This window comes from Pseudomonas sp. NPDC087346 (genome assembly GCF_044744235.1).
Classification (GTDB): Bacteria; Pseudomonadota; Gammaproteobacteria; order Pseudomonadales; family Pseudomonadaceae; genus Aquipseudomonas.
On record NZ_JBIUXX010000008.1, the window covers coordinates 134685 to 175626 of the forward strand.

General features: G+C 58.9%; 41 protein-coding genes. 15 read left to right on the forward strand and 26 right to left on the reverse strand.

Features of this window, described 5'->3' with window-relative positions; all coding sequences use genetic code 11:
• Nucleotides 1-12 precede the first annotated feature (12 nt).
• Nucleotides 13-1065: an Ldh family oxidoreductase gene (locus ACIOZM_RS07330; protein WP_401211305.1), complete on the forward strand. Its 1053-nt coding sequence runs from the start codon at nt 13-15 to the stop codon at nt 1063-1065.
• A gap of 86 nt (nt 1066-1151) precedes the next feature.
• Here ACIOZM_RS07330 and ACIOZM_RS07335 read toward each other — a convergent pair whose 3' ends face one another.
• Entirely contained in the window at nt 1152-1469 is a 318-nt protein-coding gene (locus ACIOZM_RS07335; RefSeq protein WP_401211308.1) for a YqjD family protein, read from the reverse strand.
• Between the two features lie 153 nt (nt 1470-1622).
• On the opposite strand from ACIOZM_RS07335, the gene ACIOZM_RS07340 reads away from it, so the two are divergent.
• A complete protein-coding gene (locus tag ACIOZM_RS07340) occupies nt 1623-1877 on the forward strand; it encodes a hypothetical protein (RefSeq protein ID WP_401211311.1) in 255 nt (84 codons plus the stop codon).
• A gap of 6 nt (nt 1878-1883) precedes the next feature.
• Here ACIOZM_RS07340 and ACIOZM_RS07345 read toward each other — a convergent pair whose 3' ends face one another.
• Nucleotides 1884-2798 carry a LysR substrate-binding domain-containing protein gene (locus ACIOZM_RS07345; RefSeq protein ID WP_401211314.1) on the reverse strand — a complete coding sequence of 305 codons (915 nt, stop codon included), beginning with the start codon at nt 2796-2798 and terminating at the stop codon, nt 1884-1886.
• 83 nt (nt 2799-2881) lie between these two features.
• Here ACIOZM_RS07345 and ACIOZM_RS07350 point away from each other — a divergent pair, with 83 nt between their 5' ends.
• Nucleotides 2882-3805, forward strand: a complete 924-nt coding sequence (locus ACIOZM_RS07350) for a carbon-nitrogen hydrolase family protein (RefSeq protein ID WP_401211316.1) — start codon at nt 2882-2884, stop codon at nt 3803-3805.
• Here ACIOZM_RS07350 and ACIOZM_RS07355 read toward each other — a convergent pair.
• The 4 genes from ACIOZM_RS07355 to ACIOZM_RS07370 all read right to left on the reverse strand — a co-directional run bounded on the left by ACIOZM_RS07355 (nt 3795) and on the right by ACIOZM_RS07370 (nt 7341).
• Nucleotides 3795-4064, reverse strand: coding sequence for a GNAT family N-acetyltransferase (locus ACIOZM_RS07355; RefSeq protein WP_401211319.1), 270 nt, complete (start codon nt 4062-4064; stop codon nt 3795-3797). The genes ACIOZM_RS07350 and ACIOZM_RS07355 overlap by 11 nt on opposite strands.
• Nucleotides 4065-4225: 161 nt before the next feature.
• Nucleotides 4226-4699, reverse strand: coding sequence for an LEA type 2 family protein (locus ACIOZM_RS07360; protein ID WP_401211321.1), 474 nt, complete (start codon nt 4697-4699; stop codon nt 4226-4228).
• Between the two features lie 80 nt (nt 4700-4779).
• The gene (locus tag ACIOZM_RS07365; RefSeq protein ID WP_401211324.1) at nt 4780-6246 is read right to left on the reverse strand and encodes a nucleobase:cation symporter-2 family protein; all 1467 of its coding nucleotides are present in this window, start codon (nt 6244-6246) and stop codon (nt 4780-4782) included.
• A gap of 201 nt (nt 6247-6447) precedes the next feature.
• A complete protein-coding gene (locus tag ACIOZM_RS07370; protein ID WP_401211326.1) occupies nt 6448-7341 on the reverse strand; it encodes a LysR family transcriptional regulator in 894 nt (297 codons plus the stop codon).
• Nucleotides 7342-7440: 99 nt separating this feature from the next.
• Between ACIOZM_RS07370 and ACIOZM_RS07375 the strand changes: the two genes are divergently transcribed.
• The 4 genes from ACIOZM_RS07375 to ACIOZM_RS07390 all read left to right on the forward strand — a co-directional run bounded on the left by ACIOZM_RS07375 (nt 7441) and on the right by ACIOZM_RS07390 (nt 11400).
• On the forward strand, nt 7441-8532 hold the full coding sequence (locus ACIOZM_RS07375; protein ID WP_401211329.1) for a polyamine ABC transporter substrate-binding protein: 1092 nt from the start codon (nt 7441-7443) through the stop codon (nt 8530-8532).
• A 16-nt stretch (nt 8533-8548) separates the two neighbouring features.
• The gene (gene speB / locus ACIOZM_RS07380; RefSeq protein ID WP_401211332.1) at nt 8549-9508 is read left to right on the forward strand and encodes an agmatinase; all 960 of its coding nucleotides are present in this window, start codon (nt 8549-8551) and stop codon (nt 9506-9508) included.
• Nucleotides 9509-9681: 173 nt separating this feature from the next.
• On the forward strand, nt 9682-10800 hold the full coding sequence (gene zapE, locus ACIOZM_RS07385) for a cell division protein ZapE (protein WP_401211334.1): 1119 nt from the start codon (nt 9682-9684) through the stop codon (nt 10798-10800).
• 18 nt (nt 10801-10818) lie between these two features.
• The gene (locus tag ACIOZM_RS07390; RefSeq protein WP_401211336.1) at nt 10819-11400 is read left to right on the forward strand and encodes a DinB family protein; all 582 of its coding nucleotides are present in this window, start codon (nt 10819-10821) and stop codon (nt 11398-11400) included.
• A 120-nt stretch (nt 11401-11520) separates the two neighbouring features.
• On the opposite strand, the gene ACIOZM_RS07395 is transcribed toward ACIOZM_RS07390, so the two are convergent.
• The 4 genes from ACIOZM_RS07395 to ACIOZM_RS07410 form a co-directional block, all read right to left on the reverse strand.
• Entirely contained in the window at nt 11521-11730 is a 210-nt protein-coding gene (locus ACIOZM_RS07395; RefSeq protein ID WP_401211338.1) for a hypothetical protein, read from the reverse strand.
• 248 nt (nt 11731-11978) lie between these two features.
• On the reverse strand, nt 11979-14225 hold the full coding sequence (locus ACIOZM_RS07400; protein ID WP_401211341.1) for a TonB-dependent siderophore receptor: 2247 nt from the start codon (nt 14223-14225) through the stop codon (nt 11979-11981).
• A 144-nt stretch (nt 14226-14369) separates the two neighbouring features.
• Nucleotides 14370-16127, reverse strand: a complete 1758-nt coding sequence (locus ACIOZM_RS07405) for a phosphoethanolamine transferase CptA (RefSeq protein ID WP_401211343.1) — start codon at nt 16125-16127, stop codon at nt 14370-14372.
• A 209-nt stretch (nt 16128-16336) separates the two neighbouring features.
• Nucleotides 16337-16519, reverse strand: a complete 183-nt coding sequence (locus tag ACIOZM_RS07410) for a DUF6026 family protein (RefSeq protein WP_401211346.1) — start codon at nt 16517-16519, stop codon at nt 16337-16339.
• A gap of 273 nt (nt 16520-16792) precedes the next feature.
• On the opposite strand from ACIOZM_RS07410, the gene gnd reads away from it, so the two are divergent.
• Genes gnd through ACIOZM_RS07425 form a run of 3 tightly spaced genes read left to right on the forward strand, consistent with a single transcriptional unit; the run spans nt 16793 to nt 20111 of the window.
• Nucleotides 16793-17773 (forward strand): phosphogluconate dehydrogenase (NAD(+)-dependent, decarboxylating), encoded by a 981-nt coding sequence (gnd, locus tag ACIOZM_RS07415; protein ID WP_401211349.1) that lies wholly within the window; start codon nt 16793-16795, stop codon nt 17771-17773.
• A complete protein-coding gene (gene zwf / locus ACIOZM_RS07420; RefSeq protein WP_401211351.1) occupies nt 17770-19293 on the forward strand; it encodes a glucose-6-phosphate dehydrogenase in 1524 nt (507 codons plus the stop codon). The genes gnd and zwf overlap by 4 nt, the downstream gene beginning before the upstream one ends.
• Nucleotides 19290-20111, forward strand: a complete 822-nt coding sequence (locus ACIOZM_RS07425; protein ID WP_401211354.1) for an HAD family hydrolase — start codon at nt 19290-19292, stop codon at nt 20109-20111. Before zwf ends, ACIOZM_RS07425 begins: the two co-directional genes overlap by 4 nt.
• 122 nt (nt 20112-20233) lie before the next feature.
• Here the strand turns inward: ACIOZM_RS07425 and nhaB are convergent, their stop codons facing one another.
• The 3 genes from nhaB to ACIOZM_RS07440 form a co-directional block, all read right to left on the reverse strand.
• Nucleotides 20234-21736 carry a sodium/proton antiporter NhaB gene (gene nhaB / locus ACIOZM_RS07430; protein WP_401211356.1) on the reverse strand — a complete coding sequence of 501 codons (1503 nt, stop codon included), beginning with the start codon at nt 21734-21736 and terminating at the stop codon, nt 20234-20236.
• A gap of 76 nt (nt 21737-21812) precedes the next feature.
• Nucleotides 21813-23102 (reverse strand): hypothetical protein, encoded by a 1290-nt coding sequence (locus ACIOZM_RS07435; protein WP_401211359.1) that lies wholly within the window; start codon nt 23100-23102, stop codon nt 21813-21815.
• Between the two features lie 281 nt (nt 23103-23383).
• Complete coding sequence (locus tag ACIOZM_RS07440) at nt 23384-23650, reverse strand: hypothetical protein (RefSeq protein WP_401211362.1); 267 nt, start codon at nt 23648-23650, stop codon at nt 23384-23386.
• A 344-nt stretch (nt 23651-23994) separates the two neighbouring features.
• Here ACIOZM_RS07440 and ACIOZM_RS07445 point away from each other — a divergent pair, with 344 nt between their 5' ends.
• Nucleotides 23995-25320 carry a sigma 54-interacting transcriptional regulator gene (locus tag ACIOZM_RS07445; RefSeq protein WP_401211366.1) on the forward strand — a complete coding sequence of 442 codons (1326 nt, stop codon included), beginning with the start codon at nt 23995-23997 and terminating at the stop codon, nt 25318-25320.
• A gap of 92 nt (nt 25321-25412) precedes the next feature.
• On the opposite strand, the gene ACIOZM_RS07450 is transcribed toward ACIOZM_RS07445, so the two are convergent.
• The 9 genes from ACIOZM_RS07450 to ACIOZM_RS07490 all read right to left on the reverse strand — a co-directional run bounded on the left by ACIOZM_RS07450 (nt 25413) and on the right by ACIOZM_RS07490 (nt 33614).
• Nucleotides 25413-26720 carry a hypothetical protein gene (locus ACIOZM_RS07450; RefSeq protein WP_401211369.1) on the reverse strand — a complete coding sequence of 436 codons (1308 nt, stop codon included), beginning with the start codon at nt 26718-26720 and terminating at the stop codon, nt 25413-25415.
• Between the two features lie 45 nt (nt 26721-26765).
• Entirely contained in the window at nt 26766-27512 is a 747-nt protein-coding gene (locus ACIOZM_RS07455; RefSeq protein WP_401211425.1) for a hypothetical protein, read from the reverse strand.
• A gap of 44 nt (nt 27513-27556) precedes the next feature.
• Complete coding sequence (locus ACIOZM_RS07460; protein WP_401211370.1) at nt 27557-28237, reverse strand: C39 family peptidase; 681 nt, start codon at nt 28235-28237, stop codon at nt 27557-27559.
• Nucleotides 28238-28301: 64 nt separating this feature from the next.
• Nucleotides 28302-29303: a heme utilization protein gene (locus tag ACIOZM_RS07465; RefSeq protein WP_401211372.1), complete on the reverse strand. Its 1002-nt coding sequence runs from the start codon at nt 29301-29303 to the stop codon at nt 28302-28304.
• A gap of 68 nt (nt 29304-29371) precedes the next feature.
• Nucleotides 29372-29944, reverse strand: a complete 573-nt coding sequence (locus tag ACIOZM_RS07470) for an adhesin (RefSeq protein WP_401211375.1) — start codon at nt 29942-29944, stop codon at nt 29372-29374.
• A 1-nt stretch (nt 29945) separates the two neighbouring features.
• Nucleotides 29946-30395, reverse strand: a complete 450-nt coding sequence (locus ACIOZM_RS07475; RefSeq protein ID WP_401211378.1) for a hypothetical protein — start codon at nt 30393-30395, stop codon at nt 29946-29948.
• Between the two features lie 347 nt (nt 30396-30742).
• Nucleotides 30743-31267, reverse strand: coding sequence for an AAA family ATPase (locus tag ACIOZM_RS07480; RefSeq protein WP_401211381.1), 525 nt, complete (start codon nt 31265-31267; stop codon nt 30743-30745).
• Nucleotides 31264-31827 (reverse strand): nicotinamide riboside transporter PnuC, encoded by a 564-nt coding sequence (gene pnuC / locus ACIOZM_RS07485; protein ID WP_401211384.1) that lies wholly within the window; start codon nt 31825-31827, stop codon nt 31264-31266. The genes ACIOZM_RS07480 and pnuC overlap by 4 nt, the downstream gene beginning before the upstream one ends.
• Nucleotides 31828-31979: 152 nt before the next feature.
• On the reverse strand, nt 31980-33614 hold the full coding sequence (locus tag ACIOZM_RS07490) for a methyl-accepting chemotaxis protein (protein ID WP_401211387.1): 1635 nt from the start codon (nt 33612-33614) through the stop codon (nt 31980-31982).
• 291 nt (nt 33615-33905) lie between these two features.
• Between ACIOZM_RS07490 and ACIOZM_RS07495 the strand changes: the two genes are divergently transcribed.
• A complete protein-coding gene (locus ACIOZM_RS07495) occupies nt 33906-34736 on the forward strand; it encodes an undecaprenyl-diphosphate phosphatase (protein ID WP_401211390.1) in 831 nt (276 codons plus the stop codon).
• Nucleotides 34733-35161: a DUF1294 domain-containing protein gene (locus ACIOZM_RS07500; protein WP_401211393.1), complete on the forward strand. Its 429-nt coding sequence runs from the start codon at nt 34733-34735 to the stop codon at nt 35159-35161. The genes ACIOZM_RS07495 and ACIOZM_RS07500 overlap by 4 nt, the downstream gene beginning before the upstream one ends.
• A 99-nt stretch (nt 35162-35260) precedes the next feature.
• Here the strand turns inward: ACIOZM_RS07500 and ACIOZM_RS07505 are convergent, their stop codons facing one another.
• Nucleotides 35261-35620 (reverse strand): MmcQ/YjbR family DNA-binding protein, encoded by a 360-nt coding sequence (locus ACIOZM_RS07505; RefSeq protein ID WP_283436563.1) that lies wholly within the window; start codon nt 35618-35620, stop codon nt 35261-35263.
• A complete protein-coding gene (locus tag ACIOZM_RS07510) occupies nt 35617-36525 on the reverse strand; it encodes a LysR substrate-binding domain-containing protein (protein ID WP_401211396.1) in 909 nt (302 codons plus the stop codon). Before ACIOZM_RS07510 ends, ACIOZM_RS07505 begins: the two co-directional genes overlap by 4 nt.
• A 126-nt stretch (nt 36526-36651) precedes the next feature.
• Here ACIOZM_RS07510 and ACIOZM_RS07515 point away from each other — a divergent pair, with 126 nt between their 5' ends.
• Together ACIOZM_RS07515 and ACIOZM_RS07520 are read left to right on the forward strand one after the other, a co-directional pair.
• The gene (locus ACIOZM_RS07515; RefSeq protein ID WP_401211399.1) at nt 36652-37263 is read left to right on the forward strand and encodes an FMN-dependent NADH-azoreductase; all 612 of its coding nucleotides are present in this window, start codon (nt 36652-36654) and stop codon (nt 37261-37263) included.
• Between the two features lie 237 nt (nt 37264-37500).
• Complete coding sequence (locus ACIOZM_RS07520; protein WP_401211402.1) at nt 37501-38538, forward strand: alpha/beta hydrolase family protein; 1038 nt, start codon at nt 37501-37503, stop codon at nt 38536-38538.
• A gap of 129 nt (nt 38539-38667) precedes the next feature.
• Here ACIOZM_RS07520 and ACIOZM_RS07525 read toward each other — a convergent pair whose 3' ends face one another.
• Together ACIOZM_RS07525 and ACIOZM_RS07530 are read right to left on the reverse strand one after the other, a co-directional pair.
• Nucleotides 38668-39855, reverse strand: coding sequence for an MFS transporter (locus tag ACIOZM_RS07525; protein ID WP_401211404.1), 1188 nt, complete (start codon nt 39853-39855; stop codon nt 38668-38670).
• A 241-nt stretch (nt 39856-40096) separates the two neighbouring features.
• A partial coding sequence (locus tag ACIOZM_RS07530) for an ATP-binding cassette domain-containing protein (RefSeq protein ID WP_401211406.1) occupies nt 40097-40942 on the reverse strand: 846 nt, incomplete at its 5' end.

Consider the following 40942-nt stretch of genomic DNA (forward strand, 5'->3'; position numbering starts at 1 on the left):
CTGGAGCTTCAGATGTCTGCGCAACACGATGCTGTGTCTTCCACTGGTTCAACCAATGCGCCATCTACGCTATCGCTCGACGCGCTGACGCGATTGCTCGAAAGCGTTTTTCTGCGTCATGGTACGTCGGCGTCTGTTGCCCGCACCCTGGCGGCCAATTGTGCCGGCGCTGAGCGCGATGGCGCTCACAGTCACGGTGTGTTCCGTATTCCGGGTTATGTTTCCACACTGAACAGCGGCTGGGTCAATGGCCAGGCTGTGCCGGTGGTCGAAGACGTGGCGTCCGGTTTTGTGCGGGTCGATGCCGGCAATGGCTTTGCCCAGCCGGCGCTTGAGGCGGCCCGGCCGCTGTTGGTGGAAAAGGCGCGCAATGCCGGAATCGCGGTGCTGGCAATCCGCAACTCCCATCACTTTGCGGCGCTATGGCCGGATGTCGAACCGTTCGCCGAAGAAGGTCTGGTCGCGCTCAGCGTGGTCAATAGCATGACCTGCGTGGTGCCGCACGGCGCCGACCGCCCATTGTTCGGCACCAACCCGATTGCGTTCGCTGCCCCGCGTGCTGATGGCGCGCCGATTGTGTTCGACCTCGCCACCAGCGCCATCGCCCATGGGGACGTGCAAATCGCCGCGCGTGCCGGAGAACCTCTGGAACCGGGAATGGGCGTGGACAGCCTTGGCCAGCCAACCTGCGACCCGAAAGCAATTCTCGAGGGCGGTGCGTTGCTGCCGTTCGGCGGGCACAAGGGCTCGGCGCTGTCGATGATGGTCGAACTGTTGGCCGCGGCGCTGACGGGCGGCAATTTTTCCTTCGAGTTCGACTGGTCGAACCACCCGGGTGCCAAAACGCCCTGGACCGGGCAGCTGTTGATCGTCATAGATCCGAGCAAAGCCGCAGGGCAGAGTTTTGCCGAGCGCAGTCAGGAACTGGTGCGGCAGATGCACGGGGTAGGGCTCAAGCGTTTGCCGGGAGATCGTCGGCATTTGCAGCGCGCACGGTCGATGGCGGAAGGGATTGTGCTGGATGCGCAGACTTTGGCGCAGTTGCGGGAGTTGGCTGGGGAATAGCCCACTGCTGAATAAAGGGTTGGCGAGCTGATTGTGGCGAGGGAGCAAGCTCCCTCGCCACAGATGGGGCGTGAATCTTTAGAAAATTAACGACGACCGAGCAACAAACCCACCACCAGACCAAAACCGGCCGAGATCGCCACGGTTTGCCACGGGTGTCCGCCAATGTAGTTCTCCGTCGCATCGACGGCAGGTTTGGTGCGGTCGCGCACGCTGGATACCGAATCCAGTGCCTGCTGCAATTTCAGGGCGATTTGCCCGCGCAGGGTCTCCGCTTCTTCGCCGACCAGTGAGGCGCTGCTCTTGAGCAGTTTGTCCGACTCTTCGATCAGAGCCTGAAGTTCGCTGAAGGCCTGATCCTTGATTTGGTCTTCGGCGGCTTGAACGGCGGTTTTACGGGCCATTGGGTGACTCCTTGCTGGTGAATGGACAGTGAACAATGGAGTGTAGGGCGGCGCAAAAAGTTGCACCGATTTTGTTCGAGGGAGAAATCCAGCGCAGGAGATTTCCGTCTAGCGTGTAAGATGTCGCCTATTTTACGCAGCAGGTAATTCCCCATGAGTTTCAATCTGGCCGACAAATCCCTCGCAGAGCGCGCCGCGCTGGAAGATGAGAAATCCCGTCTGTTCGAACTCTGGCAAAACAACCTCGGCAAGGCCAAGGGCGAAGCCGCCCGGTTGTTTGGCGAGCGTAGCAAGCGCAAAGGCAAGTGGTCTGAATGGGTGCGCTCCGAGCTCGACGGTATGTCGCCGCCGGAATTCGCCAACATGGTGCGCAGTGAGGTCAACCGGCTGATGGCCGCGAGCAAGTAACGCGCCTCAGCTGACCTCGAAACACGCGGCAATCGCTTCGCGCACCTTGACCACCACAGGATCGATCTGCGTGCTGGTGCGCCAGCCCAGTTCAATCGGATAACGCGGTAACGCCAGCGGGCAGGGCAGCAGCGCCAGACCACTGAGTGCGGCGATGCTCTGCGCGGCATGCGCCGGAATCGTCGCCACGGCCTGGCTGCCCTTGAGCAAAAACGGCAGCGCGGCAAAATGCGTGGTCGATGCGCAGACCCGGCGGCTCATGCCCAGCGCGGCCAGCCCTTCATCGGTGATGCCGATAAACCCGCCGGACGACACCAGAATATGCTCGCGCGTGACGAACTCTTGGAGGCTGATCTCGCGCAGATCGGGCGCCAGACTCGCCGGGTCCACCAAACACGCATATCCCCCTTCGCCGAGCACCTGCCGACTGAGCAGGCGCTCCGCGAATCCACCCGCCGTAATCGCCAGATCAATGCTGCGTTCCATCAATGCCCGAGCGACGATCTGACTGTGAGTCTGGCGGAAGATCAACCGCAGCTTCGGTGCGCGACGGGCGATCTCTTCGATCAGGCGCCGGCCATAAGCAATCTCGAAATCATCCGACAGCCCAAGGGTGACCGAACGACCTTCAAAGTGTTGGGCGGCTGGATCGACCATCGCCAGACTTTGCCGGCACTTGTTCAGCGCATCGCTGACCACCGGTTTCAATTGATTGGCCTTGAGTGTCGGCGCCAATCCGCGACCGGTGCGCACGAACAACTGATCGCCGTACACCTCGCGCAAACGCCGCAGCGCCGCACTGACCGCCGATTGCGTCACCCCCAGACGCAACGAGGCGCGGCTGGCGCTGGACTCTTCATGTATGGCTTCAAAGACTTTCAGCAGATTGAGATCGACGTTCACGATATTCATATGGCTCATATCATTCAGCAGTGAATCGGGCTTTATTCATGATCCCGTGACGCCGGAGAATCAGCAACACCTGATCTCACGGAGTCATCGCAATGCCAAAATCAATCGTTGCCGCGTTGCAAATCGGTGCCTTGCCCGGTGGCAAAGGCGAAACCCTGGAACAAATCCTCAGTTGGGAAGCCGCGATCATCGACGCCGGTGCGGCGCTGGTGGTGATGCCCGAAGCGTTGCTTGGTGGTTATCCGAAGGGCGAGGGTTTCGGCACGCAACTGGGCTATCGCTTGCCGGAAGGACGCGAGGCCTATGCCCGTTACTTCGCCAACGCGATTGATGTGCCCAGTGCGGAAACGCAAGCGCTCGCGGGGCTCGCTGCGCGTACCGGAGCTAATCTGGTGATTGGCGTGATCGAACGCTCCGGCAGCACGCTGTATTGCACCGCGTTGTATTTCGATCCGCAGCAAGGGCTGGTCGCCAAGCACCGCAAATTGATGCCGACCGGGACTGAGCGGCTGATCTGGGGCAAGGGCGACGGTTCCACTCTGCCGGTGCTCGACACTCAGGTCGGACGCCTGGGCGCGGTGATCTGCTGGGAAAACATGATGCCGCTGCTGCGCACGGCGATGTACGCCAAGGGCATCGAAGTCTGGTGCGCACCGACGGTTGATGAGCGCGAGATGTGGCAGGCCAGCATGCGCCATATCGCCCATGAAGGTCGCTGCTTTGTGGTCAGTGCCTGTCAGGTTCAGGCCTCGCCGAATGAGCTCGGCGTGGAGATTGCCAACTGGCCTGCAGATCGTCCGTTGATTGCCGGTGGCAGTGTGATCATCGGGCCGATGGGCGACGTGCTGGCCGGGCCTTTACGTGGTGAAGCGGGATTGTTGACCGCCGAAATCGATACCGACGAGTTGATCCGCGCCCGCTACGACTACGACGTCGTCGGTCACTATGCGCGCCCGGACGTGTTCGAATTGAGCGTCGACGAGCGCGCCAAACCCGGCGTGCGTTTCACCGCTTGATCTGTTGCAGCCATTCTTCGCGGGTGATTTCCCAGATTTTCCGAGGAAACCGCCCGCCGACGAAATCGTCTTCATCGCAGCGAATCAAGCGCATGCCGGCGCGTTCGGAGAGTTTGCGTGAACCGATATTTGGCACAAAATTGTTCAGGTAACGCACCACATCCCAATGCGCGAATTGCTGCTGGATGGCTTCGGCATCGGTCAGTTGCAGTGGGCGCAGGATCAGCCGTTCGGTGTAGAGCGTGGGGGTAGTGTCCATAAATTCTGCCGTGTCCATGAGTGCCTGACTGAACGGGAACCTTGTGGGAGCTGGCTTGCCAGCGATGGCGGTGTGTCAGGCAACGGTGATGTTGGCTGATATGCCTCATCGCTGGCAAGCCAGCTCCCACAGGGGTTTCTGCTGAGTTTCAGGGCTGGGCACTACCAGGTCGCGGCGCTGGTTTTTGGCAGGCTGAGGGTGCCGCTGTCGACGAAGCGCATGGTGCCGAACAGTCCGCCCGAGAGCTTGCCGCGCAGGACGTAGGGCAGATTGTCGAGGGTTTGCGTCTGGGTCAGGCCGAGGGTCTGGCGCAGTACCGAGAACGCGGAAACGCTGACTGGCACGCTGACCACCGTCTCGGAAAAACGCGCAATGGAGCCGCTCTGATCGCTCACGCCCGAAGCCAGCGAGTGGCCGTTGACGTCCAGATCGAGGGCAATGCCGTTGTAGTCGATGGCGGTTTCGTTGGGGTTTTGTACGCGTAACTTGATCGCGAAACGCACTTCCAGATCCTGGCTCGGCAGCGGTTCGATGCCGACCACGTTGATGTTCACCGGATCACGGTTGGGGAAAAGCGCGCAGGCGCTGAGGGACAGTAACAGCAAGGAAAGGATGACGGCGTGGACGCGGCGCATAAACAGTCTCTCAACAAAAAAGGGCTGAACCGTTGCCGGTGCAGCCCTTTTTCTGGCCCCGTTTTCAGGGGCGGGCGACCTTAGCGGTTCAACTGTGCGACAGCCGCAGGTTGGGCAGGTTCACCTTTGGCGGGCACATCCGGGTTTTCCATGACCTGGAGAATAGAGGCTTCGGGATCGAAATCGTCTTCTTCCAGCTCGATGAATTCTTCCGGCAGGAAGATGTTCAGCACGATAGCGCACAACGCGCCAACGGTGATCGGCGATTCGAAGATGTTGCGCAGCGCTTGCGGCAGTTCGCGCAACACTTCCGGCACCGCTGCAATGCCCAGGCCCATGCCGAGGGAGATCGCCACGATCAGCATGTTGCGGCGGTGCAGGCCGGCCTCGGCGAGAATCTTGATCCCGGCCACGGCCACGGTGCCGAACATCACCAGTTCGGCGCCGCCGAGCACCGGTTTCGGCATCAGTTGCAGTACTGCGCCGATCATCGGGAACAGCCCGAGCACCACCAGCAGGCCGGCAATGAAGAACGCCACGTAACGGCTGGCGACGCCAGTGAGCTGGATCACGCCGTTGTTTTGCGCGAACGTCACCATCGGCATGCTGTTGAACACCGCCGCCATTGCCGAGTTGAGGCCATCAGCGAGCAGCCCGGACTTGATCCGGCGGATGTACAGCGGGCCTTTGACCGGTTGCCGCGAGATCATCGAGTTGGCCGTCAAGTCGCCTGCGGCCTCCAGCGGCGAGACCAGGAAAATCACCGCCACCGGCACAAACGCCACCCAATCGAAGGAGAAGCCGTACTTGAACGGCACCGGCACGCTGAACAGCGGCACCTCGGGCATGTTGGCGAAATCCACGGTGCCCATCAGCCACGCCACCACATAACCGAAGGTCAGGCCGATAACAATTGCCCCCAGGCGCAGGAACGGCACATCGACCCGGTTCAAAACGACGATGGTGCCCAACACCAGCGCCGCCAGAAACAGGTGACTGGCACCGCCCAGGTCCGGCGCACCAAAGCCGCCGGCGATGTCGGTCATCGCTACTTTGATCAGCGACAGGCCCATCAGCGTGATGATGGTGCCGGTGACCACCGGGGTGATCAGCATGCGCAGTTTGCCGATGAACTGGCTCAGCACCACTTCGATGAACGCTGCGAAAAAGCACACGCCGAAAATCGTCGAGAGAATTTCATCAGTACCGCCGCCCCGGGCCTTGACCATGAATCCGGCGCTGAGAATCACGCTGATAAAAGAAAAACTGGTGCCTTGCAGGCACAGCAGACCGGAACCGATCGGGCCGAAACGCTTGGCCTGGACAAAGGTGCCGAGACCGGAAACGAACAGCGCCATGCTGATCAGGTAGGGGATTTCACTTTGCAGACCAAGGGCGCCGCCCATGATCAGGGTCGGGGTGATGATCCCGACGAAGCTTGCCAGTACGTGTTGCAGCGCGGCAAACACCGTGGCGGTGAGGTGCGGACGGTCGTTGAGGCCGTAGATCAGATCGTTGTTGCGCGGGGCTTTTTCGGAGACGGTCATGGTGATTTGCGTGCCGCGAAGCGGGGCCGGGTCAGAAAATGGAGGCGCAGGATGCCGTAAGAGAGCGGCGAGGGCAACGAACAAAAACTGCCTGAAAGGTCAGGAAATACGGGCCAAGTCAAAAGATCGCAGCCTTCGGCAGCTCCTACAGGTGAATGCATTCCAATGTGGGAGCTGCCGAAGGCTGCGATCTTTTGACCTTCAAACAAATGCGGCGAGCAGGTCTTCCTCAAACGCCTTCTGCGCATCCCCCGGCACCAGCGCCCGATGCCGGGCCAGATGAAACGCCACTTCAAAACTCAGCTCGCCCGGCCTCACTCGCCGCAGCAATCCCTTGTCCTCCCAACTGCGCGCGTAGTGATCCGGCAGATAACCCACATGCTTGCCGGACAGAATGAACGACAGCGTACCCTCGACCTGCTCTGAACGCGCCGAACACACTTTGCCTTGAAACGGCTCGTCACTGCGCAGGAACCGGTACGGGTGATCAACCCGGTCACAGGCCTGCAACGCCGCTTCATCCGGCGCCTCGTCAGTGAACAGCGGATGACCCGCCGCGCAATAAAGATGCTGGGTTTCGCTGAACAATTGGCGATAGTCGAACGCACTCTGCACCTGCGAAAAGTAACCAATCGCGAGGTCCAGCCGCTGTTGCAGCAGCAGGCGTTCCATCTCGCCGGGCATTGCGCTGATCAACTCGATGCGCACCGACTCATCGCGCTCGCGAAAGCGCCGGATCGCTTCGGCCACCCGTTGCAGCACCGATTGATCGACCGCTTCGGACAGCCCCAGCCGTACCTCGCCAATCAACCGCCCGGCGACACCGTTGGATTGGTGGCGAAAGGTCTCGATCGATTCAAACAGCGTTCGCGCCGCCAGCAATAACTGCTCGCCCTTGGGCGTAACACTGAAACCGCCCTTGCCACGACTGCACAGCCGATAACCGAGGCGGGTTTCGAGCTTGGCCATTTGCTGGCTGATGCTCGACTGGCTCAGGCCCAAATCGCCTTGGGCGGCGCTGAATCCACCGCATTCGACCACCCGCACGAACAGGCGCAGCAATTGCAGATCGACATCGTGAAGCTGACCGAGCATCACATTACTCCGCGGTAAAGTCAGGTTAACAATTCAGGAATTTTTGTAATGTATCCGACGGCGCATTCTGCCACCACTTCCTCCGGTCAGGTGTTCGTCATGGCTCTTGCGTTCAAGCTGTGTTTCCCCGCGCTGTTCCTCTCTGTGGCCATCAGCGCACAGGCCGAAGACAAAACCCTCAACTTCTACAGCTGGGCCGATTACGTGCCGCCGCAAACCCTGCAGCGTTTCGAAAAGGAAACCGGCATTCATGTGCGCTACGACACCTTCGACACTTCCGAAGTGCTGGAAACCAAGCTGCTGACCGGCGGCAGCGGGTACGACGTGGTGGTGCCGTCGTCCAGTGTGCTGGCGCGGGGTCTGGCGGCCGGGGCCATGCGGGAAATCCCTCACGAAGGGCTCAAGGGCTACGGCAATCTTGATCCGGATCTACTGAAGAAACTCGCGGCGGTCGATCCCGGCAACCGTTACGCCGTGCCGTATACCTGGGGCACGCTCGGCCTGGGGATGAACGTCGAGGCGGTGAAAAAACGTCTGCCGGATGTGCCGCTCAACAGCCTCGATCTGCTGTTCAAACCGGAGTACGCCAGCAAACTCAAGGACTGCGGAATCGCGATTCTCGATTCGCCGCAGGAAGTCATCGGCCTGGCGCTGCACTACCTCGGCAAAGACCCTTACAGCACCGACAAAGCCGATCTGGCCGCCGCCGAAGCGCTGCTGTTGCAGTTGCAGCCGTCAGTGCTCTACGTCGCCACCGGGCGACAAATCAGCGATCTGGCCAACGGCAGCGTTTGTCTGGCGCTGACCTACAACGGCGACGCAAGCATGGCCGCCGATCAGGCGCGCAAGGCCAACAAGCCGTTCGAGGTCGCTTACCGGATTCCCAAAGAAGGCACGATTATCTGGCAGGACAACCTGGCCATTCCCAAAGATGCGCCGCACCCGGAAGCCGCTCGCGCCTTTATTGAATTCATGCTGCGCCCGGATTCGGTTGCCGAGCTGACCAACACGCTGTTTTTCGCCACCGCCAATCAGGCTGCCACGCCGCTGGTGGATGAAGCAGTGCGCAACGATCCCGACATCTATCCGCTGCCTGAAGTGCGCGATCGTTTGTACGCCGACCGCAGCATGAGCCTCAAGGACATGCGTCAGCGCACGCGTATGTGGACCACTTTCCGTAGCCATCAATAAGAACAGGAGCACACCGATGGACGTGCCAGTCGATAACGATCAAGCGATAACCCGCGATAGCCTTTACGGCACCAGCGCCGAAAGCACCTACGCCGGAATCACCAGTTTCATGCGCCGCCGCTACAGCCGTGACTTGCGCGGCGTCGATGTGGCAGTCAGCGGCGTGCCGTTCGACACCGCCACCAGCAACCGCCCGGGCGCGCGTTTCGGGCCGCGAGGAATTCGCGCCGCCTCCGCCGGGATTGCCTGGGAACGCCACTGGCCGTGGGCGTTTGACCCGTTCGATCATCTTGCGGTGATCGACTACGGCGACTGCGACTTCGATTACGGCTCACCGCACACCATCCCGGACAGCATCGAGGCCCATGCCGAGAAAATCCTCGCTTCCGGTAGCGCGATGCTGACCTTTGGTGGCGATCATTTCATCAGCTACCCGTTGCTCAAGGCGCATGCGCGCAAACACGGCAAGTTGTCGCTGATCCACTTCGACGCGCACAGCGATACCTGGCCGGATGAGGAGGGCAAGCGCGTCGATCACGGCACCATGTTCTGGCACGCGGCACGCGAAGGGCTGGTTGATCCGGCGCGCTCGGTGCAGATCGGTTTGCGCACCACCAACGACGATCATCAGGGCTTTCAGGTGCTTGATGCGCGGCAGGTGCATCGGCGAGGTTGTGAGGCGATTGTCGAAGCGATTCGGGCGCGGGTCGGCGATAACCCGGTGTACCTGACGTTCGATATCGACTGCCTCGATCCAGCGTTTGCGCCGGGTACGGGGACGCCAGTGTGTGGTGGCTTGAGCACGGTGCAAGCGCTGGAGATTCTTGGTGGTTTGCGCGGGATCAATCTGGTGGGCATGGACGTGGTGGAAGTCGCCCCGGCGTATGACCACGCGGAAGTCACCTCGCTGGCTGCGGCAACACTGGCAATGGAAATGCTTTGCCTGTACGCCGCCAAACATAAAGTCGACCTCTAAACCCGGCATCCCCCTTGTAGGAGCTGCGGCACGCTGCGATCTTTTGATCCTGATTTTTTAACAGCAAGATCAAAAGATCGCAGCGTGCCGCAGCTCCTACCGGATTTTGCGTCGGCCAAAGGACTTGTGAACGACGCTGCCCCCTGCAGGAGCGTCGTGGCATACTGCCGCGCATGACTTTCGACTCTCCGTTAAGCGCCTGGCAGCATGCCATCGAGCACAAGGGTTTCATCCAGGATGAAGCCCAGGAACACGCCGTCTGGGCGCTGCAAAAATGCCATGAAGCCTTGCACGCCGGTGCCCGTTCGGTCACTGGCGTTTACCTGTGGGGCCCGGTCGGGCGTGGCAAGACCTGGCTGATGGATCAGTTCTATCAGAGCCTGCGGGTGCCGGCGCGGCGGCAGCATTTCCACCATTTCATGGGCTGGGTGCACCAGCGCTCGTTTCAGTTGACCGGAATCGCCGATCCGCTGCGCGCGCTGGCCAAAGAGCTGGCCGCTGAAGTGCGGGTGCTGTGTTTCGATGAGCTGTTCGTCAACGACATCGGCGATGCGATCATCCTCGGTCGGCTGTTTCAGGTGATGTTCGACGAAGGCGTAGTGATCGTCTGCACCTCCAATCTGCCGCCGGATGATCTGTACGCCGATGGCTTCAATCGTGATCGTTTTGTCCCGGCTATCGCCGCAATCAAGGCGCACATGCAAGTGGTGGCGGTGAATGGCGCCGAAGATCACCGTCTGCATCCCGGGGCAGGGCAGCAGCGTTATTTTGTCGCGCTGCCGGAGCAGGAAAGTGCCCTGCGCCAAGTCTTTCAGTCGCTGGCGGTCGGGCAACATGCCAGTGCCGAACCGATCCCGGTCGGACACCGGACGTTGAACGTGGTGCAAGCCTGCGAAACGGTGCTCTGGTGCCGCTACGCCGATCTTTGCGAGCAACCGTTCGCCGCGATGGATTTCATCGCACTGTGTGACACCTACCGGACTATTCTGTTGAGCGACGTACCCAATCTCAGCGCGCAAAAGCGTGAGGGGCGTATCGCTCGCGGCACCGAAGATGGCGCTGCGCGGGTGGAGGCGGGCGACCGCGAGCTGCCGCAACTGTCGGTCCACGACGATGGCGTTCGACGCTTCATCGCATTGGTCGACGAGTGTTACGACCGTAAGGTGCCGTTGTACATCGAGGCGCAGGTGCCGATGGATGCGCTGTACACCGAGGGTTATCTGGAGTTTCCGTTTCGCCGCACGCTCAGCCGTTTGCAGGAGATGCAGCTACAGCGTTTTGCCGAAGCTTGAAGTGAAGAGGGCGCGAACATGAGCCAGCCGCTATCGCATCATCTGTTGACCATGGCCTATCAAAACGCCTGGGCCAATCACCGACTGGCCAATGCCTGGTCGCAACTGGACGACACAGAGCTGACGGCGCCGAGAGTCGGGTTTTTCCCCGCGATTCGCCTGACGCTCAATCACATCCTCACTTGCGACTGGTTCTACGTCGATGCGCTTGAGCGCGAGTTGCGTGGCGATGATCCGCATCCCGATTGCTACGTGTTTTTCAATGCTGACGAGCCGTTTACTGACGCCGTGCGATTGCGTGAAGAACAAGCACACGTCGATCGCCGGCTGATCGCCTATTGCGAGCAACTGCGTGATGCCGATCTCGGCCGGATTGTCACCATCGCCCGCGATACGCCACAGCACGACAGCCGACTGCGCATGCTCTCGCATCTGTTCGAACACCAGATCCATCATCGTGGCCAGGTGCACACGATGCTCAGCGACACAGCGGTGAAACCACCACAACTGGACGAGTTTTTCTGCGCGGGTGAAGCGGGGCTGAGGGCTGCCGACTTCGCTGAGCTGGGTTGGACCGAAGAGCTGATCTGGGGCCATTAAAGTGCTGACCGCAGACAAATCGCGGGCATAAAAAAAGGCGCCCGAAAAGGGCGCCCAACTGTCATCTTCCAAGCCAGAGCGGAGCCGGAAGGTCCATCGGTAAAAAGGTCTATCGGTAAATCAGTTGCGATAAGACTCGGTCACTTGCGCCGTCTGGTCATCCGGAACGCGCAGTTCCGGGGCCTTGGTGTCGGCTTTCTGCTCGCTTTGAGCGTGGTGAACCGGGAAGTTGTCGTAGTAGTACCGCATGCGTTCGGCGCCACCTTCAGCGAATGCGCTGGCGGAACCGAGGGCGAGTAGCCCGGCGAGAATTGCAGTTGTGGTTTTCATGGTGCCTCCACTGGAAAAGTCGGAGCCTTTCATCCATGAATCAGCGTACGAGGGGCAGTGTCCGGCAGGCGAATTAACTCGGGGTTAACGCGTTGAAGGACGGCAGTAAACCTGTGGTGAGGGGATTTATCCCCGTTGGACTGCGCAGCAGGCCCTCTTGTATGGATCAAGACGGGGCCGCTTCGCGACCCAACGGGGATAAATCCCCTCGCCGCAGGTCGAGGGGTGCAGGTTCTTCACCGCAGCTTTCAGAGCTTCCAGTCGAGACTCAGCGTGACCGTGCGCGGGTCGCCCCAGTACACGCCGTTGTAGAAGCCGACGTTGTCGTAATATTTCTTGTCGAACAGGTTATCGACGTTCAGCGAGGCTGACAGATGCTTGTCGAACTCATAACGCGACATCAGTTTGACCACGGTGTAGGCCTCCTGATTGATCCGCGCACGTTCGGTGACGATCCGGCCATTCGCGCCGCGTCCGACCGGGCGATTGGCATCGCCGTAAATGTCACTCTGCCAATTCACCGCGCCACCCACGGTCAGGGCGTGCCAGTTACCCGGCAAGCGATACGCCGTGGACAATCGGAGCATGTTCAATGGCTGTCGGGTGTTGGTGCGTTCTTTTTCACCGTTGACCGAGTGGGTGTAGGTGTAACCGGCGGTCATGTTCCAGCCGTCGAGCACTTCGCCCGAAACCTCGGCTTCAAAGCCGTTGACCTTGTTGCCCTTGCCGCCCGATTTGTAGAACTGCTCGCCGGTCACAGGGTCCGGCAGTACCGAATTGTCCACTTCGGCGACGTTGTCCTGCTTGCTCCAGAACACTGCCGTGGCGACGTTCAGGCGTTCTTCAAGCAGGCTGCCCTTGAGGCCCAATTCATAGTTGCTGCCGACCACCGGGTCGATGTATTTGCGGCTGGCGTCACGGTTGCTTTGCGGTTTGAAAATGTCGGTGTAGCTGACGTAGGCGGTGTATTCGGGCGTCAGGTCGTAGAGCAGGCCGGCGTAAGGTGTCCACATGTCGTTGTGTTGCTGGCTGCTGTGGTCGACGCCGGTCTTTTGCAGGGCCTGGTCGTAGGTGTTGGTGGTGCTGGAGGCCTCCCAGCTGCCGTAACGGCCGCCGAGCACGGCGTGCAGTTCGTCGGTGAGGCTCAGGCGGGTGGCGAGGTAGCCGGCCTTCTGGCGTGTGCTGTCCTTGAAACCGGTCAGCCCGGTGACGGTGTCGGGGAATTTGCCGATACCGCCCATGTATTTCCAGTCACGCACGCTTGTGTAATCGTCCGCGCGCGGGCCATCAATGGCATACGGATCGTTAGAGGTGCGTTCGGCTTCGCCGTAGCCGAACATCAATTCGTGCTCGCGGCCCAGCAGGGAGTAGGGCCCCGACACATTGAGGTCGTAGGCCTTCATGGTCTGGTCGCCGACCATGTGCCCGATGGTGGCGGTCATGCCGCTGCGGTCTGGTTCCGGAAAACCGCTGCCGGCGTAGTAGATCTTGCCGTCACCGTCACTTTTGCGGTGAGTGTAGGCAGCCTTCAGATGCCAGCCTCCCGCCAGTTGCTGGTCCAGAGTGGCAAACGCAGTTTTGTCGCGCAGCGGCCATGAACTCCAGGAAGTCGCCATGTTGGTCGAGCGGCCGAGGTGCGCTTTGCTGCCATCCGCATTCCAGTAAGGCGTGGTTCCCCAGGAGGTGCCCTGGACCTGTTTGTCCTGATAGTCGTAACCGACCGCCAATATCGTGGATTCGGTCAGATCGGCTTCAAGAATGCCGTAACCGACTTCCCGTTGCTGCGCGTACTTGTCGCGAAACGACTGGCTGTCGCGGTAGGCCAATACCGTACGCCCACGCAGTCGCCCATCAAAGGCCAACGGCCCGCCGACATCGACGTAGCTGTAGTAATTGTCATAGCTGCCGCCACTGACACCTGCCAGGGCTTGCAGCTGTGCGGTCGGACGCTTGCGCACCATGTTGATGGTTGCTGACGGATCACCGGCACCCGTGGTCAGGCCGGTGGCGCCGCGTACCACTTCAATGCGGTCGTAGATAATCGTGTCGGCGTCGGACTTCATGTAGCTGAAGGTATTCAGCATCCCGTCGATCTGGAAATTGTTGATCGAGTAGCCGCGCGACGAATAGCTGACCCGGTCCGAGTCGTTGTGCTGGACGACGATGCCGGTGGTCTGGCGCATGGCTTCGGACAATGTACCGAGTTTGAAATCATCCATCTGCTGGCGCGTGACCACGGACACCGATTGCGGGGTTTCCTTGATCGACAGATTCATCCTGGTCGCGGTACTCATCGCGCCAGTGGTGTACGAATCGGTGTTTTCGGTGTTGGTGCCCAGGCCTTGGGCGGTGACGCTGGTGGACGCCAGCTCCAAAGCCGTGGCGGCTGACTCTGGCTGTTTTTCGGCATCGGTTTCTGCCAGCAGATCAGCACTCAATGCAGCGCTGCAAAAGCCAAGAGTGAGGGTCATGGAACGGGTGATAGGCGCGAACATCGCAGCCGACTCCTTGTCGTCGAGGGAAAAATCCATTGATTCAGAGACGAGAAGGAGCCGCGCGATTTAGTAACAAACGAGAAATATTATTATTTGTGGAAGTTTCAAGGCATGAAAAAGGGGCCTTTCGGCCCCTTGTCGGTTTTACTTTTGCGCGACCCCGGGGGCCGGTGTTGCGGGTGTTTCCGCTTTCTTCGGCTTCATCAGGCTGAAGTCGATCAGGGCGCGTTGTTCGCGTTCATACGGGTTGCCGATCAGCAGTGGGCGAGCTTTGAAGCTGTCACTGACCACGCTTTTGCTGTGATCCAGTTCATCGAAGCTCAAACCCGCCAGATCCGCCCAGGTGTGGATCAGATGCGAGCTGCTGTAAGGTCGTTGCAGATCACCGGCAAGGTTCCAGTTATGGGTTTCACGCCATTTCGGCGAGGCCCAGGCCATGAACGGGATGGTGTACATCGGCGCGGTAGGCTTGTTCTCGTTACGACCCAGGGTGTTATGACCGACCGAGTCGAACACGTCTTCACCGTGGTCGGAGAGGTACAACAGGAAACCATTCGGATCGGATTTGGCGTAATCCTTGATCAGGCTGGAAACCACGAAATCGTTGTACAGCACCGCGTTGTCGTAGCTGTTGTAGGTCGGCACCTGGTCATCACGCACACCGGCCGGTACGCCGTCGCGATTCTGGAACTTGTCGAAAGTCGGCGGATAACGGTACTGGTAGCTCATGTGAGTACCGAGCAGATGCACGACGATCAGTTTGCGTGGCGCCGGATCGGTCAGGGCCTTGTTGAACGGCTCGATCACGTCACCGTCGTACTGGGCGGCGTTCTGATTACGGTTGTTGTTCAGGTACACCTGTTCATCGGCCTGTTCGGAAAAGGTCGTGAGCATGGTGTTGCGCTTGGTCATGGTCTGCTGGTTGGTGATCCAGAAGGTCTTGTAACCTGCCTGTTTCATCATGCTGACCAGCGACGGAGTGGACAGATACAGGTCCGGATTCTCTTCGTCGGCGAAAGTCAGTACCTGCTGCAGCGCTTCAATCGTGTAAGGACGCGGGGTGACGACATTGTCGAACACCGCCAGTTGATCCTTGAGCTTGTCGAGTTCCGGCGTGGTCTCTCGCGGATAACCGTAAAGGCTCATGCGTTGACGGTTGGTCGACTCACCGATGACCAGCACCAGAGTGGCAGGCTGATTGGCGCCGGCATCCTTGAGGTTGTGCAGCGGCGGAATCTTGCTCGCGCTGTGCAGCATGTCCTGCATATCGGCCAGAGTATCAACGTAACGGTGATAGGCCACGGCCATTTGCCAAGGCACCGCTGGCTCGATGCGGGTTTCAAACTTTTCGAAACCCTGAGCGAAGGAGCCCATGCGCATTGTTTGCTTGACCAGCGGATAACCAACCACAGCGATCACAATCGCCGTAGCCGCGACCCATGCGCGGCCACGAGGCATGTACACCGGGCGCAGGCGGGTCCACAGGAAGTAGGCGAACACGGTATGCGCGAGGAACGCCGGGATCATCCACCAGGCGAAATACTGGGTCATGTACTCGCCAGCTTCAGAAATGTTCGACTCGAACATGATGAAGATGACGCTCTGGGAAAATTCCTGCTGATAGATGAAGAAGTAACCCAGGCTGGCCATCGAGCAGGCCCACAGCACCACGCCGATTATTGCGGCCAGCAACTTGGTGCGCTTGGGGAACAGCAACATCGGCGCGAGCCACAGCGCGCTCATGAAGAACGCCTGACGGAATCCACTGAAACCGGAGGTGCCGGTCAGCTGGATCAGCAGTTGAGTGATACCGGAGAAATACCAGAAGAAGACGAACAGCCAAATCAGACCGGCCCAGTCGAAACCTGCCGCAGTCGATTTGCTGCGTTTGAACAATGCCATTCAGCACTCCAGCTATTACAAGACAAACCCGCCGGAACGCTTCTTGAAACCAGAGCATGAAGCCGACGAACGAAAGCCGTACGCAAAGGTACGGCCAGAATGGGGTCGAAGTATCCGCAAGCGAATGTGAAAAATTTGTTAATTGAGCTGAGCGGGCAGGGAGGGATCATGTCGGGAACAGGCAGTGCTGTTCCCGAATCAGGCGAGGGTCAGGCGTGCGGGTGACGCTGGACGACCGGCAGCGGCTTGGGCTGCTCGCCGTGCATCATCAGGCGCAGTTGGGCGAGTTCTTGCTTCAACTGGTCACGCTCGTCTTTCAACTGGCGCAATTCATCGCGACGGATCGTGACGTACAAAGTCTGTGGAGGCATTGCTGTGTGTACTGTGCCCATTGCTCACCTCGCAAATGGCGTGCATCAACTGTAAGTCGCCCCCGATTTGGGGTGCTGACTTACTATCGGCGCCAATTTTGATTTCTTTTGTCCGTGAATGGAACTTTTTTATTTTTCATGGTCGGTGTGTCTTCGGCACGATTCCCGACGTTATCAGTCTGGATCGGGCACAATGCCCGGAAACTTCATCGCAACGCTCTGGACTAACCTCCATTAGTCGCGTTGGGCTATAACCATTGACACACATTTATTTGTAGTAAGGAGCATCAGCACATGCAACTCGGGATTATTGGACTGGGCCGCATGGGCGGCAATATTGCACGGCGTCTGATGCTCAACGGTCACAGCACCGTTGTTTTCGACCGCAATACCGCCTTTGTCGACACCCTGGCCGCCGAGGGCTCTACAGGCGTTTCCGATCTGCCGGCACTGGTTGCCGGTCTGGCCAAACCGCGTGCGGTCTGGGTCATGCTGCCGGCCGGCGCGCCGACCGAAGACACCATCGAAACCCTGAGCAATCTGCTTGAAGCCGGTGACACCATCATCGACGGCGGCAACACCAACTATAAGGACGATATTCGCCGGGCGAAAACCCTGGCTGAGAAGGGCCTGCATTACATTGACGTCGGTACTTCCGGCGGCGTCTGGGGCCTGGAGCGCGGCTACTGCATGATGATCGGCGGCGATGCCGAAACCGTCAGCCGTCTCGATCCGCTGTTCGCTGCACTGGCGCCGGGTATGGGCGACATTCCGCGTACCAAGGATCGCAAGTCCGACGACCATCGCGCCGAGCATGGCTACATTCATGCCGGTCCTGCCGGTGCCGGGCACTTTGTGAAGATGATTCACAACGGCATCGAGTACGGGATGATGGCGGCCTTCGCCGAAGGTTTCGACATCCTCAAGACCAAGTCCAGCGAGCGTCTGCCGGAAGATCAGCGTTTTGATCTGAACGTTGCCGACATCGCCGAAGTCTGGCGTCGCGGCAGTGTGGTTTCGTCGTGGTTGCTCGACCTGACCGCCGATGCATTGGCCAGCGATCCGAAACTCGACGGTTTCTCCGGTTCGGTGGCGGACAGCGGCGAAGGTCAATGGACCATCGAAGCGGCCATGGAGCAAGCAGTGCCGGTGCCGGTGCTGTCGAACTCGCTGTTCTCTCGCTACCGTTCGCGCGGCCAGGGCACGTTTGGCGACAAGATTCTTTCGGCCCAGCGCTTCGGCTTCGGCGGCCATGTGGAGACTCCGAAAAAATGACCCATACGATTCGCAGGAAATCCAAGGCAGAACCCGCACCACCGACCACGCTGTTTCTGTTCGGTGCTCACGGTGACCTGGTCAAGCGTTTGCTGATGCCGGCGCTGTACAACCTGAGTCGCGACGGCCTGCTTGACGATGGCCTGCGGATCATCGGCGTTGACCACAACGCCATTACCGATGAAGCCTTCGCGCAGAAGCTCGAAGATTTCATCCGTACCGAAGTCGCGGCGAAGGTCGGCAAGGGCGATCAGATGCTTGATCCGGCCTTGTGGGCCAAGCTCGCCAAGGGCATCAGCTACGTTCAGGGCGATTTCCTGGACGACAGCACTTATTCAGCGCTGGCGGCGAAAATCGCCGACAGCGGCACGGGCAATGCGGTGTTCTATCTGGCCACCGCGCCACGGTTCTTCAGCGAAGTGGTGCGCCGTCTCGGCTCCGCCGGTTTGCTCGAAGAAACCCCGGAAGCGTTCAGAAGGGTGGTGATCGAGAAGCCGTTCGGCTCCGACCTGCATACCGCCGAGGCGTTGAACGCCTGTCTGCTCAAAGTGATGAGCGAGAAGCAGATCTATCGGATCGACCATTACCTGGGCAAGGAAACCGTACAGAACATTCTGGTCAGCCGGTTCTCCAACAGCCTGTTCGAAGCGTTCTGGAACAATCATTACATCGACCACGTACAAATCACCGCCGCCGAAACCGTCGGCGTTGAAACCCGTGGCAGTTTTTACGAACACACCGGTGCATTGCGCGACATGGTGCCCAATCACCTGTTCCAGTTGCTGGCGATGGTCGCGATGGAACCGCCGGCCGCGTTCGGCGCCGATGCAGTGCGGGGCGAGAAGGCCAAAGTAGTCGGCGCGATTCGCCCATGGACCACCGAAGAGGCGCGAGCCAATTCGGTTCGCGGCCAATACAGTGCCGGTGAAGTCGATGGCAAGCCGCTGACGGGTTACCGCGAGGAACCCAACGTCGCGCCTGACAGCAGTACCGAAACCTACGTCGCGCTCAAAGTCATGATCGATAACTGGCGCTGGGTCGGCGTGCCGTTCTATCTGCGCACCGGCAAACGCATGAGCGTACGCGACACCGAGATCGTCATCTGCTTCAAGCCGGCGCCGTATGCGCAGTTCCGCGATACCGAGGTCGATGAGTTGCAGCCGACCTATCTGCGTATCCAGATCCAGCCCAACGAAGGCATGTGGTTCGACCTGCTGGCCAAGCGTCCCGGGCCGGCGCTGAACATGGCCAACATCGAGCTGGGGTTTGCCTACAAGGACTTCTTCGAGATGCAGCCGTCCACCGGCTACGAAACCCTGATCTACGACTGCCTGACAGGCGATCAGACGCTGTTCCAGCGCGCCGACAACATCGAGAACGGCTGGCGCGCCGTGCAACCGTTCCTCGATGCCTGGCAGCAGGACGCGAGCGTGCAGAGCTATGCGGCCGGTGACGATGGCCCACAAGCGGCTGAAGACCTGCTGACTCGCGATGGTCGCGTCTGGCATGGTCTGGGATGAGTAACTTGCCGAAGCAACCCATCCGTTTTCTGCTCAGTGACATGGACGGTACGCTGCTGCTGCCCGATCACAGCCTGAGCCAGCGCACCATTGACGCGGTTCGTGCATTGCGCGAGGCGGGGGTGTTTTTCAGCCTGGCCACCGGGCGACCGCCCAAAGCCATGCTGCAACAGATCGAAGCCTTGGGCGTTGATTTGCCGACGGCAGCGTTCAATGGCGGGACCATCGTCAAACCTGATGGCACGCTGCTGGTCGCGCACTATTTGCCGGTCGCGGCGGCATTGACCGCGTTGGCGCTGTTCGTTGATCAACCGGACGTTGAAATCTGGGTGTTCAGTGGTGGTGACTGGCTGCTGAAGGACCCGCACGGGCCGATGGTCCCGCGTGAACAGCACGGGCTCGGTTATCCGCCGGTGGTGGTTGAGAGCTTCGAGCCGTATCTGGAACGGATCGACAAGATCGTCGCTACCAGCAACAACACCGAGTTGCTGATCGAGCTGGAGGCGCAGTTGCTGCCGAAGGTCAACGGTCTGGCGCAGGTGTCGCGTTCGCAACCGGTGTATCTCGACGTCACGGCGCTGGAGGCCAACAAGGGCGCAGCGCTGGCGACAATCGCCGAATACCTGGGCGTGCCGCTGGAACAGACGGCGGCGATTGGTGACGGCGGCAACGATCCGGCGATGTTTCATTGCGCGGGTTTTTCGATTGCCATGGGCCAGGCGGAGGATTCAGTGCAGCGTCAGGCCGACGTGGTCACCGGGCCAAACACCGAAGACGGTGTGGCCCAAGCGATCGAGAAGTACATCCTGCGTCACTAACGCACCACAAAACAAATGTGGGAGTTAGCCTGCTAGCGATTGCGGTGTGTCATTCGACAGATAGCTTGTCTGACACGCCCTCATCGCTAGCAGGCTAGCTCCCACAATTTTATCCAGTGCAGTTACAGCCAGTAACTCACTGCATACCAGCCCAACAAGCCCATCACCACGGTGTACGGCACCGCCATCCACACCATCCGCCCGTACGACAAACGCACCAGCGGCGCAATCGCCGACGTCAGCAGGAACAGGAAAGCAGCCTGACCATTCGGCGTGGCGACGCTCGGCAGGTTGGTGCCGGTGTTGATCGCAATCGCCAGCGTTTCGAAGTGCTCACGGCTCATGTGGCCGTTGAGGAACGCCTGTTTAACTTCGGTGATGTAGATCGTCGCGACAAACACGTTGTCGCTGATCGCCGAAAGCAAACCGTTGGCAATAAACAGCATGCCCGGTTGCTGATCTGGCGGCAGCGCCAGCACCCATTGAATCAATGGCACAAACAGCTGTTGATCGTGAATCACCGCAACCACCGCAAAAAACACCACCAGCAACGCAGTGAATGGCATGGCGTCCTTGAACGCGCTGCCGAGGCGATGCTCGTCGGTGATCCCGGTAAACGCGGTGATCAACACGATCACCATCAGACCGATCAGGCCGACTTCAGCGATATGGAACGCCAGCCCGGCAATCAGGATCAGCGCAGCGGCGCCTTGTACCAGCAGGGCAGCACGTTGGCGCGGGGTGCGTTCGGCGTTGTCTTCTTCGGCGTAGTTGGCCAGAACGGCACGCACGTTGTCCGGCAACAGCGTGCCGTAACCGAACCAGCGCAGTTTCTCCAGCAGCACACAGGTCACCAGACCGGCGACCAGCACCGGCAGGGAAACCGGGGCGACTTTCAGGAAGAACTCAGCGAAGTGCCAGCCCATTTCGTGGCCGATCAACAGATTCTGCGGCTCGCCCACCAGCGTGCACACACCGCCGAGCGCTGTACCGACCGCGCCATGCATCAGCAGGCTGCGCAGAAAGGCGCGGAACTGTTCGAGGTCTTCATGGTGAAGGGTTGGCAGGTGTTGATCGTCGCTGAATTCGCTGTCCTGTCGCGGATCGTTGCCCGACGCGACTCGGTGATAAACCGAATAGAAGCCGACAGCAGCACTGATGATCACCGCCGTCACGGTCAGCGCATCTAGAAATGCCGACAAAAACGCCGACAGGAAACAAAACATCAACGCCAGAATTGCCTTGGAACGCACACCGAGCAACAGCCGCGAGAACAGAAACAGCAGCAGATCCTTCATGAAGTAGATGCCGGCCACCATGAACATCAGCAGCAGGATTACCGGGAAGTTGTGCAGCAGTTCGTCATAAAGCGCCTGCGGCGTGGTCATCTTCAGCAGCAGAGCTTCGATCAGCAGCAAGCCACCGGGCATCAGCGGGTAGCATTTGAGCGCCATGGCCAGGGTGAAGATGAACTCGATCACCAGCAGCCAGCCGGCCGCCACCGGACCGACCGTCCATAGCACCAGCGCATTGAGGATCAGGAACCCGACGATGCACGCCTTGTACCAGCGGGGCGAGTGCCCAAGAAAGTTGTGCGCGAACGCCTGGGCCATTGAGCCGGACATCGGCTGCTCCTTGTCTTAAAGAAGCGCGCAAGTTGCCGCAAGTCTCGGTCAAGTTCAAGTACAGCCGGTATTCTTGTTATTGATTCAGGTACCGCGCAACCATTGCCCGGTAGTTGCCATCGAGCGAATAACCGCCGACCAGAATTTCGCCTCCGGGCTGCACCGCGAGTGAGTTGGCGGTATCAAGGCTGCGTCCCAGACGCGTGCGCAACCAGCCCTGACCGTCGCCGAAGCTTGTATCGAGTGCGCCGTCGGCCAGATATCGAGCAACGATGAAGTCTGCTTCGACCCCGCCAATCGTCGCGCCGACCGCCAAGATTCGGCCGTCAGCCATGCGTTGGGCGGCGCTCCATTGGCAGCCGCTGGGGCCGATATCCAACAGCTGCGGATGACCATCGTTGCTGTGCAGTTCCGTTCGACCATTAAGGTGCAGGCTTAGCGACAGGCAGCGTATCGGGTCGCGGCTGCTGCCGAAACAATGCAGATGTTCCATGGATTCGATGACCTGACTGACCTGGGCGCTTTTGCCGTGCGCGGTGAACGCCATGAAACCGTCCAGCGCAAAGCGCTCGTCAAGACGTCCGTCCGGCAGATAACGCGCCACCAGCCCTTGCTGCGGGAAGTCGATGGAGCCGGCAACAATAATTCGCCCGTCATCCTGCAATAACAGGCTGCTGAGCCAGGTATTGAGCAGCAAATGACGGATCATCACGAAGCCGCGGCCGTTGAAAGTATTGTCGAGGCTACCGTCTGGGGTCAGGCGGATCAGCATGCCGGCATGGTCGGCCAATTCGAAGTGGTGGTTGGCGATCAGCAGGATGTGTCCGTCGGGCTGCACGGCGATATCGCAGGCTTCGGCGCCCGGAACCCCCGGCGGCAACCAGACATCGCGAGTGCCCATGGACAAGTCGCCCGGCAGGCGCACAACCAGCCGACCGTTGTCGCCAAATGACTGGTCGGGAAAACCGCGATCATCGAACATGGCGAGGGCGGGCAGGGTGCGGTGAGCATTTTCATAATGCAGGCCGGTCAGCAGGATTCTTCCGTCAGGCAACACCTGCACTTTGCCAGCCATGGCTTCGAAACCCCGAGCGAACTCGTCGATCACGCTGCCCTGATGACCGAAACCCAGATCAGCCGAGCCGTCAGCCAGCAGACGGGCTAGTCCGAAACGGCTGCCTTCGGCGGTGCCGACTTTGGCGGCGACCAATACGCGTCCTTGCGGGTCCAGGGCAACACCCTGAGTCATGCTGGACACACTGCCGGCGAAATACACCTGGGCAACGCCGGTATTGGCAAATCGTTTGTCTAGTTGCCCGGCGTTATTCGCTAGCGTCGGGAGTGCGTAGGCGTTCTGGGTGGACATGCATGCCTCTCCTTGCAAGTTGGCCCGACCCGGGAACCGAGTGAGTAACTGCATGAGCGGAACATTCAACGCCTGAATACACCGAACTACAACTGACATAACTAACAGGTGGAGGGTCAGACTGTGCCAGAACAGTGTCTTTTTGAACCAATCGCAAGCCTGCCAAGCAATCAGGCCGAAAATGGCGGGGGGAAGTTATACAACAGTGCGTAAGTTGAAAAAGACTTTGGCAACTTATAAAAAAAGCGGATGACTGAAAAGTCATCCGCTTTACGCTTCGATCAATGTGGCATCGACCACGATTGCAGTTGGTGGCCTTCTTTGCTCAGTTCGGCGCGTGCTTGCTGCAACAGCAGTTCAAGTTGCGCTGGATCGGAATAGGCGCTGCTCGGAATTTTTGTACGTCCGATATGCGAGTTGGTACGGTCGATGACGCTCAGGTTCAGTTCGCCATTGCCGTCTTGTGGGGCCCAGGCTACGCATTGGAACGGTTCAAATGCGTGGTTGGCAATCATAAGAGCTTCGTTGATACGGAGCGGGGCGGTCATGGGGTCTTCTCTCTGTAGTGCCCAATCAAGTGATATGCCGTCGGTTGGGCTTACCGTTCGGCTGGATACTTGTACTGATGCACGCAACCCGGCATCGGGTCACACTCAGGCGAAAGAAATTTCAACTTTCTTTCATATACTCAGTTTTCCGACAGTTTTTGAAAGCTGGATGAAAGATTCAAGTCGATAGCTAACTAACAAAGAAGCTACTTATAACTCAATAGCTTGTACACCTATAAGCAAACGATACAAGGCACTGTCAAAATCTTGCTAATGTTACAGCCAGGTGAGCCAAATGACTGTTTTTACACTCATTTCCTTAAATTTGGCGCCAAGGAACAGTCATGAGCGAAGCGCCTGCGTTACGACGTTTATTGGTGGTCGATCCCTGCGACGACTGTCACCGCCTATTGCCCGGATTACGCGCGGTAGGCTGGGATGTCGACAGTTGTACTCTGGAAAATGCTGCCGACCGCAGTTGTGATGTCGGCTTGTTGCGATTACAGCCTTTTCACCTCGAACGTCCCGAAGCGGTCAAGGAACTGATCAGCCGCAGCGGCACCGAATGGATCGCCGTGCTGAATCAGGAAGTCCTGCGGTTACAGAACGTCGGCGACTTTGTTTGCGAGTGGTTTTTCGATTTCCACACCTTGCCGTTTGATGTCTCGCGGGTGCAAGTAACCCTTGGCCGTGCGTTCGGTATGGCGCGTTTGCGCGGGCAGGGCACGATTCACGTTGATCAGCCAGAGCATGAGTTGCTCGGTGACAGCAAACCGATCCGCGAACTGCGCAAGTTATTGAGTAAATTGGCGCCGACCGAATCCCCGGTGTTGATCCGTGGCGAAAGCGGTACCGGCAAAGAACTGGTCGCGCGCACGTTGCACCGGCAATCCCAGCGTCACAGCAAACCGTTCGTGGCAATCAATTGCGGGGCGATTCCCGAACATCTGATTCAGTCAGAGTTATTCGGCCACGAAAAGGGCGCATTCACCGGCGCGCATCAGCGCAAGGTCGGGCGTATCGAGGCGGCCAACGGTGGCACGCTTTTTCTCGATGAAATAGGTGATCTGCCGCTGGAACTGCAGGCCAATCTGCTGCGCTTTCTTCAGGAAAAGCACATCGAACGCGTGGGCGGCAGTCAGCCGATTCCGGTCGATGTGCGAGTGCTGGCGGCAACCCACGTCGATCTTGAAGCGGCCATCGAGAAGAAACGTTTTCGTGAAGACCTGTATTACCGGCTGAATGTCTTGCAGGTGGTCACCGCGCCATTGCGTGAACGGCATGGCGATCTATCGATGCTGGCCAACCATTTCTCGCATTTCTACAGCCATGAAACCGGGCGCAGACCGCGCAGCTTCAGTGAAGATGCCCTGATTGCCATGGGTAAACATGACTGGCCCGGCAATGTTCGCGAACTGGCGAACCGTGTGCGTCGGGGGCTGGTGCTGGCCGAAGGTCGGCAGATCGAGGCACGGGATCTCGGGCTGATCAGCCAGCATTCAATCGCGACCCCGATGGGCACTCTTGAAGACTACAAGACTCGTGCCGAACGCCAGGCACTGTGTGATGTGTTGAATCGGCACAGTGACAACCTCAGTATTGCGGCGAAAGTGCTTGGAGTTTCGCGGCCGACGTTTTACCGGTTACTGCATAAACATCAAATCCGCTGAAAGCAAAAGATCGCAGCCTTCGGCAGCTCCTACAGGGTGTATACAAACCCGATGCAGGAGCTGCCGAAGGCTGTGATCTATTGATCTGCCTTTTAGAAGTAGTACGGGAATTTCAGACTGAAGGAAAAGTCCGGTGCGTCATCGGTCATGCCGATGGACAGGTTGGGCACGATGGTCAGGTTATCAGTAGCCGCAATGGTCATACCGACGTTGAAGTAACCGGCGTTGGCATCGCTGGAAACCACCGACTGCCAATCACCGCCATCCTGTTTCAACTTGCTCTTGCGCTGCACCAGGTCAGACACCGAGAACGACATACTCATCTTCTCGTTCAGTGCAAAAGCGATACCAGCGCCAATCTGGAAGCTGTCGCCGATCTGTACCTTGCCCGGGGTTTTCTGGTTGACCGTGGAACTGATGTCGTCAAACGACTCTTCCAGGTTGTGGGTGTAGGACAGACTGCCGAACAGTACGGCCGGGTCAAACGTCTTGACCAGCGATATACCCGGGGTAACGGACCAGACACCGTTGCCGGTCGGCAGGGTATCAGGCACGAACAGGTTGGAGTTGGCATCGGTCTGGCGCAGTTTGATACCGAACGGGTCCTTGCCGGTCGGTGCCTTGACGCGCAAGGTAACCACGGCGTCCGGGGTATTGGCCGACTCGTCGAGGAACTTGTAGGCGATACCGAAGTTGACGTCGCCGATGGTCGGGTCGCGTGACACGTCCTGTTCGGTGGTGACATTGGAGGCGCCGCCGTTGCCGCCGCCGGACTGATACGTCGAATCACGGTAGACCACAGGCACGTTCAGATCGAACTGCCAGCGGTTGTCGAAGTTGTAGCGGCCGGTGAGGTCGAGTGTCCAGGTGTCAGCCTTGATCCGGTCAAGGTTGATGTTGCCGAGGAAAATCGAGTCCAGCGCCAGGAACCCGTTGAGGATCAGCTGGCGGGTGTCATATCGCGAGTAGGTAATGCCGGTTTCCAGGCTGAACTTGCCGCCGCCAAAGAAGCCGCTGGCCTCGTCGTACAGGTTGGACACGCTCTGCGCCGGTTGCGAATCGTCGGCCAGCGACTGACCGTAAGAGGCGCCACTTCCCCCGGCTGCGCCCCCCGACGCTGCTGCGGCCCCGGTCCCTGTGGCCACTTTTGGATTGCCCTTCAAGTCGGCTGGCGATTTTGCCAGACGTTTTGGTTGAGGAGCGGCTGGCTGATCTTCAACCTGACGGACTCGTTGCTCGAGAACCGCCAGGGCTTTTTGTTGTACTTCGTATCGCTGCTTAAGCTCCAATAGTTCCTGTTTCAGGGTCTCTACATCAGCGTCAGGTGCTGCTTGGAGCATTGCCGCCGGTAGAAGAGTGCTCAAACATAAAGCTGCGCGCAGTGGTACTGATCGATACATGAATAAGCCGTCCCTTTAAGCCCAATGATCGAGACTCAGCGTAGTTCAATATCCGATATTGCGTAGTGCCCTGAGTTGACTCAGGTTGCAGTCCAGTGCGCCGGCGCTAATGCCGTTATTGTTCAGTACGACGTTGAGTTGAGTCATGTTGTTGACCACGTTGGCGCTGCCCAGCAGACGGGTGTTTTGCAGCAATCCGCCTTGAGCGACCTGTTGCAGGGCGGTACCTTGATTTCCGGACGCCTGAATGGCCATTTGCACGCCACCGTTGGTGGCCGAAACTGCGACACTGCCGGCGGCGTTGCTGCCACCGATGGTTTGCCCTGCCATCAGGGCCTGGCCTTGTGCGGGTATCAGGGCCGGGGCCTGGTTAGCCTCAGAGACGTTGATTGCGACATTGTTGTATGCCGTGTTTGTATCACCGGCGGCACGTACGCTTTGCGTCACGCCCTGGCTGCTATTGAGTCCGGCTCCACCGGTAACCGTGCCAGTCCCTGTTTGCAGGGGATTGCCATTGCCAGTTTCCTTGATGGTCGAGACATAGAATTCAGGTTTGATGGTTGAAGCCTGTAGCTGCATCGAGGTCGCAGCCCCGATCAAATCACCGCTGGCGTTGCGCCAGGTACTGCTCATGACAATGCCGAAGCTGATAATCCGCCCCGGCATCACATACCGACCACGCAGCTGGGAAAGCTCCTGGTCCTGTACTTCAATAGGTTTGAATCCTGCATTGGCATAGCCTGACGCGCTCGCTGCCAGGCAGGCGGCGGCCAGCCAGTATGAGGTTTTCATCTGCTGCTCCCGGGACATCCAGTCCCATTCTTTATAATCGGCGATTAAAAGAAGTCGCTCTGTATGAACCCGAAGTCCATCAATTCGGCATCTCTGACAGGGTTGAAGTTATCCAGCTTGTTCTTCGCGGTCAGCGGTGTCGGTGGACTGCGCAATGCATTGGTTTTGTCATAACCGGGGCCGACGATGGCGAAGACGATACCGTTCCAACCTTTGACAAAGTCATCATGGGTATAGCGTTTGTGGCCTAAAACCGGGTCTCCGATGTAAACCCAATTCTTGTCCGAACGCTGTAGCACCACGAAATGCTTGTAGCCGCGAATTTCCATCAGTACCACCACCGGAATCGTTACAGCATCCAGTTTATCCGGCGGGATTTTGTAGCCCCTGGCGCGCATGCCGATGCTTTCGATATAGCGCTTCATGTCCAGCATGGAAAAACCTTGAGTGCGAACAAGGTCCTGGTCAGCATTGACCAGCATGCCTTTGATGATGTGCTCCTCATCGACGTCGAGCCAATAACCCTGGCGTAACACCGTGGCCAGTGCAGCGGCGCCGCAACTGAAATCGGTTTTCTGTTCGACGATGTCGGAAAACTTGCGCTCACGAATGCTTTGCACGTTCTTGTAGATGAGCGTGCCACCCGGCAGGGCAGCGACGGGCATCTGCGCAGCCTGGGTCAGGCCGGACAGGCAAAGCAGGGCAATAAGGGCAGTCTTACGCATGATCGATACGCCTTTGCGGACTGAGGAAAAAGCCCCGTTTCCGGGGCTTTCGTTTCGATCGCGATTACATGCAGGCTTTGCAACCTGCGGCGATGGACAGCGAGTTGCTTTGTTGGTTACCAACACCAGCAGCGTTGTTGTAACCAGCGTTGCCGGAGAAGTTGTTACCAACGTTAGAGATATTGGCGTTGTTGGTCACAGGGTTTTTCCAGCCATCTGGGGTCAGCACTTGTTGAGTGGTCACGCCAGCCAGACCAAAGACACCCACGGCAACGAAGTCAGACTTGGTGTCCTGGCTACCGCCACTGCCGCCATGACCTTTGTCGTCGTTACCATAACCGCCACCGCTGTGATGATCGTCACCTTTGGTGGTTGCGGTGCCGGCTGCGCCGAACACGCCGACGGCGGCAACTGTGCCAGTAAGAGTGTCTTTCTTGAAGGTCTGAGTGCCGTTGTTGCCAACGATCAGGCCCGAAGAGCTTTGGTTGGCAGCAGCGGCAGCCTGAGCCACACGACCACCAGACACAGCGATTGCCAGGTTGTTTTTCTGTTGGTTGAAGTTGCCGGCACTGTTGTTCACGCCGATGTTGCCGGAACCGCCGTTACCGACGTTGTTCAGACTGGCATTGGCAGTGCTGGAGTAGTTGGCAACGGTGTTGCCGCCGTTGACCTGGGTAGCGCTGGAAGCGGAGACCGCGGAGCCGAAGATAAAGCTTTCGTCAGCAGTAGCCAGAGCTGCAGCGTTGTCTTGTTGGTTACCGTCGCCAGCGGTGTTGTTCATACCGACGTTGCCGTTGGTACCGTTGGCCGAACCGCTGATGTTGGCGTTGTTTTGGGTGCCCTGGTTCAGCACGGCATTGCCGCCGCTGCTTTGCACGTCGAGGACTGCGGCACCGGCACCTGCGCCGATTTGCAGCAGTTCTTCCAGGGTAGGGCCTTTTGGTGGAGGAGGCTGATGACCATGACCGCCGTTGTTACCATGATCGTTGCCGCCTGCTTGAGCTGCCATTGCCATAACTGCTGCAAGAGCGAAAACCAGTGGTTTCAGAGCCATTGTAGTTTTCATGGTGTTTCTCCGTGCTTATTAGTTGGTTAAGTGTTGGTACTTTCTAATTGCACTGCTTTTTATTTGGGTCAGTCTGCGACCCGGATGCTCAGGGTGTTGGCCATTCGGTTCCCCACCCCGGCACTCTGGTTCACCTGGATTACCCCGCGGCTGCCGGTGAAGGCCTGATCACTTGTGGTGACCTGGCGACTGCCGGGTGAGGTACCAGTTGCTCCTGAGCTCGGTAAAAGCGCCACGTTCTGTTGCGACAGGGCGCTATCGTCAACGCTTTGCGGTGCACCACTGATGCTGATGCGCATGGCGTTGGCCATTTGGTTGTTGGCGCCGGAACCCTGGTTCACGCCCAGGACGCCGTTGCCGTTACTGAAAGAGGTGCCACCGATGGTCGAACTGGCATTGATGTTTCGATCGGCGGGTGTGTTGATCTTTTGCTGGATGATGGTGGTGGCGCTGGCCGATGTTCCGATGGCAATGGCGCGGGTGTTGGTCTGTTGCTGTTGATCGCCGGCAGCCTGGTTGATGTTCAGGTTGCCGTTGTATTGCACGCCGCTGTTCTGAATATTGGCGTTGTCCAGAGCGCTCGGGTCAGCCATGGCGCTGGAGCAGCCGAGGAGTGCGAGCAGGATCAGTGTGCGATTCATCTTATTGACCTCCAGCCATGCGGGTCAGTGGCGCAAGGCCGGTGCTCAGCGAGCGATTGATGGTGTTGGAAATCGTGCCGCCACCGCCGCCGCCATGGCCGGAACTCATGCCGGGCAGGCCGTTGGGGTTGGTCAGGACGTTCATGCCGGGCAAGGTCGCGCTGGGTGTCGTGACGAGGCCGCTGATGCTGGCGCCACTGGCTACACTGGCAAAGTCACCGTCATTAAGTTCGGTGCTGGTCATCGCTTGATTGATGCGCGCCGAAGGGTTGGCGTTGACGGTCGTCGGGTAGGGGTCTTTGCCACCGCTGCGGCCGATAGGGATTGGCTGAACATCGCGGTTGAGCACAATCACGCCATTGCCATCAGCTTGAACGTTGAAACTGATGAGTGTGCTGGCTGCTGATCCGATCAGCAGAAGGCAGGTCAGGCCTTTATTGAAGTTCCCCACGGCGGCAATTCCTTCTTCAGTGGGCTGGCTCTTGTCAGCGTTGGGAAGGAGAGAGCGAAAGCTGTGCCGCTTTTGAATTGTTTTACGAATTCAACGAGTTAACGATGGCGGGTGCAAACTTGAAACAGAACCTGTTTCAACAATGAAACAGGCTTCAAGGGCCATCGCGAGTCAGGGACGGTACAAAGCTCTGGAACGGGGGTTTGCGCGGTAGTGTTTCAAAGGCTTAACAAGTCGCATGACAAAGCGATGCAGGGCGTTCAGACGGGGACTTTGCGCATAGGCGAGTGTTTCAGGAATGGACACTTTGCCGCTGAAACAGCGGCTGGATACGACTTATCAGGCGGTTAATGTGCCAATAAGCGAGCAACTGCAGCAAAGGCTTGCGCCTGCCGTTCGTCCCAGTTGCCCTGAATGATTTGCAGTGGCTGGCCGTGCTGCTCCAGCCAATCTCGGGTTGCCTGATAAAACCCCAGGCGCTCGCTCAGTTGTGGCTGGCAGCGCTGGCCGTCGTCGGTCCAGTCGATCTGCTCCGGCGACAATAAAAGGTGCAGATCGTAATGCCGCGCCAGCAACTCGGGCTCCAGCCAGTTCGGGCAGTCGCCGAACAGGGTCTGGCTCCACAGCATATTGCTCAGCAGATGGGTGTCGAGAATCAGCAATGCAGGCTGTTGCGCTCGCGCCTGATCTTCCCATTGCAGTTGGCCACGGGCGATCTCCGGGATGTCGGCCAGGCAGGTATCACGAGGATTCTGCTCGATGAACCAGCGCACATATTCGTCGACTCGCAGGCCGCCAAACTGTTGCTGAAGACCTGCCGCCAGCCAGCTCTTGCCCGTGGATTCCGGGCCGGTGAGGACAACGACTTTCATCGCTGCAACGCCGGATCAGCACGCCACTCACGCCAGCCTTGCACTGCAATCAGGGTGAACAGGGCATACAAGGCCGCCGTCAGGTACAGGCCCTTATAAAGGAACAGGCCGACAAAAATTACATCGAGTACGAACCAGAGCGCCCAGCACTGCAAACGCTTTTGCGCCATCCACAGTTGTGCGACAAGGCTGAAAGCGGTCAATGCGGCGTCGAGCCACGGCTGTGCGGCATCGGTCCAGTGCGCCATGGCTGCACCAAGCAGCAGACTGCCGAGGGCGCCGGCCGACAGGCCAAGCAAGATAGAGCGGCGGTCGAGATGGCTGACTTCGCGTCCGTCATGCATCGTCCCGGCTCGCGTCCATTGCCACCAGCCGTAGACTTGCAATGCGGCATAGATCACTTGCAACAACATGTCCGAGTAGAGCTTCACTTCAAAGAAGATCCAGCTGTACAGCAACACCATGACCAGCCCGATCGGCCAGCACCACGGATTCTGTTTGACGGTCAGCCAGACGGCGATCACACCGAGAGCGGCGGCAAACAGTTCAAGCCCGGACATGGAGGCTCCTTGGCGGAGTGAAAGAAGAGGGCGCGGATTGTACCCAAAAACGTGTAGGAGTGAGCCTGCTCGCGATAGCGACATGTCAGTCGAGATATCTCTGACTGATACACCGCTATCGCGAGCAGGCTCACTCCCACAGGGATTTGTGATTAGACGCGGAACTGGCGCAGCAAGCCGTTCAGTTGTTCGCTCAGTTGTCCGAGGCGCACGCTCGCCGCGCTCGACTGTTCGGCCGCAATTGCGGTGCTGTGCGACAGGCCCGCTGCCTGGGTGACGTTCTGGTTGATGTCCTCGACCACGTGCGCCTGTTGCAGCGTGGCGCTGGCAATCGAGGCATTCAGCCCGTTGAGATTACGCAGCGCCTGGCCAATGGCATTCAGGCTGGCACCGGCCAGCCCGGCCTGTTCGATGGTCAGTTGCGAAGCCTTGCTGCTGTCGCCGATGACCTTCACGGCAGCCTCGGAATGATTTTGCAGGCGCTCGATCATCGACTGGATCTCTGCTGTCGACTTCTGTGTGCGTTGCGCAAGCAAGCGCACTTCATCAGCCACCACAGCAAAACCACGACCCTGTTCACCGGCTCGCGCCGCCTCGATGGCGGCATTGAGCGCCAACAGGTTGGTCTGCTCGGCAATCGAGCGGATCACTTCCAGCACGCTACCGATCTGCGTGCTTTCAGAGGCCAGGGTGCGAATCACTTCCACAGCCTGATCGATGGTGCCGGAGAGCTTGTCGATTTGTTGCAGGCTGCCGTCGATATTGATCTGGCCCTGTTGTGCCTGTGCTTCGGCATCACGCATTTCGTTGGCAGCGTGCTCGGCGTTTTTCGCCACGTCCTGCACGCCGTAGGTCACCTCGTTGATCGCGGTGGCCACCAGTTCCATTTGCTGCGATTGCTGCTGGCTGCGCTGCTGAGCCTGGGCGGCATCATTGCCCAGTTCGCTGGACGACTGACCGAGTGCGCTTGCCGACACCTGCAACTCGCCGATGACCCGGCGCAATTTGGCGGTGAAGGCGTTGAAGTGATGAGCCAATTGCGTAACTTCATCCTGACCATGTGTATCGAGGCTGCGGGTCAGATCGCTTTCGCCGCTGGCGATATTGGCCATGGCGTTCACGCTTTCCTGCAATGGACGCACGATGCTGCGGGCAATCAGGATCACCAGCAACGCCATGATCACGGCAATCACCAGACCGATCACCGAGGCCTTGATCACCTGGCCCTGAAACTCATTCTGCACGTCGTCTATATAGACACCCGAACCGAGCACCCAGCCCCATGGCTCGAACAGTTTGACGTAGGAAGTCTTCGCCACCGGCTCGCTTGCGCCGGGTTTCGGCCAGCGGTAATCGACCATGCCGGCGCCCTTGGCCTTGGCGATGGCGACCATCTCGTTGAACACCGCAAAACCGTCCGGGTCACGAATCGCCGAGAGGTTCTGGCCCTCAAGCTTGGGATTGGTCGGGTGCATGACCATCACGGGCGTGAGGTCGTTGATCCAGAAGTAATCGCTCTGGTCATAGCGCAAGCCGCGAATGGCGGTCAGGGCCTGTTTCTGCGCGGCCTCTTTGCTCAATGTCCCCGCAGTTTCCAGGTCGTGGTAATAGGTCAACAGGCCGCTGGCGGTCTGTACCACATGCTGGGTTTTCTGGGCCTTGGCATGGTAGAGATCGTCGTGGATCTGCCTGAGCATCAACACGCCCAAGGTCAACAACATGACCACCGCCACAATCAAGATGAGCCACAAGCGTCGGCTGATCGACACACTGCGCAAGCTGTTCATAACGCTGTCACTCCGGATTCTTTTTCTTGTAATAAATCATCGCCAGCATCCAACCACGTTTCGCCGGTCGGGCATACGCGACGCAAGTCGTAGAACGCGGCAGCGCTATTACGGCTTGTCTGATAGGATTTCGGCCCCGCGCGTGAAAACCTGAATCCAAGTTGATATTTCACGGAATTTTGACTGTTTCGTGTAGATCCTGTGCGCGCGGAATGTCAGCTACATTGATCGCAGTGAACGCTAAAAAATACTATCGGGGCATGCCGGTGCGCATCGCTCTTTGGGGGATTGATGGATCTTTGGACCGCCTTGCAGGCAGTGATTCTAGGAGTTGTAGAAGGGCTGACGGAGTTTTTGCCCATTTCCAGTACCGGACACCAGATCATTGTTGCGGACTTGCTCGGCTTTGGTGGCGAGCGGGCCATGGCGTTCAACATCATCATCCAGCTCGGCGCGATTCTCGCGGTGGTCTGGGAGTTTCGTCGCAAGATTCTTGACGTGGTCATTGGCCTGCCGACCCAGCCAAGTGCGCGGCGCTTCACCGCCAATCTGCTGATCGCCTTTCTGCCAGCGGTGGTGTTGGGGGTGATATTTGCCGACCTGATTCACCAATACCTGTTCAACCCGATTGTCGTGGCCACGGCGCTGGTGGTGGGTGGTCTGATCATGTTGTGGGCCGAGCGTCGGCAGCATGAAGTGCATGCCGAAACAGTTGACGAGATCACCTGGAAGGATGCACTGAAAGTCGGCTTCGCCCAATGTCTGGCGATGATTCCGGGTACCTCGCGTTCCGGCTCGACGATCATCGGCGGGTTGCTGTTCGGCCTGTCGCGCAAGACCGCGACCGAGTTCTCGTTCTTCCTGGCCATGCCGACCATGGTCGGTGCAGCGGTGTACTCGGGCTATAAATACCGGCACATTTTCGTCCCTGCGGATTTCCCGGTGTTCGCCATCGGCTTCGTCACGGCATTTATCTTCGCGATGATTGCCGTGCGTGGCTTGCTCAAGTTCATCGCCAGCCACAGTTACGCAGCGTTTGCCTGGTACCGGATTGTCTTCGGTCTGGTGATTCTGGCGACGTGGCAGTTCGGTTGGGTTGACTGGTCGGCGGCCAAACCATGAGTGACTCCCGCGCACGTCGCCCTGATGGGCGCCCGTCTGGCGGCAGCATTCAGCATCTGAAACTCAAGTTGCTGGTGTTGGCGCTAGTGTGTGCGTTGCCGTTGTCCGGTTCGCTGTCGATGTGGCTGCGCGGAATCTCGCTGGTACCGCTGGCGGCTTACGGCATCGTCAGCGTGCTGGCGTTCTTTCTATATTGGGCCGACAAGCGCAAGGCCCGCGCCGATGCCTGGCGTACACCGGAGAACGTCCTGCACGCGGTGGAACTGGCCGGTGGCTGGCCGGGGGCGTTGATTGCCCAGCAAGTGTTCCGGCACAAGACGCGTAAGGTTTCGTATCAGATCCTGTTTTGGGTGATCGTGGCGCTGCATCAAGTGTTCTGGATCGACCAGCTATTCCTCGGTTCGAACCTGCTGACCCTGTTCTAAAACACCCTTGTAGGAGCTGCGGAACGCTGCGATCTTTTGATCTTGTTTTTTAAAAGCCAAAGTCAATAGATCGCAGCGTTCCGCAGCTCCTACGGGGATTTAGAGCAGCAGGCCGATTTGGGTTTTCTTGGGGAGTTTGCTGACCACCAGTTGATGCGAGCGCTGTAGCAAACCCTGTAACTCCTCGGCGCCCAGCGGGTATGGCGGGTGCATGATGATCCATTGCGCCCGGGCCAGATACGGCGCCGGATGAATGCCGGGACGGTCGCAATGCCCGAGAAACAGGTCCTTGTCGACCTTGAACGCCAGTGAATCCCCGCGCAGTCCCTGCAAGGCAAACATCTTGTTGCCGGCAATCGAAAACACCCGAACGCCGCCCCATTTGTAATCTTCCCGAGCACCGGGCAGTGCCAGGCAAAACGCGGCGACGTCCGCTTCGCTCATCTTTCCCTTTTTCATAACAGCCGCTCCCCACAGGCATTGAACGATTCGACCAGATGATCGATCCAGGCGCGCACCGCCGGCATCACGCCGCGTCGATGCGGATACACCGCTTGCAGCCAGCCACCGGGCAGCGACCAATCTGGCAGCAATTGCACCAGCGTGCCGTTCGCCAGTTCCGCTTCGCAATACATCATCGGCAACAGGGTGAAGCCCTGACCGGCCAGCACGCAGGCCTTGCGCACGATAAAGTCGTCGATGCCCAGCCGCGCTTCCATGCTCAGTTCGAAGCTTTCGCCCTGTTGATCCAGCAAGCGCAGATGCACCAGACGATCAGGTTCCAGCGCACCCAGTACCGGGAAGTTTTTCAGATCCTGCGGGTGGCTTATGGATTGGCCCTGCATGAACGTCGGGCTCGCCACCACGACCATTTGCGCCTGACGCAGACGCCGAGTCACCAGCAACGGATCTTCATCTCCCAATTCACGCACGCGCAGGGCGACGTCGAAACCTTCGGCGACCAGATCCACGCGGCGATTGACCAGCACCATTTCAAGTTGCACCTGCGGAAATTTGCCGAGAAATTCACTGATGACCCACGGCAACATTTCATGGGCCAGCCCGGTCGGGCACGACACCCGCAAACGACCGCGAGGTTCGCTCGACATGCTGGCGACGGCTTCATCGGCCATTTCCGCTTCGAGCAGCATCGCCTGACAGTGACGCAGATAACGTTCGCCGACTGCCGTCAGTTTCAATTGGCGGGTGGTGCGTTGCAGTAGACGTGCGCCGAGGCGCTCTTCCAGTTCGGCGATACGCCGAGACAAGCGTGACTTGGGAATGCCCAGCAAGCGGCCGGCAGCAGCGAATCCGCCGGCCTCGACCACTTTGGCGAAATAGTAGAGATCGTTGAGATCTTGCATGGAATCAACCGTTGTTCTATCAGTGGGACGAACTATCGCATTGCAGGCGACTAATCAGCTATTGGTTTCGTAGGTAGGATTGTCTCCATTCCGTCGCCACCGGCGATTCTTTCCAGGAGATTCCAAATGAAACTACTGCACATCGATTCGAGCATTCTGGGCGACAACTCGGCTTCCCGTCAGTTGAGCAGCGAAGTCGTCAAAGCCTGGCAAGTGGCCGAACCAACTGCCGTCGTGACTTACCGCGACCTGGCCGCTGATGCCATCAGCCACTTCTCGTCCACTACTCTGGTTGCTGCCGGCACCACCGCTGAACTGCGCAACGCAGCGCAACAGCACGAAGCCGAGCTGAGCGCTTCGACCCTGGCTGAATTCATCGCCGCCGACGCCGTGGTTATCGCCGCGCCAATGTACAACTTCACCGTACCGACCCAGCTCAAGGCATGGATCGACCGCGTTGCTGTTGCCGGCCAGACTTTCCGTTACACCGAAGCCGGCCCTGAAGGCCTGTGCGGTGGCAAAAAAGTAGTGATCGTTTCCACTTCCGGTGGCATCCACGCCGGTCAGGCAAGCGGTATCGCTCACGAAGAGTATCTGAAGCTGGTATTGGGCTTCCTCGGCATCACCGATATCGAAATCGTTCGCGCCGAAGGTCTGGCTTACGGTGACGAAGTGCGCAACAACGCCATGGGCGCCGCGCACACCCGCATCAGCGAAGAACTGTTCGCCGCAGCGTAAGACTTGCGTAAAGACCAGCTCTCGTTCAGGTAACACCTCAAAAAACTCTGTATTCTGGTTCCGCAAGGGCCAGACGCGGAGTTTTTTGTTTCTGACTGTTGCATAATCTGGCCCGGGTTATGCAGTCAAACGATCAACGTCTGAGTGCACCGCCGCGCCGGATCACCGAACCACGGGGTTTCGGGCGTCGGAACACAACGGATCTTTCGATTGAGTAACACCAGGGTGGAGCATCCCATGATGCGTCTTTGTGCAACGTTACTGATTTGCCTGCTCGGCAGCCTGAATTCAGTGCACGCCGCTCCAGGGCAGCACCCTGTCTGGAGCGTCGGCTATCACGAAATGACGTTCCTCGATCCGCTGGATCTGCAACCGATGCGCGCCATCGCGTTCTATCCCTCCAGCGACCGCGAGCACTCCAGCCTGCTTGAGGGCTACACGGTCGAAGCCGGCGAAGACACCAAAGTCGCCATCGGCCGCTTTCCGATGCTGATGCTCTCCCACGGCAACACCGGCACGCCCCTGGCGCTGCACGATCTCGCCACTTCACTGGCTCGCAAGGGCTTTGTGGTGGTCGCGGTGATCCATCCCGGCGACAACTCCAAAGACCACAGCCGTCTCGGTACGTTGAGCAATCTTTACGGGCGGCCGATCCAGATTTCCGAAGCGATCACCGCGACGCTTGGCGACCGCATGCTTTCTCCTTTTGTAAATGCTGATCAGGTCGGCGTGATCGGTTATTCGGCGGGCGGTGAGACGGCGTTGATCCTCTCGGGCGCACAGCCGGATCTGGATCGCCTGCGCCGCTACTGCCAGGAGCGTCCCGACGACCGCGATGCCTGCAACACCCAAGGCGAGCTGATCGTCGACCGCGATGACTTGCAACCCGTTGCCGACCCGCGTGTGCATGCCTTGTTGCTGATGGCGCCGCTGAGCTTGAAATTCGGCCGTCACACTTTGGCCGACGTGCATGTGCCTGTGCTGCTTTATAGCGGCGACGGCGACAAACTGGTGGCCTTCGACAAGAACGCTGCGGCACTGGCGCGCAAGTTGCCGACCGCACCGGACTTCAAGTTACTGGCCGGGGCAGGGCACTTCGTGTTCATGGCACCGTGCAACGAGGAGCAGATCCGCGCGATGCCGGCGCTGTGTACCGATGCTGATGGCGTAGATCGCGAGGACATTCACCGCAATCTGATCTCCGAAGCCGGGCGGTTCTTCTCACATGCGCTGGGCAAGCCGACGCGTGCAGGCATGCAGACCGCCGATCAATAATCTTCAAGTCACTACAAAACCCTGTGGGAGTGAGCCTGCTCGCGATGACGGTTCCACATTCACAATCTTTGTTGAATGACAGACCGCTATCGCGAGCAGGCTCGCTCCCACAGGTTTTGTGTCAATCTTTTAAGCCATCGCCCGGCGCTTGAGCAGCAGGGTTAATCCCAGCCCCGTCACCGACAACAGCGCCGCACAGAAGAAGATCCACGAATACCCCAGATTCAACGCCACCGCGCCCATCAATGGCCCGGCAATCGCCAGCGCCAGATCGAAGAACACCGCATAAGCACTCAACCCGGCGCCACGGCTGGAACTTGGCACCTGCTTGATCGCTTCAACGCCCAACGCCGGATACACCAGCGACAATCCGAACCCGGCCAGTCCCGCGCCGATCAACGCAAAAGCGGTCGAAGGCGCTAGCCACAGCAGGGCCAATCCCACGGTTTCGATGGTCATGCAGGCGATGGCTGAAGTGAAACCACCGAACCGCGCAATGGCGGAGATAAACAGCAGCCGCGACAGAATGAAACACACGCCAAACACCGTCAGGCAGTACGCCGCACCAGTCCAGCCACGATTCAGGTAATAAAGAGTGATGAACGTGGTCAGCGTGCCGTAACCGATGGACGCCAGGCTCAGGCTCGCACCGAACGGCGCAATCCGCCCAAACACCGCCCAGAATGGCAGCCGCTCGCCGCGCACAACCGGTACCGAAGGCTTATTGCGGATCAGCAACAGTGCGCCGGCGGCCAGCACCGACAAGGCAATGCCGAGACTGGCGAAGCCGTAGTCCGCGACCATCACTACGCCAAGCGGCGCGCCAATCGCGATGGCGCCATAGGACGCAATGCCGTTCCAGCCGATGGAGCGCGCAGTGTGTTCTGCACCCACCTGGCCCATGCACCAACTGATAGTGCCGACCCCGATCAGGCCTTGCGCAATGCCCAGCAACAAACGGCCAGCGATCAGGATCGACAGACTCAGCAACGGATAATCTTGCAGCAACGTCGAAATCAGCGTCAGCAACCCACTGAGCACAATCCCCGACAAGCCAAGGACAATCGCCCGTTTGGTGCCGACGTTGTCCGACATGCGCCCGGCCATTGGCCGACTGAGCAGGGTGGCAAGGTATTGCGAACCGATGGTCAGCCCGGCAATCACTGCACTGAAGCCCAGTTGTTCATGGACATAGCCCGGCAACACCGCAATCGGCAAACCGATGCAGAGGAAGGCGACAAACGTATAGAAAACGATGGAGACGATCTGCAGGGTGATCGCCATGGAGCTTTGCGGGGGCAGTTGCTGCGCAGACATGAGAACTCGTTCGCGGGCGGCGGTAGGAGAGTCGGCATCATGGCGTGGGCGTGAAATAAAAGGAAGCAGGCTAACGATTAAAGCCTGAAGATCAAAAGATCGCTGCCTCGTTTCACTCGTGAGCTCCTACAGGTATCTCGCGCTGCCCTTGTAGGAGCTGCCGAAGGCTGCGATCTTTTGACTTTGAAAACAAAAAGCCCCGTCACAAAGGACGGGGCTTTCAATTACCGCAAACTGCTACTTAGAACACCACACCCTGACTACGCAGGTAATCATCGTAGGTGCCGCTGAAGTCAGTCACGCCATCCGGGGTCAGCTCGATGATGCGAGTGGCCAGGGACGATACGAACTCACGGTCATGGCTGACGAAGATCAGCGTGCCCGGATAGTTTTCCAGCGCCAGGTTCAGCGCTTCGATGGATTCCATGTCCAAGTGGTTGGTCGGTTCGTCCATGATCAGCACGTTCGGCTTTTGCAGGATCAGCTTGCCGAACAGCATGCGACCTTGCTCACCACCGGAGATGACCTTGACCGACTTGAGGATCTCGTCGTTGGAGAACAGCATCCGGCCCAGAGTGCCGCGAATCATCTGTTCGCCCTGAGTCCACTGACCCATCCAGTCGAACAGGGTGACGTCGTCTTCGAAGTCGTGCGCGTGGTCCTGAGCGTAGTAGCCCAGCTCGGCCGCATCGGTCCACTTGATGGTGCCGGCGTCCGGGGTCAGTTCGTTGACCAGGGTGCGCAGCAGAGTGGTTTTACCGATACCGTTCGGGCCGATGATCGCTACGCGCTCGCCGGCTTCAACCTGGAAGCTGAAGTCCTTGAACAACGGCTTGCCGTCGAAACCTTTGGCCATTTTTTCGACCATGACAGCCTGGCGGTGCAGCTTCTTGTTCTGATCGAAGCGGATGAACGGGCTCACACGGCTCGAAGGCTTGACCTCGGCCAGCTGGATCTTGTCGATCGCCTTGGCGCGGGAAGTGGCCTGCTTGGCTTTCGAGGCGTTGGCCGAGAAGCGGCTGACGAACGATTGCAGCTCGGTAATCTGCGCTTTCTTCTTGGCGTTGTCCGACAGCAGTTGCTCGCG

What these genes read in the sequence shown, in the direction of transcription:
- ACIOZM_RS07330 (WP_401211305.1), top strand. Translation starts at nt 13, where the DNA reads ATGTCTGCGCAACACGATGCTGTGTCTTCCACTGGTTCAACCAATGCG.
- ACIOZM_RS07335 (WP_401211308.1), bottom strand. Translation starts at nt 1,469, where the DNA reads ATGGCCCGTAAAACCGCCGTTCAAGCCGCCGAAGACCAAATCAAGGAT.
- ACIOZM_RS07340 (WP_401211311.1), top strand. Translation starts at nt 1,623, where the DNA reads ATGAGTTTCAATCTGGCCGACAAATCCCTCGCAGAGCGCGCCGCGCTG.
- ACIOZM_RS07345 (WP_401211314.1), bottom strand. Translation starts at nt 2,798, where the DNA reads ATGAGCCATATGAATATCGTGAACGTCGATCTCAATCTGCTGAAAGTC.
- ACIOZM_RS07350 (WP_401211316.1), top strand. Translation starts at nt 2,882, where the DNA reads ATGCCAAAATCAATCGTTGCCGCGTTGCAAATCGGTGCCTTGCCCGGT.
- ACIOZM_RS07355 (WP_401211319.1), bottom strand. Translation starts at nt 4,064, where the DNA reads ATGGACACTACCCCCACGCTCTACACCGAACGGCTGATCCTGCGCCCA.
- ACIOZM_RS07360 (WP_401211321.1), bottom strand. Translation starts at nt 4,699, where the DNA reads ATGCGCCGCGTCCACGCCGTCATCCTTTCCTTGCTGTTACTGTCCCTC.
- ACIOZM_RS07365 (WP_401211324.1), bottom strand. Translation starts at nt 6,246, where the DNA reads ATGACCGTCTCCGAAAAAGCCCCGCGCAACAACGATCTGATCTACGGC.
- ACIOZM_RS07370 (WP_401211326.1), bottom strand. Translation starts at nt 7,341, where the DNA reads ATGCTCGGTCAGCTTCACGATGTCGATCTGCAATTGCTGCGCCTGTTC.
- ACIOZM_RS07375 (WP_401211329.1), top strand. Translation starts at nt 7,441, where the DNA reads ATGGCTCTTGCGTTCAAGCTGTGTTTCCCCGCGCTGTTCCTCTCTGTG.
- speB (WP_401211332.1), top strand. Translation starts at nt 8,549, where the DNA reads ATGGACGTGCCAGTCGATAACGATCAAGCGATAACCCGCGATAGCCTT.
- zapE (WP_401211334.1), top strand. Translation starts at nt 9,682, where the DNA reads ATGACTTTCGACTCTCCGTTAAGCGCCTGGCAGCATGCCATCGAGCAC.
- ACIOZM_RS07390 (WP_401211336.1), top strand. Translation starts at nt 10,819, where the DNA reads ATGAGCCAGCCGCTATCGCATCATCTGTTGACCATGGCCTATCAAAAC.
- ACIOZM_RS07395 (WP_401211338.1), bottom strand. Translation starts at nt 11,730, where the DNA reads ATGAAAACCACAACTGCAATTCTCGCCGGGCTACTCGCCCTCGGTTCC.
- ACIOZM_RS07400 (WP_401211341.1), bottom strand. Translation starts at nt 14,225, where the DNA reads ATGTTCGCGCCTATCACCCGTTCCATGACCCTCACTCTTGGCTTTTGC.
- ACIOZM_RS07405 (WP_401211343.1), bottom strand. Translation starts at nt 16,127, where the DNA reads ATGGCATTGTTCAAACGCAGCAAATCGACTGCGGCAGGTTTCGACTGG.
- ACIOZM_RS07410 (WP_401211346.1), bottom strand. Translation starts at nt 16,519, where the DNA reads ATGGGCACAGTACACACAGCAATGCCTCCACAGACTTTGTACGTCACG.
- gnd (WP_401211349.1), top strand. Translation starts at nt 16,793, where the DNA reads ATGCAACTCGGGATTATTGGACTGGGCCGCATGGGCGGCAATATTGCA.
- zwf (WP_401211351.1), top strand. Translation starts at nt 17,770, where the DNA reads ATGACCCATACGATTCGCAGGAAATCCAAGGCAGAACCCGCACCACCG.
- ACIOZM_RS07425 (WP_401211354.1), top strand. Translation starts at nt 19,290, where the DNA reads ATGAGTAACTTGCCGAAGCAACCCATCCGTTTTCTGCTCAGTGACATG.
- nhaB (WP_401211356.1), bottom strand. Translation starts at nt 21,736, where the DNA reads ATGTCCGGCTCAATGGCCCAGGCGTTCGCGCACAACTTTCTTGGGCAC.
- ACIOZM_RS07435 (WP_401211359.1), bottom strand. Translation starts at nt 23,102, where the DNA reads ATGTCCACCCAGAACGCCTACGCACTCCCGACGCTAGCGAATAACGCC.
- ACIOZM_RS07440 (WP_401211362.1), bottom strand. Translation starts at nt 23,650, where the DNA reads ATGACCGCCCCGCTCCGTATCAACGAAGCTCTTATGATTGCCAACCAC.
- ACIOZM_RS07445 (WP_401211366.1), top strand. Translation starts at nt 23,995, where the DNA reads ATGAGCGAAGCGCCTGCGTTACGACGTTTATTGGTGGTCGATCCCTGC.
- ACIOZM_RS07450 (WP_401211369.1), bottom strand. Translation starts at nt 26,720, where the DNA reads ATGTATCGATCAGTACCACTGCGCGCAGCTTTATGTTTGAGCACTCTT.
- ACIOZM_RS07455 (WP_401211425.1), bottom strand. Translation starts at nt 27,512, where the DNA reads ATGAAAACCTCATACTGGCTGGCCGCCGCCTGCCTGGCAGCGAGCGCG.
- ACIOZM_RS07460 (WP_401211370.1), bottom strand. Translation starts at nt 28,237, where the DNA reads ATGCGTAAGACTGCCCTTATTGCCCTGCTTTGCCTGTCCGGCCTGACC.
- ACIOZM_RS07465 (WP_401211372.1), bottom strand. Translation starts at nt 29,303, where the DNA reads ATGAAAACTACAATGGCTCTGAAACCACTGGTTTTCGCTCTTGCAGCA.
- ACIOZM_RS07470 (WP_401211375.1), bottom strand. Translation starts at nt 29,944, where the DNA reads ATGAATCGCACACTGATCCTGCTCGCACTCCTCGGCTGCTCCAGCGCC.
- ACIOZM_RS07480 (WP_401211381.1), bottom strand. Translation starts at nt 31,267, where the DNA reads ATGAAAGTCGTTGTCCTCACCGGCCCGGAATCCACGGGCAAGAGCTGG.
- pnuC (WP_401211384.1), bottom strand. Translation starts at nt 31,827, where the DNA reads ATGTCCGGGCTTGAACTGTTTGCCGCCGCTCTCGGTGTGATCGCCGTC.
- ACIOZM_RS07490 (WP_401211387.1), bottom strand. Translation starts at nt 33,614, where the DNA reads ATGAACAGCTTGCGCAGTGTGTCGATCAGCCGACGCTTGTGGCTCATC.
- ACIOZM_RS07495 (WP_401211390.1), top strand. Translation starts at nt 33,906, where the DNA reads ATGGATCTTTGGACCGCCTTGCAGGCAGTGATTCTAGGAGTTGTAGAA.
- ACIOZM_RS07500 (WP_401211393.1), top strand. Translation starts at nt 34,733, where the DNA reads ATGAGTGACTCCCGCGCACGTCGCCCTGATGGGCGCCCGTCTGGCGGC.
- ACIOZM_RS07505 (WP_283436563.1), bottom strand. Translation starts at nt 35,620, where the DNA reads ATGAAAAAGGGAAAGATGAGCGAAGCGGACGTCGCCGCGTTTTGCCTG.
- ACIOZM_RS07510 (WP_401211396.1), bottom strand. Translation starts at nt 36,525, where the DNA reads ATGCAAGATCTCAACGATCTCTACTATTTCGCCAAAGTGGTCGAGGCC.
- ACIOZM_RS07515 (WP_401211399.1), top strand. Translation starts at nt 36,652, where the DNA reads ATGAAACTACTGCACATCGATTCGAGCATTCTGGGCGACAACTCGGCT.
- ACIOZM_RS07520 (WP_401211402.1), top strand. Translation starts at nt 37,501, where the DNA reads ATGATGCGTCTTTGTGCAACGTTACTGATTTGCCTGCTCGGCAGCCTG.
- ACIOZM_RS07525 (WP_401211404.1), bottom strand. Translation starts at nt 39,855, where the DNA reads ATGTCTGCGCAGCAACTGCCCCCGCAAAGCTCCATGGCGATCACCCTG.